We start from the raw sequence: 55739 nt of genomic DNA on the forward strand, positions 1-55739 counted from the left end.
CCGACTGAGCTATTTCGGCATGGTGATGGAAGCTATCAGGACACTCCATTGGCGGCAAGCTTTACTGAGGCTTGGACGCGATGACGCCTTGCATCCAGAACCGGGGTTGGAAATTCCCACCAAAGTCATGTGCATATTGCTCGTTACGCAACCGAAGAGTCGGGAAGTCGTGAACCGTCACATAGCCAAGAAATCCAACAGCAAGAAATGCCGCAGCGAGCCCAAGCTGCCGCAACCGACCATTACTAGGTCGGTGGTCACTGCTAATCCTGTGAATTCCCATAAGCCACCCGGTTACAATTGCTAGCCACAGTTGCGAATAGGGCATGACAATCACCCCATCCACCATCCCCTGGGTAAGGGAGCCGACTAAACTGGCGAATAAACATATCCGCAGAAGATTGAGAGGATCATCCGATGCGCGATCAGCTCTTATTTTCCATAAGACCGAGCGCATTCCTCGAAGCATTAAAAACCCCACTAGCAGTGTAGACGGGATTCCCCATTCACTAGCCCACTGCAGAAATATTTGATGCGGATGTGCGGCAATGGGGTTAGGGATATTGGAAAAATGCATCGGACCGAAACCTAGTAAAGGTCGCGCCTTAATCATTTCCCACGCTTGATGCCAGATAATGTCCCTAGCAGAAAGGGAAGTAGTTAGGCGACCGCCCGCAGTGTTCACAAGTGATATGCCGGCAGCATCGGTCATCAAGACGAAAACAATGTAATACAAGCCCAAACCTGAAAGCATTGCACCTAGTTGCCACAAAGCCCATCGTCGGCCAGCTTTACCCAAACAACCTACAAAAATAGCGGCGACTGCCATGCCTAGCCAAGTACCACGCGTCCCCCCCACAATTGCGATAACCCACCAGCAGACAAGCAATACGAAAATCCATTTTATGACAGGGCGCTTTACGTCGGAGAGAATGAGCGGCCACGCCAAAAGCGGCAAAGTAAGGGTCTGAAACTGGCCATAAAAACGGCGATTGGAAAATCCTTCAAGCAGCAAATCTAGGTCTAGAGTCTGGGCCGAACTGGTGTAACCGGCCAGTACCGACACGATAAATTGCAGGGTTTTGGCACAACAAGAAATCAACACGACTGCAATCAGAAAATTATCTATTGAACGACCAACTTGTAATCTTGAATGCGCCACACAATAAGCAATAGTGCAACACCCAATCATCAGCGACACTTCACAAAAAGCCCAATATGGCTGATCCGCGAGCAAACATGAAGACAGAGCCAAACACAAAAGTACCGCAAATAGAATACTTACTGAATCGAACGCTTGTGGCGCCCCCTCTACCGAAGTTTTCCGCTGAATAATTATAGCGATCAAGCTTATAACCGCGATAACAACCTGAACTAACCGCTGCCAATCATGACCATAAAAATACGGGACGGTAATAGGCATCAATAGAAGAAGCCCAATAACAGCCCAATATCCGCTTTCTAAACGAAAACTCGCAATCAACTAGAGGACGCCCTATTAGGATATTAAAAAAGGCGCACATGTGCGCCTTTTTTGAACGATGATTGTTAAGAGCCAGTACAAGCGCTGCCTGGGTTCGCAGTAGCAGGACTCACCGTACAAGTCCAAGAGATGTTCCCGCCGGTCACAGAGGCGTTAGCAGTACTAGGGACTAACGTCACGCTGACCGTTGGGTTTGTGCGGGAGGCGGTGAGAGTGCCGCTGCCAGTACAGTTCGCGATCGTACCAGTTGGTGAAGCGTTGCAAAGAGACGTTCCGGTCAGGCCTTGGCTCCAGTTTTCCGCAACTGCAACCTTGGCTGAATCAAGACTCGCCAATAGGGAGCTAGCTTGGGCGCGCAGTGTGTAGTTCTGATAGGCAGGAATCGCGACAGCAGCGAGGATACCAATGATCGCAACTACGATCATCAACTCAATAAGAGTGAAACCTTTTTGTGACTGCATAACGTACTTCTCCAATCGTCAGTTTTTTGGTCTTGCACGGTTCCAACCACGCATATCTCATGCCAACTCTAAATGAGGAATGTTCTGTGAACTGGGGTTCGGTGGCACGACGAAACACCTACAATTTTGATCAAAAAGTGACAAATATTGTCAGCCCTTGCTCCGTTTAATTGGCAGCAAAGCTCGACTGCGCTATAAACCAACCACTGTCCGTGTTTGGTGGTTTCGATGAATGATGTCGTGCTCACAGGTTTGGCCAAGCAACTGGTAGTGGCCGAACTCTTGAACGAAAAAAATGCTCAGCAGGCCCTTCAACGGGCTCGGAGCGAAAAGATCTCTTTGGTCAGCTATTTGGTGCAGAGCAAGCTAGTCAAAAGCTTAACCCTCGCGGAACTGGCGTCTGAGCAATTTGGACTGCCCTTTCTCGACCTCAACACTCTGGACAAAGACGGCCAACCGAAGGGGCTGGTTAGCGAAAAGCTGGTCCGCCAGCACTCCGCGCTACCCTTGTGGCGTCGGGGTAACAAATTATTCATAGGAATATCGGATCCCACGAATCATCAAGCCATCACTGACATCCAGTTCAGTACCGGACTCAATACTGAAGCGATCTTGGTTGAGGACGATAAACTTACGCTGGCAATCGACAGACTCTTCGATTCCCATACAGGCATGGGCGACCTGGCGGATGTTGATCTAGGGCTGGAAATTGAAACCGTAGACGAAAGCAAAGAGGCATCGATTGGCGGCCAGGACGCTGACGACGCGCCTGTCGTTCGCTTCGTCAACAAGATGTTGATGGACGCCATTCGCTTGGGGTCATCTGACTTACATTTTGAACCTTACGAAAAGGTTTTCCGTGTTCGTCTGCGCACCGATGGCATTCTTCATGAGGTCGCCAAGCCTCCGACTCAACTAGCAGGCCGTATCGCTGCTCGCCTGAAAGTGATGGCTGGCCTCGACATTTCCGAACGGCGTAAACCACAGGATGGCCGTATCAAATTGCGGATATCCAAGAATCGCGCAATTGATTTCCGGATCAACACGCTTCCCACGCTCTGGGGCGAAAAGATCGTCATGCGGATCCTGGACCCGACCAGCGCCCAGATGGGCATTGACGCGTTGGGTTACGAGCCGGAACAGAAAGCCTTGTATCTGGACGCACTGAGCAAGCCACAAGGCATGATCTTGGTCACGGGCCCAACAGGTTCGGGCAAAACGGTGTCGCTTTACACCGGCTTGAATATTCTCAATACACCGGACATCAACATTTCAACAGCAGAAGATCCGGTCGAGATCAACCTTGAGGGTATCAACCAAGTCAACGTTAACCCTCGGCAGGGTATGGACTTTTCGCAGGCACTGCGTGCGTTCCTGCGTCAGGATCCAGATGTCATCATGGTGGGCGAGATTCGCGACTTGGAGACCGCCGAAATCGCCATCAAGGCCTCGCAAACTGGGCACATGGTGCTTTCAACGTTGCACACCAACAGCGCCGCGGAAACCCTCACCCGCCTGCATCACATGGGTGTCGCTGCATTCAATATTGCAACGGCAATAAACCTGATCATCGCCCAGCGGCTCGCCCGCAAGCTATGTCCCCATTGCAAAAAAGAGGTCGAGATACCCCGCGAAACATTGGTTGCCGAAGGTTTCCCGGAGTCGAAAATTGGCTCGTTCAAGCTTTACTCTCCAGTGGGATGCGAGCAGTGCAATGCGGGCTACAAAGGCCGTGTAGGGATTTATGAAGTGGTCAAAAGTACGCCAGCCCTGGAGCGCATCATCATGGCGGAGGGCAACTCCATCGAAATTTCCGAGCAGATGCGCAAAGACGGCTTCAATGACTTGCGCACCTCTGGCCTGCTCAAGGCCATGCAAGGCTTGACGAGCCTTGAGGAAATCAATCGGGTGACCAAGGATTAAGCATGGCGACCAAAGCAGTAAAAGTCAGCGTATACGTGTGGGAGGGTTTGGACAGAAAGGGAGCCAAGCAAAAAGGCGAGATCAACGGTCATAACCCCGCCTTGGTCAAAGCGCAGTTGCGCAAGCAAGGCATCAACCCACTGAAGGTCAGAAAAAAATCGGTGTCGATCTTCGGTTCGGGGAAGAAGATCAAACCGCTGGATATCGCGTTCTTCAGCCGCCAGATGGCGACGATGATGAAAGCCGGCGTCCCTTTACTGCAGTCCTTCGACATTATCAGCGAAGGATCTGCGAATCCCAACATGCGCAAATTGGTAGATGACATCAAGCAAGAAGTCGCTGCGGGTCATAGCTTTGCGACAGCTTTAAGACAAAAGCCCCTCTATTTCGATGACCTCTTCTGCAATCTGGTTGACGCCGGTGAGCAGGCGGGTGCCTTGGAGTCTTTGCTTGATCGTGTTGCGACCTACAAAGAAAAAACAGAGTCGCTGAAGTCCAAAATCAAAAAAGCGATGACCTACCCGATCGCAGTCGTGATCGTCGCGTTCATCGTCACGGGTATCTTGCTCATCAAGGTCGTCCCGCAATTCCAGTCAGTGTTTGCCGGATTCGGTGCAAAACTCCCTGCATTCACGCTCATGGTGATAGGCCTGTCAGAGGCAGTCCAAAGCTACTGGTATATCTTTGTGCTGGCGATTGTCGTTGCGTTCTTTTCTTTCAAACGGGCCTACAAAACTTCAGCTAAGTTTCGCGACCAAGTTGACCGTGCGCTGCTCAAAATACCGGTCATCGGCCCGCTGCTTTATAAATCAGCGGTCGCCCGCTATGCCCGAACGCTCGCCACGACCTTCGCCGCCGGCGTTCCTCTCGTCGACGCACTCGATTCCGTAGCAGGCGCGACCGGCAATGTCGTATTCAGAAATGCGGTGCAGAAGGTCAAGCAAGACGTCTCCACCGGCATGCAACTCAACTTCTCCATGCGCAGCACTGGTGTCTTCCCTATGCTTGCGGTGCAGATGACCGCGATCGGTGAAGAGTCCGGCGCGCTTGATTCCATGCTTGATAAAGTTGCCACTTACTACGAAGAAGAAGTCGACACCATGGTCGACAGCCTCACCAGCCTGATGGAACCCATGATCATGGCAGTTCTCGGTGTCATCGTGGGCGGCTTGGTAATCGCGATGTACCTTCCCATCTTCCAGCTCGGAAACGTCGTTTAACATGTCCCTCCCCGACCTCCTGGCCAGCTCCCCGCTGGCCTTCGTTTTTTGCACCTTCGTATTAGGCCTCCTCGTCGGAAGCTTCCTCAACGTGGTGGTTTACCGCCTCCCGATGATGATGCTCCGCGACTGGAAGGTTCAGGCGCGGGAAATGTTGGCGCTGCCGCCTGAGCCGCAAGGCGAGACGTTCAATCTGATCCTCCCCCATTCCCGCTGCCCACACTGTTCTCACCGGATTCGCGCGTGGGAGAACATTCCGGTCGTCAGTTACCTGGTGCTACGGGGCAAGTGTTCGAACTGCAAGGCGCCGATCAGCAAGCGCTATCCGCTGGTTGAGTTGGGGTGTGGGGTATTGTCCGCGTTCGTGGCCTGGCATTTCGGCTTCGGCTGGCAGGCGGGGGCGGTGTTGGTGTTGAGCTGGGGGCTATTGGCGATGAGCCTGATCGATGCCGACCACCAGTTGTTGCCGGACGCAATCGTGTTGCCGCTGTTGTGGTTGGGGTTGATCGTAAACGCCTTCGGGTTGTTTGCGACATTGAGCGACGCGGTGTGGGGCGCCGTTGCGGGTTATCTGGTGCTGTGGTGTGTGTTCTGGCTGTTCAAGCTGGTCACTGGGAAGGAAGGCATGGGTTACGGCGATTTCAAATTGCTGGCCATGCTCGGCGCCTGGGGGGGCTGGCAGATTTTACCGCTGACGATTCTGCTGTCGTCGATCGTCGGGGCCGTATTGGGGTTGATTCTGCTGCGTTTACGCGACGCGCAAAGCGGCACGCCGATTCCGTTCGGGCCTTATCTGGCCATTGCGGGGTGGATCGCATTGCTCTGGGGTGATCAAATAACGACTTCGTATCTGCAGATCGCCGGTTTCAGATGACCTCTTCCGTAGCACAACCCTGGATTCTCGGCCTGACAGGCGGCATTGGCAGCGGCAAGAGTGCGGCAGCGCAATGTTTCGTCGATCTGGGTATCCACCTGGTGGACGCCGATCAGGCGGCGCGCTGGGTGGTGGAACCTGGTCGCCCTGCTCTTGCACAGATTGCGGAGCATTTTGGGCAGAGCGTTCTGCAAGCCGATGGGACGCTTGATCGCGCAGCGCTGCGCGAACTGATTTTCCAGGAACCGCAGCAGCGAGTCTGGCTGGAAGGGTTGCTGCATCCGCTGATCCGCGAGGAAATCCGGGCGTATCTGGCGCGCGCTGAGTCACCTTACGCGATTCTTGTTTCCCCCCTTTTGCTGGAGACGACCCAACATCAGATGGTGCAGCGGGTGCTGGTCATCGATGTGCCTGAAGCGGTGCAGATCCAACGCACGCTGTTGCGCGACCAGACCAACGAAGCGCAGGTCCGGGCGATCCTGAATGCCCAAGCCAGTCGTGAGGAACGTTTGAGCCGTGCGGACGACGTGATCGTCAATGACCGCGACCCAGCTTGGCTGCGAAGCGAAGTCGAGCGGTTGCATCACTTTTATTTAACTTTGCGTGGAGGCCGCTGATGAGCCAACCAATGACCGTCAATTGCCCAACCTGCGGAGCCCCGGTGGAATGGACGCCTGAGAGCAAATTCCGGCCGTTCTGTTCTGACCGCTGCAAACTGATCGACTTGGGGGCATGGGCCTCGGAAGAACATGCCATTCCGGTTGCGCCGGATGCCGAAGATGAGTTGTTTTCCGGTGAGCTCGAGCCTCGGCAACACTAAGAATGACCGTCCAGCGCCCTGCACAAAACACCCGAGGGCGTGGTTTTAAGTCCGCCGTCGGGTGTGGGGATCTGCGTTTTCCCAGTGTGATCAGTTCACTTTGCGCTGTGGGGCGCCGTGCACCATGGTGTAGGCGTAATCGACACCCATGCCGTAGGCGCCGCTGTGCTCCAGCACCAGTTGCATGACCGCGTCGTAGGTCTCCTTGTGAGCCCAGTCGCGCTGGAATTCGAGCAGCACTTGTTGCCAGGTTACCGGCACAGCGCCCGCTTGAATCATGCGCTGTACGGACATGTCGTGCGCTTCTTTGGTAGTGCCGCCCGACGCATCGGTGACGATATACACCTCGTACCCCTCAGCCAGTGCATCCAGCGTCGGGAAGTTCAGGCAGACCTCGGTCCACAGCGCGGCGATGATCAGCTTCTTGCGGCCGGTCGCCTTCACGGCATCGACCAGCTTCTTGTCTTCCCAGGAGTTCATCGAGGTCCGCTCGATGGGTTGCTGATCAGGATGCACGGCCAGCAATTCCGGCCAGATGTAGCCGCTGAAACTCTGGGTTTCGACCGACGTGTAGATCGTGGGGACGTTGAAAATCTTGGCAGCCTTGGCCAGTCCCACGGTGTTGTTCTTCAGCGTTTGACGATCGATCGACTGCACGCCGAAGGCCATCTGTGGCTGGTGATCAATCAGGATCAGAGCGGAGTTGGTTGGGTTCAGCAGTTCGCGGATGGACATGGCGTATTCCTTTTCGATTCGATGAGAGTCAGTAATGGTTGGCCGCTCTAGCTCAGGGGTCTTGTTCGTTGAGCTGGTTGCTTGCTGGCTTGGGAGTAAATTTACGGACTCGCCAATAAAGGAACAATCCCATAGAATCGGAACTCATTGTTTCCATATCAGGGACACCGATGGACCGTATCGATTGCATGCGCGCTTTTGTGGCCACTGTAGGGGCCAACGGCTTCGCCGCCGCAGCCCGAGCGCTCGACGTACCTCGCTCGAAAGTCAGTAAACAGATTCAGGCCCTGGAAGAAGCCATCGGCGTGCAGTTGCTACAGCGCACCACACGCAGCCTGCATCTGACCGAGGCAGGGGCCGAATACTACGACGCGTGTCGAGACGTCATCGCATCGCTGGATGAGGCCGAACAACGGGCGCGGACCGGAATGGGCGAAATCAGGGGCGTGCTGAGGGTCAATGCGCCGATGTCATTTGGCTTGAGCCGCTTGGGCCCGCTGCTGCCCCGTTTCAATGAGTTGCACCCCAATGTCGAGCTGCAGGTCGTGCTCAGCGACCAGCAGGTCGATCCGGTCAAGGGCGGCTTCGACGTGACCATCCGCATCGCCAGCCTCCCGGACTCTTCCATGGTTGCCCGCTCGCTGGCACCCGCGCCACGCATCATGGTGGCTTCGCCGGAGTACTTGGCCAAACACGGGGCACCGCAGTCGCCCAAGGAGCTCTCAAACCACAAATTCCTCAGCTATGGCTACTTGCAGAGCGGCATCAGCCTGCAACTGTGCAATGGCAAGGAAACCCAGAGGGTGACGGTCAGCGGGCCGCTGCACGCCAACAACGGCGACATCCTCGCGCAAGCGGCAGTGTCCGGGATGGGTATTGCACTGCTGCCCAACTTCATCATCGAGCGTGCCGTCGCCGACGGCCGACTGGTGCCAGTACTGTGTGAATGGCAGGCGCCCGCGATTTCGGTGAACGCGGTGTATCCCTCGGCGCGTCGAGTGCCGTTGAAGACCCGTGCCTTCATCGACTTTCTGGTGCAAGAGCTGGCATTGGGGTCGGCGGGGTTCTGATTCACTGGCAAGGCAGCGGTGGTCACTGAAATTAACGCACCGCAGAACGTTTCATCTTCACACGAGAGCGCTAAGCTCTCCCTCATGGATGATTCCGATTACCTCCGTCTGCTGACGATCCAGGCCGAGCAAGCCAATACGTTTCTCTCCAATGCGCGCAAATGGGAGCGAGAACGCTGGGTGTGCCAGCGTTTGCTCCAGGGCCTGAACATCCCTCATCGCACCGACGATTTTTTGCCCGCCGGGCAGGAACCGCCGGACGTACTGTTCCGCGACGCCTGTTTCGAAGTGTTTTTCGTGCTCGATGAGGGCCGACGCCTCAATGACGAATGGCGCGAAGAGTTGGAGCGTCGCCGCAGCGCCTTCTCGCTCAGCCAACTGGTGCGGCGCGAGGCCAAACCCAGACGCATACCGGCGTCGGAGTTACTGCGTCGGCTGGCACCGACCCTGCGCAAAAAGGCGCATAACTACAAAGAACGCGGACTGGACGTCAGTGAGCTGGACATCATTGCCTTCGCCAGCCTCAAGCGCGAAGTGTTGGACCTCAACAGTCACTTTCCGCCGCCCACCGAATACTTGCGCCAAGGCTGGCGATCCCTTTCTCTGGTCGGGCCCACCTACGCTCGCGTGTTGTTCGCGCACCCCGATGCGCCGGATTTCCTGAGGACCAACCTGGGCCGCAGTGTGGTATTCGATGTCGGCATCAGCCTTTGATAGCGCAAACCCGGGGCGAATGTTACAAAGCGGCATAACCTGTCGATGTCCGGTGTAACCCGAAGCCGGAGTCTGTCGTCAACGAGGCTAACGCATTACGAATCGGTGTCCGCTGACCCCGATCAATATTCATGACGAGGCGATATGACCAGCCGCCTGAACCCCGAGGACCAGAAGCGTGTCGAAGAGTATCTTCGCGCGCCCCAGCACCAGGTTGAGCGCCGCCCCTTTCGGCCGTGGCTGCTCCTTGTGCTGGTACTGGCCGTGGTGATCGGCCTGGGCTTGTTAAGCCATTTGTTGAGGGATCTGACGCTATGAGCTGCCTGGCGCTCGCTCGGATCTCGCCACGAGAGAATTCCTTAAGCCTTATGAGATATCCCCATGACTCATCGTATCGTGATCGTCGGCGGAGGCGCCGGTGGTCTGGAGCTGGCTACCCGTCTGGGTAAAACCCTTGGCAAGCGAGGTGCAGCGACTGTCACATTGGTGGACGCCAACCTCACTCACATCTGGAAACCCCTGCTGCACGAAGTGGCGGCCGGTTCGCTCAACTCGTATGAGGACGAGCTGAACTACGTGGCCCAGGCCAAGTGGAATCATTTCCAGTTCCAGCTCGGCCGCATGACCGGGCTGGATCGGGAGACCAAACGCATTCAACTGGCCGCGACCTACGACGAGCAAGGCACCGAATTGGTCCCGGCACGGACGCTGAGTTACGACACGCTGGTGATCGCGGTCGGCAGTACCACCAACGATTTCGGTACCCGCGGTGCGGCCGATCATTGCCTGTTTCTCGACACGCGCAAGCAAGCCGAACGCTTTCATCAGCAATTGCTCAACCGTTACCTGCGCGCCCACGCCAGCGAGGCGGACGTGACTGAGGAAATCAACGTCGCGATCGTCGGCGCTGGCGCAACCGGGGTCGAACTGGCGGCCGAACTGCACAATGCGGCCCACGAATTGGCAGCCTATGGGCTGGGCCACATCAAACCGGAAAATCTGCGTATTACGGTTATCGAAGCCGGGCCCCGTGTGCTGCCTGCACTGCCCGAGCGGATCGGCGGGCCGGTACACAAGACGTTGGAGAAGTTGGGTGTCACGGTGCTGACCAATGCAGCCGTCAGCGAGGTCACGGCCGATAGCCTGGTGACCAACACTGGCCAGGTGATCCCTGCAACGTTGAAAGTCTGGGCTGCCGGTATTCGAGCGCCGGCGTTCCTCAAGGACTTGGCAGGCCTGGAAACCAATCGGATCAACCAACTGCAAGTCCGCCAGACCCTGCAAACGACTCTGGATGACAACATCTTCGCCTTTGGCGACTGCGCGGCATGCCCGCAAAAAGGCACGGATCGCAACGTTCCACCACGCGCGCAGGCGGCGCACCAACAGGCTTCGTTGCTGGTGAAGTCCATCAAGCTGCGCCTCGAAGGCAGCGAATCCCTGCCGGAATACCGCTACCAGGATTACGGCTCGCTGATCTCGCTGTCGAAGTTTTCCGCCGTGGGCAATCTGATGGGCAACCTGACCGGCAGTGTGATGCTGGAAGGCTGGCTGGCGCGCATGTTCTACGTCTCGCTGTACCGCATGCACCAAATGGCGTTGTATGGCACGTTCCGCACATTGATGCTCATGCTGGGGAGCCGAATCGGCCGCGGCACCGAGCCGAGAATGAAGCTGCATTGACACCCTCTCGGGCCAGCAAGGGGGAACGCTCCACGCCCCCCCTGCTGGCCACATTCTTGCCGAGAACTCCGCGCGAGCGCCTGTTCCGGCAACGCCCTGTCATAAAAATGTGCGGATTACTGTGATCCCATAAAGACATCACATCCCCGATGTCGCTCGATCACAGGAAGTCATCCATGCTTCAGCTTTCCCGAATGGTGCTGGCCGCCAGCCTTGGCGTCGCACTCAATCTCTATACGGTTGGAGGCGCGGTTGCAGCGCAGGAAGTGACCGGTGCCGGCTCGACCTTTATTTATCCGGTGCTTTTCAAGTGGGCCACCGATTACGACCATAAGACAGGCATCAAGGTGAATTATCAGAGCGTCGGCTCCGGTGCTGGTTTGGCGCAGATCAAGGACGGCGCTGTGGATTTCGGCGCCACGGACATGCCTCTGAAATCGAGCGACTTGCAAACCTTGGGCTTGCAGCAGTTTCCCTCCGTCATTGGCGGGGTGGTGCCGGTGATCAACATCCCTTCGATCAAACCCGGCACACTGAGATTCAGCGGTCCGGTGCTGGCGGCTATTTATTTAGGCAACATCAAGAAGTGGAATGATCCGGCACTGAGCGCGCTGAACCCCGGCCTGAAACTGCCCGACAGCAATATCACCGTGGTTTACCGATCGGACGATTCCGGCACCACCTTCAACTGGGCCAGTTATCTATCAAAAGTCAGCGCTGAATGGCAGAACAAGGTCGGCTCCGGCACGTCGCTCAAATGGCCTGTGGGGATCGGCAGCAAAGGCAGCGAGGGCGTGGCGTCCTACGTGAAAAAAATGCCGAACTCGATCGGTTATGTGGAATACGCGTACATCAAACAGCAAAACCTGAACTACGGGATTCTGCGTAACGCTGCGGGAAACTACATAACGCCGAGTACGGATTCCTTCCAGGCGGCCGCTGCCACAGCGGATTGGAAAGACACCAAGGATTTTGACCTGTCGTTGCTGGACGCTCCGGGGGACAAAGCCTACCCGATTACCGCCGCCACCTTCATTCTGCTGTACAAGCATCCCAAAGATGCAGATCGACAGAAAACCGTTCAGGACTTTTTCCAGTGGACGCTGCAAAGCGGTGAAGAACAAGCGCGCTCACTCGACTTCGCGCCACTACCGGCAGACTTGAAGAGGATCATCGAGAGATCGTGGGAAGGCGCTCCAACCGCGCCATAAGGCGAAGAAGCGAGCGTTAAAGTAAACGCTCGCAGCCCCCACGACGAGGGGTAGCCGTTCACAGCACTTGCCTAGAAGCAAGCGGATGCAAGGTTCGAGGAATGGATTAAAAAGGTTTCCGATTGAGCTCACCGGAATGAAAAAAGGCGCCCCGAAGGACGCCTTTTTGATGGCTGCAGCGGCTAATTGAGCCGCGAGCCGGATTTTCTGCCCGGGAACTGCTGGGGCGAAAATGGTCGGGGTGAGGGGATTCGAACTCCTGACATCCTGCTCCCAAAGCAGGCGCGCTACCGGACTGCGCTACACCCCGATGAAACACGTGAAGCCTAACGGATGACGCAACGGGCGTCACTCCCTAAGATTCAACCCGATGAAGCCAGGTCAAAAATGGTGGGTCGTGTAGGATTCGAACCTACGACCAATTGGTTAAAAGCCAACTGCTCTACCAACTGAGCTAACGACCCAAATAATGGTCGGGGTGAGGGGATTCGAACTCCTGACATCCTGCTCCCAAAGCAGGCGCGCTACCGGACTGCGCTACACCCCGACGGTACTACCTCTGGAAATTGGCTCCGTGACCAGGACTCGAACCTGGGACCCAATGATTAACAGTCATTTGCTCTACCGACTGAGCTATCACGGAACGTATTCAATTTCAGTTGTAGCGTTTGACGCGCTTCAAAACAGAAAAATTCAGTACTTCTCTGCAAAACGAATCTTGCACCTACTGCCCTGAATCTACTGCATTTTCAGCCTCTTCGACTTGTCCGTATCGCTACGTTCACGTCTCTGAGGCGCGCTATTCTACATTCCCAGAAACAGGTGTCAACCCTCCAAATTGCTTTTAAGACAATGATTTGCGACTTTTTTTCGGCCAGCCCTTCCGAATGCCCAAAACCGGATGATCCCTCCTCAGGGAGCGCACGTGCATAAAAAAGGGCGCTTCCTGAGAAGCGCCCCTCTTGGTTCTTCCTATATAGGAAGCAGTGATCAGACGAATACGATCTCGTCGTTTTCCACCGCACCTTTGATCCGGGTGCCTGGCATGAAGCTGCCCGAAAGGATCATCTGGGCCAGCGGGTTTTCGATCCAGCGTTGAATGGCACGCTTCAACGGCCGCGCACCATACACCGGGTCGTAACCGACAGCGATCAGCTTCTCCAGCGCTTCTGGCGTCAACTCCAGGCTCAAATCCCGCTCGGCCAGCCGCTGACGCAGACGCCCCATCTGGATTTCAGTGATACCGGCAATCTGGTCATGACCCAATGGCTCGAAGATCACCACTTCGTCGACCCGGTTGATGAACTCCGGACGGAAATGCGAGCCCAGAGCGTCCATCACGGCCGCGCGCTGTGCTTCGCGGTCCCCTACCAGCTCCTGAATCCGAGACGAACCCAGGTTGGACGTCATGACGATCACCGTATTGCGGAAGTCGACGGTGCGACCATGGCTATCGGTGAGACGCCCATCCTCAAGCACCTGCAGCAGAATGTTGAACACATCCGGATGCGCCTTTTCGACCTCGTCCAGCAGCACCACCGAATAGGGCTTGCGGCGCACGGCCTCGGTCAGGTAGCCACCTTCCTCATAGCCGACATACCCCGGCGGGGCACCGATCAGACGAGCCACCGAGTGCTTCTCCATGAACTCCGACATGTCGATGCGGACCATGGCTTCTTCGGTATCGAACAGGAATTCGGCCAACGCCTTGCAGAGTTCCGTTTTGCCCACGCCGGTGGGGCCGAGAAACATGAACGAACCGCTCGGACGATTCGGGTCGGATAAACCGGCACGCGAACGACGAACGGCGTTGGAGACGGCCACCACCGCCTCGTTCTGGCCGATCACGCGTTCGTGCAGCAGGCTCTCCATTTTCAACAGCTTGTCCCGCTCGCCTTCGAGCATCTTCGACACGGGGATCCCCGTCCATTTCGAGACGACTTCGGCAATTTCTTCCTCGGTGACCTTGCTGCGCAGTAGCTGATTCTCCGGCTTACCGTGCTGGTCGACCATTTGCAGGCTGCGCTCCAGATCGGGAATCACGCCGTATTGCAACTCAGCCATGCGGTTGAGATCGCCACGACGGCGCGCCGCTTCCAGTTCCTGACGAGACTGCTCGATTTTCTGCTGAATCTGCGCAGACCCGGTAACTTCCGCTTTCTCCGAGGTCCAGACTTCTTCGAGATCGGCATATTCACGCTCCAGGCGAGCAATTTCCTCCTGAAGTTTCTCCAGGCGCTTGAGCGCGGCTTCGTCATCTTCCTTCTTGAGGGCCTGGGATTCGACCTTGAGCTGAATCAGACGGCGCTCCAGGCGATCGAGCACTTCGGGCTTGGAATCGATTTCCATGCGAATGCGGCTGGCCGCTTCGTCGATAAGGTCGATGGCCTTGTCCGGCAGCTGGCGGTCGGTGATGTAGCGATGGCTCAGTTTGGCGGCCGCGATGATCGCGCCATCCGTGATCGCCACCTTGTGATGGACCTCATAACGCTCCTTCAGGCCACGGAGGATCGCGATGGTGTCCTCTTCGCTCGGCTCGTCCACCAACACTTTCTGGAAGCGGCGTTCCAGTGCGGCGTCTTTCTCGATGTACTGGCGGTACTCGTTGAGCGTCGTGGCACCGACACAATGCAGTTCGCCTCGGGCCAATGCCGGCTTGAGCATATTACCCGCGTCCATCGAGCCCTCGGCCTTGCCGGCACCGACCATGGTGTGCAGCTCGTCGATAAACAGGATGACCTGGCCTTCCTGCTTGGAAAGCTCATTGAGCACTGCTTTCAGGCGTTCTTCGAACTCACCGCGAAATTTCGCACCAGCGATCAGCGCCCCCATGTCGAGGGACAATAAGCGCTTGCCCCGCAGGCCGTCCGGGACCTCACCGTTGATGATCCGCTGCGCGAGGCCTTCGGCAATCGCCGTTTTACCCACGCCTGGTTCGCCGATCAGGACCGGGTTGTTCTTGGTGCGACGCTGAAGCACCTGAATGGTCCGGCGGATTTCGTCGTCGCGGCCAATCACCGGATCAAGCTTGCCCTCTTCGGCACGCTTGGTCAGGTCAACGGTGTATTTGTCCAGCGCCTGGCGAGATTCTTCAGCGTTCGGGTCGTTGACCGCATCGCCGCCACGCAGGTTGCTGATGGCGTTTTCCAGGGCTTTTTTGCTGACACCCTGCCCGAGCAACAATTTGCCGAGCTTGCTGTTTTCGTCCATCGCGGCAAGCAGCACCAGCTCACTGGAGATGAACTGATCGCCTTTCTGCTGAGCCAGGCGATCAGCCTGATTGAGCAGACGCGCGAGGTCCTGCGACATGTTCACGTCGCCATTGGGGTTTTGAATCTTGGGCAGTTGATCCAGCTCTTTACTCAACGCCTTGCGCAGGCTGTTGATGTCGAAGCCGACCTGCATCAGCAGGGGTTTGATCGAGCCCCCCTGTTGCTCCAACAGGGCTTGCATAAGATGCGCGGGCTCGATGGCGGGATGGTCCATGCCCACCGCCAGGGATTGGGAATCCGATAAGGCTAGCTGTAACTTACTGGTCAAACGGTCAATACGCATTGGTCACCTTCCTAATGGGCAGGCCGGAGCAATGAACACACCTTAATGAAGAAACCTGCCAGATAGCCCTTAGATGCGGCCGATTCCACAGGATTCAAGCGACAGGTGCTTGACACAGATCAACATTAGCTGGCCGGGAAGAATTTGGTGGTCAGAGATATCTGATCGTAGGAGCGCGCTTGCCCGCGATAGCGTTGTGTCAGCCATGAATGCGTTGCTGACACAACGCTATCGCGGGCAAGCGCGCTCCTACAACCAGCAAATCGGATGCGTCAAACAGGCTCGATCCAGACCAACGAGGCAAACCGCCCGGTGCGTGCTCCACGGCGATAGGAGAAGAAACGCTCATCGTTGTAGGTCGACCAGCCGCCGCCGTACACCTCGGTGACGCCATGGGCAGCCAAGCGCAAGCGCGCCAAGCGGTAGATGTCGGCCATGAACTTGCCGTCATTGGCGCTGGGCACAAAGGCATTGGCAGTTTCAGGGTGCGTGTGGAGGAACGCGTCGCGCACCTCAGGCCCCACTTCGAACGCTTGCGGCCCGATGGCCGGCCCCAGCCAGACAAGCAGTTCTGAGGGTGCATCGGCAAAACTGTCGGCTGCCGCTTCAAGCACGCCTGCCGCCAGGCCCCGCCAACCCGCATGGGCCGCAGCCACCTGGGTACCTTGACGGTTGCAGAACAACGCAGGGAGGCAGTCGGCGGTCATGATGGTGCAGGCGACGCCCGGCGTCTTGCTCCAACTGGCATCGGCCTGCATGACCTGCGCGGGCGAGGCCTCGACGACCTCGACACCGTGCACCTGCTTGAGCCAAGCAGGCCGAACGTTCAAGGCGGTCGTCAGCTTCGAACGGTTTTGCGCAACCGCCCGCGGGTCGTCATCGACATGGTCGCCGAGATTGAAACTTTCGAACGGGGCAGCGCTGACGCCCCCCGCCCGGGTGGTGACGCACGCCTTGACGCCGACCGGTGCTGGCCAGTCGGGGATCAGCCAATCCGCCACCCGCTCGCTCATCCGACGAAGGCCTCGCGATCCTGCTTGAGCAGCGACAGCAGCCACACAAAATCATCGGGCAACGGCGATTCCCAGCTCATGCGTTGGCCAGTGGTCGGATGGTCCAGCTCAAGGAAGCGCGCATGCAAGGCCTGACGCGGGAAGTGTTTCAGCGATTCAACCATGGTCGGATTCGCCGCCGGCGGAATGCGGAAGCGCCCACCGTAGGCCGGGTCGCCCACCAGCGGAAAATTGATGTGCGCCATGTGCACGCGAATCTGGTGGGTACGGCCGGTTTCCAGCTTGACCCGCACATGGGTATGGGAGCGGAAGCGCTCGAGCACACGGTAATGACTGACGGCAGGCTTGCCACCTTCCATCACCGCCATGCGCTGACGCTGCTGGCCATGACGACCGATGGGAGCGTTGATCTTGCCGCCTGCCGTCACCACGCCGATCACGATGCATTCATAGATGCGGCTGACCGTGCGTTTCTGCAGCTGGGCAACGAGCTGAGTCTGCGCCTGAATGGTTTTGGCCACCACCATCAACCCGGTGGTGTCCTTGTCCAGCCGATGGACGATGCCGGCACGCGGCACGTTCACGATATCGGGCACATGGTGCAGCAGGGCATTGAGCAGCGTGCCATCCGCATGCCCTGCGGCGGGGTGCACCACCAGCCCCGCCGGCTTGTTGATCACCAGGATCTGGTCGTCTTCATAGACGATATCCAGCTCGATATCCTGGGCGACCCATTCACCTTGCGCCTCCTGTTCCGCCTTGAGGACCAGTTCGGCCCCACCGTGCACGATGTCACGCGGACGCAGCACGCCGCCGTCCACCGTCAGGCGGCCGTCCTTGATCCAGGCGGAGAGGCGCGAGCGGGAGTGCTCGGCGAAGAGTTGGGCGGCGACCTGGTCGAGGCGTTGACCGCCCAATTCGGACGGCACCTCTGCGCGAAGTTCAATGATCTCAGACATGCTCAAACTAGGAGGTGGCACGGGCCTTTGGTTTCGGCTGTGCGCTTGTGGTTAAATACGGCGTCTTTTGTCCCGGGGGTTCCACGGGGCGCCCATCATAACAGGACGGTCCTGCGCAAGACAGCAGGCCGTTATAGGGACGCAAGCCGCCATGCAAGTGAAACACCTGCTGCTGATAGCCATCCTCGGACTTACCGCTGCCTGTTCTTCGAAGAAAGAAGTCATCGACGAAAACCTCAGTGAAGTCGAGCTGTACCAGCAGGCGCAGGCCGATCTGGACAACAACAGCTACAACAGCGCAACCGAAAAACTGAAGGCGCTGGAGTCCCGCTACCCGTTCGGTCGCTACGCCGATCAGGCGCAGCTGGAGCTGATCTATGCCAACTACAAGAATGGCGAGCCTGAAGCGGCCAAGTCCGCCGCCGAGCGCTTCATTCGTCTGCACCCTCAGCACCCTAACGTCGACTATGCCTACTACCTCAAAGGCCTGACGTCGTTCGATCAGGACGTAGGCATCATCGCGCGCTTCCTGCCGCTGGATCAGACCAAGCGCGACCCGGGCGCCGCTCGTGACTCCTACAACGAATTCGCACAACTGACCAGCCGCTTCCCGAACAGCCGCTATGCGCCGGATGCCAAGCAGCGGATGATCTACCTGCGCAACCTGCTCGCTGCCTATGAAATTCACGTGGCTGACTATTACCTGACCCGTCAGGCCTATGTCGCTGCCGTCAACCGTGGCCGCTACGTGGTGGAAAACTTCCAGGAAACTCCATCGGTCGGCGACGGACTGGCCGTGATGGTCGAAGGCTATCAGCGTCTGCACCTGGACGATCTCGCGGACACCAGCCTTGAAGTGCTCAAAGCCAACTACCCGGATCACCCGCAACTGGCCGACGGCAAGTTCACTGCCCGCACACCTGACCCGGACAACCGCTCGTGGCTGTCGAAAGCGACACTGGGCCTGATCGAAAGCCGCCCACCGTTGCCGCCAGGAGAAACCCGCGCCAACCAGGACGTGATCAAGCAGTACCAGGATGCCAAGGAAGCCATCCCTGCTGATCTGCTGCCGGAAAACCAGAAAGAAGAAGAGAAGAACACCGACGACGACGGCACGCCGAAAAGCCGTTCGATTTTCAGTTACATGACCTTTGGTTTGTTCGACTGATTTCAAATATCGCGGTGTAAACGAAGAGAGGTCCTACGGGGCCTCTTTTTCATTTCATACGGTTTATAACCGTTCTCACGACTGTGCGCCCGACGGCCCGTTGGCTACACTGCGGCATCTTCACTCACTAAGCTGACATCCATGATTCGCTTGATTATGTGGATCGCCCTCATCGTGGCGGTGGTCTGGTTCTTCAAACGCGTAACCAAACGCCCTGCCCCATCCGCCAAGGCCGCCGCGCCTGACACCGACGCAGCTCCCATGGTCCGCTGTGCCCACTGTGGCGTGCATGTGCCCCGAGATCGCGCCTTGAGCGCGGGACAGCAGTGGTACTGCACTGAAGCGCATCGTCTCCAGGGCCCGGCTGCACGTGACCGCTGAGACCCTCTCGCTGGCGACGCCTCAGGCCCAGCGCATTCTGCGGTTGTATCACCTGTACCGTCTCAGCATCGGGATCCTGCTGGTGCTGTTGATTTCCACCAGCCTGGACGCCGAACTGCTGGAACTGGCCGACATTGAACTGTTCAGGACCGGGTGCTGGCTGTATTTGGTATTAAATATTCTGGTGGTCGTGCTGCTCGAGCGCCCTCGCCGACAGGGCCAGTTGTTCACACTGGCCCTGTCCGACGCAGTGATGCTGTGTGCATTGTTTTACGCGGGCGGGGGTGCACCCAGCGGGTTGGGCAACCTCATCGTGGCGTCCGTAGCGATCAGCAATGTACTGCTGCGTCGCAAGACGGGCTTGCTGATCGCCGCCATCTCGGCCATTGGCATCATCTACCTGACGTTCTACATCAGTTACAACAAACCCGTTGCAGTCAACCACTTCGTCCAGGCCGGTTTGCTCGGCGCGCTGTGCTTCGCGGCAGCGCTGCTGGTGCAGACCCTTGCCCGGCGGTTGCAAGCCAGTGAGGACATCGCGGAACAGCGCGCAGCCGATGTCGACAACCTTGAAGAACTCAACGCGTTGATCCTAGAGCGCATGCGCACCGGGATTCTGGTACTGGATGCCCACCATCGCGTGCTGCTGGCGAATCACAGCGCGCTGACCCTGCTAGGTCATGAGCGCCTGCTCGGTGAGGTTATCGATCCCTACTCACCGCAACTGATCGAGCGCCTGCGGCAGTGGCAAATCAACTCTTCGATGGCGCCGCGCAGCATTACCACATCAGCCATAGGCCCCGTATTACGCCCAGGCTTCATCGCACTGACCCGGGGCAATCAGCGTCATACCCTCGTGTTCCTCGACGATCTGTCGCAGATATCGCAGCAGGCCCAGCAACTCAAACTGGCCGCTCTGGGGAGGTTGACCGCCGGCATCGCGCATGAGATCCGCAACCCCCTGGGCGCCATCAGTCATGCCGCCCAGTTGTTGCACGAATCCGAGGAACTGACCGGCGCAGACCGGCGTCTGAGTCAGATCATTCAAGATCAATCACGACGGATGAATCTGGTGATCGAGAACGTCTTGCAGTTGTCCCGCCGACGTCAGACCGAACCCCATCTGCTCGACCTGCGCCAGTGGCTCGAACAGTTCGTCCGCGACCTGCGCAGCAATCTTCCCGTCGACCAGTCCGTGCATTTGGAAATGGGCTTTGGCACATTGACCACGCGCATGGATGCCGAACAACTGCAGCAAGTGCTGACCAATCTGGTTCAGAACGGACTACGCTACAGCGGTCAATTGCACGAGCGGGCTCAAGTCTGGCTTCGGCTGTTCCATGACGCTCAGAGTGATTTGCCCAGCCTCGAAGTGCTGGATGACGGCCCGGGCGTACCTGCCGAGCACCTGACCAAAATCTTCGAGCCCTTTTTCACCACTGAAAGCAAAGGAACGGGACTGGGCTTGTACCTCTCGCGTGAGCTGTGCGAAAGCAATCAGGCGAACCTGGACCATTCTCCGCGTGAAGGTGGTGGCTGTTGCATGCGGATCACTTTCGCCCATCCGTTCAAGTTGAGTTGAAGATGAGCCAACGGCAAAAAATCCTGATCGTCGACGACGAGCCCGATATTCGCGAGTTGCTGGAAATCACGCTAGGGCGCATGCGGCTGGACACGCGCAGCGCCCGCAATGTGAAGGAAGCCGAAGAGTGGCTGGCGCGCGAGCCTTTTGACCTGTGCCTTACAGACATGCGCCTGCCCGACGGCAATGGCCTTGAGCTGGTGCAGCATATTCAGAAGCGCCACACCCAGGTGCCCGTTGCGATGATCACTGCCCACGGCAACTTGGACACGGCCATCCATGCGCTGAAGGCCGGTGCCTTCGACTTTCTGACCAAACCTGTGGACTTGGGCCGCCTGCGCGAATTGGTCGGCAGCGCCCTGCGTCTGCACCAGTCGTCCTTCAATGACAACAGCATCGACCACCGCCTGCTTGGAAAGTCGCCCCCCATGCAGGCGCTGCGCAAGCAGATCGGCAAGCTCGCCCGCAGCCAAGCCCCCATCTACATCAGCGGTGAGTCTGGGAGCGGTAAGGAACTGGTCGCTCGGCTCATTCACGAGCAAGGGCCACGCGCCGACAAGCCGTTTATTCCGGTGAACTGTGGCGCCATTCCAAATGAATTGATGGAAAGCGAATTCTTCGGCCACCGCAAAGGCAGCTTCACCGGAGCCCATGAGGACAAGCCTGGCCTGTTTCATGCGGCGAATGGGGGCACGTTGTTTCTGGACGAGGTGGCGGATCTGCCTTTGGCGATGCAAGTGAAACTGCTTCGGGCGATACAGGAAAAATCCGTGCGCGCTGTCGGTGGCCAGCAGGAACAGGTGGTGGACGTTCGCGTGCTCTGCGCGACCCACAAAGACCTGAGTGTGGAAGTCGCCGCCGAACGCTTCCGGCAGGACCTCTACTACCGCCTCAATGTGATCGAACTGCGCGTCCCGCCTTTACGCGAGCGCGGCGAAGACATCGAGGAAATCGCCAACAGCGTCCTTCGTCGTCTGGCAGAAGGCAGCGGCCAGCCCCCAGCCCGTCTCACCTCTCCAGCGCTGGCAGCCCTGAAGGGCTACCGCTTCCCCGGCAACGTTCGGGAACTGGAGAACATGCTCGAGCGGGCGTATACCCTGTGCGAAAACGACCAGATCCATGGGGACGATCTGCGCCTGGTCGACCCCGTTGCGGCCAACGAGTCGGGCGGCCCGCGTCTCGCGGACATCAACAACCTGGAGGACTATCTCGAGAACATCGAGCGCAAACTGATCCTTCAGGCCCTCGAAGAAACCCGGTGGAACCGAACCGCAGCGGCGCAGCGGTTGAACCTGACCTTCAGGTCGATGCGGTATCGATTGAAAAAGTTGGGCTTGGAATAGCGGGCAGGTGACGCCCTTTCAGCCCTTGAAGCAGCCCACCCATCTACTTCGTCAATCGTCCCTGCGGGGCGTATGGCGCTGGATCGATGATCGGCGAATCCCCCACAAGCAAATCCGTCAGCAACTGACACGACGCCGGCGCCAGCACCAGGCCATTGCGGAAATGCCCGCAGTTCAGCCACAGCCCATCGTGCCCCGGCACTGGGCCGATGTAGGGAATGCCCTCCGGGGAGCCAGGGCGCAGCCCCGCCCAGTGCGCCACGACTTCGGCGTCCGCCAATGCCGGGATCAGTTCGATCGCCGACGCTTTCAGGCTCTCCAGCGCGCTGTCGGTTGGCGTCTTGTCGTAGCCTTGGTACTCGAGCGTGCTGCCGATCAGGATATGGCCGTCGCGCCGTGGGATGGCGTAACGGCCCTTGGCGAGAATCATGCTCGGTAAGAAATCCGACGAGCATTTGTAAAGGATCATCTGCCCTTTTACTGGCTCCACGGGTAATTCCATTTCGAGCTTCCCAAGCAGATCACCGCTCCACGCACCGGCGGCCAGCACGAGGCTGTCCCCGAGCAGCTCACCCGCCGAGGTCCGTACCCCGATAATGGCGTTTCCCCTGCGCACAAAATCGTTGACCTCACAGTGTTCGTGCAGCGTCACGTTGGGCATCGCCAGCAAGGCCGCCTTGAGTGATTTGACCAAACGCGGATTGCGCACGTTAGCGACGTCAGCCATGTGAATCGCGCGCTTGTATCCCGCCCCCATGACCGGGACTGCGTCGTACACAGCGGAGATGTCCACCGAAGACAGCGGCCGTTGGAAGCGCGTTGCCCACTCGAGCGCTTGGCGTTCGTCGTCGAGGTCCAGCCAGTACAGTCCGGTTTTGTGAACCTCGGGGTCGATGCCGGTTTCGGCGAACAAGCGCTCGGCCAGCTGTGGATAAAAATCCTGAGACCAATGCGCCAGCGCTGTCACTGCCGGGCTGTAGCGCCATGGGTATAACGGCGAGACAATCCCTCCCCCTGCCCATGACGACTCTTGCCCAACGCCCGACCGGTCGATCAGAACGACCTTCTGCACCTTCGGCGCGAGATTGAAGGCCGTCAATAGACCAATGACGCCACCACCGATGATCACCACCTGTTGCCTGGACATGCAAAACCCGATCATTTGATGAAAAACCACACGCCGGAGGTGCGCGAATGGCGTCGCAAACACCCGACTCAGGAAGCTGAAAACCACGCCGATGCCGCTGATCCGGCGAATATCTCCGGACATCCACTACAGCGCGACTTTGAACCTGAGTAGTATCACCATATTTCCAACGAAAAATGGAATTTCCTTGATGGATTTCAGCTCTGGCCTTACGCGTCCGGTTTCGCGTCGCAGCTGGCAAAGTCCTATGAGGGGCAACAGCCACGGATTCACCCTGATCGAATTGATCGTGGTGGTCGTGATCGTGGGCATTTTTGCGGCGATGGCGGTACCGAACTTTACCGGCTTGATCCACCGGATGAACGTTCGGGCAGCGGCTGATGAATTTTATGACCTGATGCAGTATGCGCGAGCGGAAGCGGTGACGCGGGGGACGACCGTGAACATCAGCGCGGCGTCCGGTACCACCAATATCATCGTGCGGCTCGGCTCGACCTCCACGGGCACAATCCTCAGGCAGGTCGGGGCTGCCGGGCTGCAGAGCGGTATCGCCATCAACTCGAGCGTGACCAGTGTCATTTTCTCGCCCACCGGAACCGCATCAACCTCGACCTGCTTTCAGGTCAATTACCCGACCGACGCTGCCACCGCGCCCCAGTATGTCGCGCTGCTGACCAGTGGTCGCATTACCTCTCCTTCCACCAGCAAACCGAGTGGATGTTGATGAACCTTGCCTCATTTCGTAACAGCGCAGGCTTCAGCATGATCGAAGTCCTGGTCAGCCTGATCGTCATCGCTGTCGGTGTGCTGGGGATGGTGGCCTTACAAAGCAAGGCGATTCCCTACACGCAGGACTCGGTGCAACGCAACGCTGCGATCATGCTGGTTGATGATCTGGTGGAGATCATCCGTGCCGCCCCCGCAGACTGCACCACTGCAAACGGCTGCCTGACGCCACCCGGCACGAACTTCCCTGCCGTACCTTCCAGTTGCGTCCCTACCCCTGCCGCACTCGCCGACCAGATTGGCTGCTGGACGGCGAGGGCTCGGGCGGTCCTCCCGGGTGTGACCAATGCCCTGCTTGCGAGCGCATTCTATATCTGTAAAAGCGCCAGCCCTGGGGTAACGACGTCGTGCACGACATCCAGCACCACCAATGCCGAGCTCGAAATACAAGTCGCCTGGACGGTAAAAAGCGCCGCCGATTGCATGACGGGAAGCACTTCGACCCTCGAAGGCACCTGCACCTACCGGCTGAGGACGCGCATCAGATGATCAAAAACCTGCACGGTCGCCAGCAAGGTTTATCCCTGATCGAGCTCATGGTCGCCATGCTGATCGGGCTGTTCCTCATTCTCGGGGTGACTCAAATCTTCATCAATAACCAGCGAAGCTACCTTTTCCAGCAGGGGCAGATCGGCAACCAGGAAAACGGCCGCTTCGCATTGGCGTTACTCAGCCAGGAGCTGCTGAAAGCGGGCTACAGGAGCGATCCGAAAAGCCCTCTTACAGCCGACAATTCGCTGACCAGTTGCAATTTGAACGCAGGCGCCGGTGTTGCAGCCGTTTCGGCTTCGTCTCTGTGTATCCAGTATCAAGCGACCAACAGAGCAGACGTCAATTGCCAGGGGGCAGCGTTGTCAGACGCGAACAGGAACGCCATCGTGACCCCCTACGGTCAGACCAACCCCAAGGTCGTTGAGCGGATAGAGTTCGACGCCACCACGGGCTCCATTACCTGCACCACCAGCGCTGGGAGCCAACAACTGGTCACCGGTGTCAAGGATCTACGCTTTGAGTACGGCTCGGGTCCTGGCAATGGCAGCAAAACCGTGACCGCCTGGAGTGCGACACCGAGCGCCAGCAGCACCATAGCCGCTGTCCGTTACAACGTGCTGATGCAAAACCCGGGAACGTCCGCGATCAGGGATAACACCTCGCTTGCATCAGCGGCGTTGACGGATTGGAACAGTCGTTTCGGCACCACGTATGGCACCTCCAACGACGACAAGACCAGCATTTACCAGTACGTGCAGGGAACGATCATGATTCGGAACCAGATGCAATGACGCGCTCCAGCCAACTCCGTCTCGGCTGCGTCGCTCGCCGGCAAGCGGGTGCGACATTGATCGTGGCCATTGTGATGCTGCTGATCATCACGCTGTTGGCACTGTCGAGTATGCGGGGGGTATCGCTCGAGTCGCGCATCACGGGCAATCTCAAACAGCAGAAAACCTTGCTCAATGCTGCGGAAGCCGCCTTGCGAATGGGCGAGCAGAGCATCAATCAGGGCCAATGCACGTCGCCCACCTTCGCCCCTTGTGTCCCGATCAGCAGCGTGACGGCGAATGCGAACGCGGACACGCCCCAACTGTTCAATACCACCGCCTTCGCCGCCTACCTCAACACCGTTCAAGCCAACGCCTACGAAGTACGGGTGCAGTGGTATGTCGTGGACCTGAAACTGCTCGGCGGGCAGACGCAAAACATGTGTGCGCTGCTGGCAAGGGATTGCGGACGGCACTACTACGAAATCACCGCCTGCGCCTCCGCATCCAGCACGGTCACGTGCAGTGCCGATGCCAATATCCCGCGCGTGATCCTGCGCACGGTGTTTGCCATTTCCGACTCATGAGTGCCTCCGACAGCGATCGACCATGAAGAAGCCCAACACGCTCAGCCGTTTCATCGTTGCTCTGGTTTGCCTACTGCCATTGGCTGTCGCCCATGCTGCGGTAAGCCAGGTGCCGGCGCAGTTGCCTCTGTTTGTGAACAACTCGGTCCCACCGCTGAACATGCTGGTGGTCGGTCGCGATCACAAGCTTTTCTTCCCGGCGTACAACGATGCTTCGGACCTGGACGGCGACGGTTCGATCGACCTCCGCTACAAGCCTTCTATTACCTATCTGGGGTATTTCGATTCCAATACCTGCTACAGCTATGGCAGCGGCTTTTTCTCGGCCACCGCCACGGCGACCAACAAGAAGTGCAGCGGCCGCTGGAGCGGCGATTACCTCAATTACCTCACCACATCGCGAGCTGACGCCTTGCGAAAAGTGCTTTACGGTGGCTATCGCAGCACCGACACCACAGACTCGACGATTCTGGAGCGGGCGTACATTCCAACCGACGCGCACACGTGGGGCAAGGAGTACACCAGCTTTGATATCGATGGCTACAACCTCTCCGACTACACACCGTATGCCAACCCAACCACCGGGCGCAGGACACTTTTCGCCAATAACACCCAATCGACGCTGAACGGGCCTCTTCTGCGGGTCTTGCCGAATATCGCCAACGTGAGGATTTTCGGCTGGGTGTCGCGAGAGTCCGTGCAAGGGGGGTCGACCGCGACCACCACCTCATTCAGCAACGTCGTCGTCAACCCCGACGACTACGTCGTTCGCGTTCAGGCCTGCAAGACCGGATTCCTGGAAAGCAACTGCAAGCTGTATCCCAACGGGAAGTACAAGCCCACGGGCATCCTTCACGATTTCGGTGAGGGTAATCAGATGTACTTCGGGCTGATGACAGGCACTTACCAGAACAACTTGCAGGGGGGCGTCATTCGCAAGGCCATCAGCAGTTTTGCCAACGAGATCAATGCGTCCACGGGAGTGTTCATCACCCGCGACTCGGCAGGCAACCGGACGGGTATCATCGGCAACCTGGACGGCCTGACGATCACCAACACAGGCTGCAGCAGCCAAGGCAACTCCATCACCAATGGTTCCTGTCAGTCGTGGGGCAATCCTCTGGCGGAAATGATGTTCGAGACGTTGCGATACTTCTCGGGCGAGACATCGCCTACGTCCAGTTACGCAGCCGGGCTGGGCGACACCGCGTTGGGACTGACCAGCCTGGCAACCTGGACCAACCCTTATTCGGCCACACCCGATGCGAATGCCAACGCCCCGACCTACCCCAGCTGTTCAAAGCCGTTCCAGACGCTTTTCAGCGACGTAAACCCCAGCTACGACTCCGACTTGCCGGGGAGCGCCTACAACACGGCCGCTGCACCCTCGGTTCCGACCGCGCTGAGCAACTTCAACGCGCAGACTCAGGGTCAGGTCATCTGGAACAACGATGTCGGCGCAGGCAGTCGTAACATCAATATCGGCCAGACGCCATCGGCCAGCGATACAGCTCCGACAGCGAAAGTCGCGTCCAGCCTGGGCAATATTCGCGGTCTGCCGGAAGAGGCGACCAAACAAGGGACGTTCAATGCAGGCAGCGTTGCTTATTTCGGCAATACTCGCCCAATCACCTCGCTAGGCAGCCAGAAAGTCCAGACGTTCTCCATCGCACTGTCGTCGACGTTGCCAAGAATCCAGATGCCTGTCGGCAACGGCACCATCACGTTGCTGCCCTTCGGCAAGGTAACCAACAACGACACCAACGAGCAGCTCACCGGTTTCTACATCGACTCGATGTACAACATGCCGGGGCAGCCGACTGACAGTACGGTCAACGGAGGGCGGCCACAGGCGATATTCCGGGTCGTGTACGACGACAGTGGCCAGGGTGGCGACTACGACATGGACGCCATCGTGCTGTACACCGTGTCAGTGATCGGCTCCGGTTCCACGGCCACACTCAGCGTCACATCAGAGACCGTTTATTCCGTAGCCGGATATGAGTCCCACATGGGCTACACGATCTCAGGCACCACGGCGGACGGCATCTATCTGGAAGTGACGGGCGGCGGCAACGGCAATACCCGCTACTCCTTCGACACCCCCGGTTCGCAACTCCCGGGTTCATGCTCAGGTGTGACGTGCCCCCTACTGCCCGGCATGCGCTCGGGCAGCATCGTGGTCAACGGCGGCGCCTCTCACACCCGGACGTTCAGCCCCTCGTCCACGCGCTCCGTGACCAACCTGAACGATCCGCTGTGGTATGCCGCGAAATGGGGCGGCTTTGGCGACGCGAACAACATCAGCACCAGCTTGCCCGTGGATGGCCAGTGGGATTCCAATGACAGCGGTACTCCGAACAACTATTTCCTGGTGAGTAACGCTTCGACCCTGAAAGATCAGTTATCCGCGGCGTTCAACCAGATCCTGCAGACCAACAGCTCCGTCGCCACACCGACCGTGCTGCCGGCGTTGGGTACTACCAGCAGCAGCTCGACCTACCTGAACAGCTTGAACGTCGCCACCTGGAGTGGTGATCTGATCAAGACCACGACCACTTACACCTCGACCAACCCAACAGGCACGACCGTGCAGAACTGGTCCGCCTCGGCCCAGATGCCTACCTGGAGCACGCGTAATATCCAGATCGCGACCCAAGCGGGCAATGCCCTCCAGCCCTTCACTTACAGCAACCTGGGCAATCGCACGTATTCGGGGGTCGCGCTTCAAACAACGCTGACTTCCGATCAAGTCGATTTCATCAAAGGTGACACCAGTAAAGCGACCTCCACATTTCGTCGGCGGGCTTCACTGATCGGCGACCTGGTGAACTCCTCTCCCTCGGTCGCCGAGGGAGCTCTCTACGACCCGACCACCGCCGATACGCTCAACGGCACGCCGGGGACTTATGCCGCTTATCAAAGCACCCAGAGCGGACGTCGCGGGCAAATTTATGTCGGCGCCAACGACGGCATGCTGCATGGGTTCGACAGCACAACGGGGGTCGAAAAATTTGCGTTCATTCCTTCCGCTGTAATTTCCAACCTCAGCGTACTGACCAACAAGGACTACAACAGTAACTCTTCGCTGCACCGCTATTACGTGGACAGTACACCCGTCATCGCGGACGTTTACTTCTCTGGCGCCTGGCACACGATTCTCGTCGGCACGCTGGGAGCGGGCGGCCGGGAAGTCTTCGCGCTGGACATCACCAACCCCGACAGCATCACGCTGCTGTGGGAGTTCACCTCGCAAAACGACGTTGATCTGGGCTCAAGCTTTTCGATTCCAGTCATCTCCAAATTGCATTCGGGTGAATGGGGCGTCATTTTCGGAAATGGCTACAACGGCAACAATGGCAACGCCTCATTATTCGTCCTCAATGCCGCGACTGGCGCTCAGATCGCCAAGCTGACGACTTCCGTCGTGGGCAACAACGGCCTCTCGTCGCCGGTGGTATTGGACGCCAACGCAGACGGCATTGCGGATTACGTTTATGCGGGCGACCTGCTAGGAAATCTCTGGCGATTCGATTTGATCAACCCTGGCTCGTTGACCTCAACCACTTCGGCCAGTAACTACAAGGTCGCATTCGGTAACAAGCCACTGTATACGGCCACGGTAAGTGATACGGCAGGGTCGGCGGTTCAATCCATCACGGCGGCTCCCATCGTCCTGACCCATCCCACAGCAACGGGCACCCTCGTCATCTTTGGTACCGGGCGTTACTTCACATCGGCGGACAAGACGACTACGGATCTGCAGACGTTGTACGGAATCTGGGACAAACAAACGGCGGCTCAGACGGCGGGATCGACGCCGGTGCTCGCCAGGTCGAGCCTGCAGCAGCAAACCATCACCAGTCAGGTCAACAATGCATCGTTCGGCACCTCAAGCAGCGACATCCGTCTGGTCAGCACCAACACCGTGGACTGGAACACCAAATCGGGCTGGTACCTCAATCTGGCGGCTGGGACGTCGCTGCTGGGCGAACGCCTGGTCGATCCGATGACGCTGAGCGGAAGCGTCCTGTTCGCGTCGACCCGCATTCCCAGCACGGATGTCTGCAGCCCCGGCGTGACCGGCTGGCGATATGGGCTGGACCCCTACACAGGAGGCAGGACTACTTTCACCGTCTTCAACTTGCGGCGCAACGGCACCATTTCAACCGCTGACAATTACAACGACAACATCGTAAGCGCCCTGAGCATCAACGGCGTAGGCACCACGTTAAGTTCCACCGCCGGCCTGAAAACGGCAACGTCCTCCACAGGCGACTCTATCGTCGTCAACACTGGTACAGGTTTCGTCGGCCGTCAGACCTGGCGCTCCATTCCTTATCCATGAGGCTCTGCTCCATGCGTTACGCAAATGACCCGCAACGTGGCTTTACCCTGATCGAACTGATGGTCACCGTGGCCATCGTCGCCATCCTTGCCGCTGTGGCGTACCCGCAATATACAAAGTATGTGCAGCGCGGCTACCGGTCAGAGGGCATCGCCCAACTGAATGATGCAGTCGCCAGGATGGAGCGGTACTACGCGCAAACCAACAGCTATGACGTGGGGGCGGATTTGAGCAAATTGGGCCTCACGGCCGGCTCAGCCACAGGGAAGTACTCGCTAACCGTCAGCAGCGGGGCAACCACCTACACGTTCTCAAGCGCCCCTCAGGGCAGCCAACAAAGCGATACATGCGGCACGCTGACGATCAATCAGGCCGGTAACCGCACACCCGACCCGAGCACTACAACCTGCTGGAAGTAGCCCCTAACGCCCCCAACACCGCTCCACACTGGCATCACCCGCCATCCCCTGGTTGTCACGCCTGCCAGTATGATCGAGCACAAACCCACCGCATCGGTCGCCGCTCACCGATGTGCCAGCCCGGGGCAGCGCGGTCAGTGAAAACGCGCGCTGCGAACGCTCAGCCTCGATCACATAGAACGCGTTCCCCTCAGACACCTCATGCTGGCGAACAGGAGGGCCTTGGCTGTCCGAGTACTGCCCTGCTTTTGAATAAAAGCGCTCCAATCGATGGGCCTCGTCGATCAACAGCGCGGCAATCTCGGCGCGACGGACTTTGCGCACATGCTCGCTGTACGCCGGATAGGCGATGCTCGCGAGGATTGCGGCAACGGCGATGGCTATCAGCAACTCGATCAACGTGAAACCACGTCCTTTCATGTGCAGCCCCTCACAAACGCTGGCGCCACATGATGCGTTGCGCTTCGGTGTGGAGGCTTTCGAGCACCGTTCGGCTCGTCCCCTGAAGGCCAATGGCAGTGACGCGATAAAGTTTCTGCGGCCGTTCCAGAGCCTGACCGCCAACGACATCTTCGATCTCGCCCAGGTATTGAATGCCTAGCAAGCCGTTGGGGCGGGCAGCCCATACCACCCCGGAAGCGCCGCGCGCTGCTTCGGTCAATGTCATGGCTTCCGGTGGCGGTAGACACGCGACAGGGCTTGGACATCGGGCTTGTGAAAAGCCAGGGGATCGAATGAGCGCCTCACCCAAGCGCAACGTCGACTCGGCGGCTTGGAACGAGGCATCCCGCGCTGCCTGGCTCCCTGCCATCTTTTCCTGGAGTGTGGCGTTCTGCATCGAGGACGTGGCGAGCAAGGTCAACAGCAATAAAAAAACCAGTCCGGCGATCAATACGGCTCCTCGCTGCGTTGCCACTGCCCCGCCCTCCTCAATTCAATCGGTTGCGAATGGCCGCAACGGCGTGAAAGGTCTGTTCCCGCGCGTGATCCAACGGGTCGAACAACACCAGGCTCATGCGCACACTTCGAACCCGTGCGGGATCGGGTTGCGAGGTGTAACGCGCGACCCTGGGGACATCGGCCCCAACCGCTTCACCGAACAACACGGTGAAGTTCCGAACATGACTCAACAACGGCTGACCATCGAGCGTGAGTTCGTTGCGCTGCGCATTGAAGCGGTAGACATGCTGTTGAATGGGCATCGCAATTTGACCAGGCAACAGTGACGGCGCGCGTCCTCGTGACCAGGCCACCGCCGAAGAGGTGCAATCGGTGTGGATGACCCAGTCGTGCCACGTTCGGGCGGGGTCGACTGAGGCTGTGATCAGTGTCAACGATCGCTGTGCGGCGTCCCACTTCAACGGTGCGTTGAACGCCGTGGAGAAGCGCCCGGCCTGGCTCTCGTCGCGAATGCTCCGCAGGCAGCCGAACATGCCCACCAGGCGTATGTCCTCCGCCATTTTGCTCAGCACAAAGCGGGCATCTTCCTGCAGGGCCGCCGAAGCGGCCTGGCTGAGGTACGTGCGTTTCGAACCGATGAACAGTTGCGTCAACGCCAGTGTGATCACGAGCCCAAGCACCAATGCCAGCAGCGCTTCGATCAACCCGAACCCGACCATCCGGCGCATCATGGCCAATGCTCCGGCCCAATGTGGCTGCTCACCGTCAGCCGTTGCCGAGGCTGACTTTCGAGGGCGTGGGCGCGGCTGTCGTCCCACTCCAACGTAATCGTGGCCTGACTGCCCGTTAGCTGAACGGACGCCTCTACATCCTCGCCCACGGCTCGTTTCAACTGGTCCGCAAAATCGAAAAGGTCCTGATTGCGGGGCTGGTCCAGCTGCCCTATTGCAGGGGCCTGGTCCAAGGACGAGAGGGCGTAACGGGGATCTGGATTGGCGCGCATGCGCTCAAGCAAATCGTGGGCGATAAAACTCACCTGCGTGCCGCGCAACGCGCTGTCGGTCTGCTTCAATGCATTGGCCTGCAGAAGCGACACCCCCAAAACACCCACCGCCAACACCAGCACCGCCACCAACACTTCGATCAAGGTGACGCCAGACTGCCTTGCCATCATCCGCAATTACCTTTGCGATTACCGTGCAGACACCATTGAAGACGAGGGTGAGCGCTTCGTCGGGGGTGTTGTGTTACTGGAGCTTGCGGACATATCGGCTGACAATCGGCGCCCTTGTCAGCCGTGCCGTTGAAGGGTTTGCTGATGCACTGCGATGCAGGGAAAAGGGCAAATCATGCAGAAAGGGCTGACGCTGATCGAATTGCTGATGGGGTTGGTCGTGGTCGGTATCCTGGCAGTGCTCGCCACGCCCGCCTTTCACTCACTGATCGAATCCCAGCGGCGACACGACGCGGCTCAGCAACTGACCACCGGGTTGCGGATGGCGAGAGTCGAGGCGATCCAGCGTGGCTACCCTGTGATCGTGCAGGCGTCGGGTGGGCGCTGGAGTGACGGCTGGAGCGTGTTCGTTGACACCAATCGCAATCGATACAGGGATGAGAATGAAACGACACTGGCCGAGCGTAACGGGCATCGGCGCGTGAAGGTGATTGGCAACGGCAGGGTGTCCAGCCAGGTCGGCTTCGACAGCAGCGGAAGGCTGCTGAACAACGCGAACGGCACGCTGGCCGTCTGCCACAAGGACTCACCCGCCAGTCATTTTCAGATTGCGATCGCCGTGACCGGGAGGGTGACTCTGCGCAGCGAAGGATTCAGCATCGAACCCTGCGCCTGACCCGCGTTACTGAACCTGCTTGACCCGCAACTCTTTGGGCATCGAGAACGTGATGTTCTCCTCGCGACCGGCAAGTTCATCCGCCCCCGTCGCGCCCCACGCCTGCAATTGCTGAATCACACCCCGCACCAGGACTTCCGGGGCGGACGCACCCGCCGTGATGCCGATGCGCTCGACGCCATCGAACCAACTGCGCTGCATGTCTTCAGCACCATCGATCAGGTAGGCAGGGGTCGACATACGCTCGGCGAGCTCCCGCAGCCGGTTGGAGTTGGAGCTGTTGGGGCTGCCCACCACCAGCACCACATCGCACTCATCGGCGAGCTGCTTGACCGCGTCCTGGCGGTTCTGGGTGGCGTAACAGATATCATCCTTGCGCGGGCCGCCGATCGCTGGGAAACGCAGGCGCAGCGCATCGATCACCCGGCTGGTGTCATCCATCGACAGCGTCGTCTGTGTGACAAAAGCGAGCTTCTCCGGGTTTTGGACCTGAAGGTTGGCAACATCCTCTTCATCCTCGACCAGATAGATCGCACCGCCATTGCTGGCGTCGTACTGCCCCATGGTGCCTTCGACTTCAGGGTGCCCCTCATGACCGATAAGAATGCACTCGCGCCCATCGCGGCTGTAACGGGCCACTTCGATATGCACCTTGGTCACCAGCGGACACGTGGCGTCGAAGACTTTAAGGCCACGGCCAGCGGCTTCGCTGCGCACTGCCTGCGAGACGCCGTGAGCGCTGAAGATCACGATGACATCGTCGGGGACCTGATCCAGCTCCTCGACGAAGACGGCGCCGCGGCTGCGCAAATCCTCGACGACGAATTTGTTATGAACCACTTCATGGCGCACGTAGATGGGCGGGCCAAACACTTCCAGCGCGCGATTGACGATTTCGATCGCGCGGTCTACCCCAGCACAGAAACCGCGTGGGTTGGCGAGTTTGATTTGCATGATGTGCCTCGTATCTTGCGCGCAAGAAATAGCGAAAACGGTAAAGCCCGTCGTGGGCGCTGGCTCGCTCGCGATGGGGCTTGATCCTCGACAGCGTCGTCGATCGTAGCTCCCTCACCAGCAGCCGAGCGCCTACCTGTGACCCTGCTCGGTCATTTACAGCGGTTTGACCTCGAAAATCTCCACCTCGAAGGTCAATGTCTTGCCTGAAAGCGGGTGATTGAAATCGACCGTCACCTGCTCGTCGTCAAACGCTTTCACCACACCGGGCAGCTCAGTGTTGGCCGCATCGTTGAAGATCACCAGCAGCCCTTCGGCCAGTTCCATGCCCTGGAATTGTGAGCGGGGCATGATCTGCACGTTTTGCGGATTGGGCTGACCGAAGGCATTTTCCGGCGGCACTTCGATCTTGCGCTTATCACCTGCCTTCAGGCCGAAGATCATCGACTCGAAGCCAGGCAGCAGGTTGCCGTCGCCGACCTTGAAGGTGGCCGGCGCCTTGTCGAAGGTGCTGTCGACCGTGTCACCGTTTTCCAGGTGCAAGGCGAAATGCAGCGTGACTTCCGTGTTCTGACCGATGCGTGTTTCCTGAGTGGCGTGTTCAGTCATGAACGGGCTCTCCGGTTTTCTTGCTCTTGAACATGTCCAACGCAAGCATGATGGCACCAACGGTGATCGCACTGTCGGCAAAGTTGAAGGCCGGGAAATACCAGCGGGTATCCCAGTGCACCAACACGAAGTCGATCACGTGGCCGATGACGATACGGTCATACAGGTTACCCAGCGCTCCGCCCAACACCAGCGCCAATGCGATGGCGAGCCAAGTCTCGTTGCGACCCAGACGCTTAAGCCAGACCACCAGAACCGCACTGACCACCACGGCGATCAGGGCGAACAGCCAGCGCTGCCAGCCTGAACTGTCGGCCAGGAAACTGAAGGCGGCACCGGTGTTGTAGGCCAGCGTCCAGCTGAAATAGCTGGGAATCACCACGATCTGCTGATACAGGCTCAGCGAGTGCTCGAAGTAGTACTTGCTGGCCTGATCGATGATCAAGACCAGCACGCTCAACCACAGCCAGCTCAAACGGCCCATGCGGCCAGCCGACGCGTTAGGCATAGTGACGAACCTCGCCCGCACCGCTGATGTTGGCGACGCAACGCCCGCAGATTTCCGGGTGTTCGGCATTCGCGCCGACATCTTCGCGGAAATGCCAGCAACGACCGCACTTCGCATAGCCAGACTTGACCACTTTCAGTTTCAGCCCCGCCACTTCGGTGACGACTGCATCGGCAGGCGCGCTGGCGAATGGGGCGACATTGGCCTTGGAGGTGATCAGTACAAAACGCAGCTCGTCGCCCAGCTTGCTCAGGTCGCCGGTCAGTGCGTCTTCGGCATACAGCGTCACTTCGGCTTGCAGGTTGCCACCAATGGCCTTCTGGGTACGCTGGTTCTCCAGCTCCTTGTTGACGGCGGCCTTGACCGCCATGACCCGCTCCCAGTAGGCGCGATCCAGCTCGAAGCCTTCGGGCAGCTCACTCAGGCCGGCATACCAGGTATTGAGCATGACCGACTCGTTGCGCTCGCCCGGCATGTACTGCCACAGCTCGTCGGCGGTGAACGCCAGGATCGGTGCGATCCAGCGGACCAGCGCTTCGGAGATATGAAACAGAGCCGTCTGACACGAACGACGAGCCTTGCTGTTGGCACCCGTGGTGTACTGGCGGTCCTTGATGATGTCCAGATAGAACCCGCCCAGTTCCTGCACACAGAAGTTGTGCACTTTGGAGTAGACGTTCCAGAACCGGTATTCGCTGTAATGCTCTTCCAGCTCGCGCTGCAACAGCAGCGCGCGGTCGACGGCCCAGCGATCCAGCGCCAGCATGTCTTCGGCAGGCAACAAATCGGTGGCCGGGTTGAAACCACTGAGGTTGGAAAGCAGGAAGCGGGCGGTGTTGCGAATGCGGCGGTACGCATCGGCGCTGCGCTGCAGGATGGTTTCCGAAACGGCCATCTCACCCGAATAATCGGTCGCCGAAACCCACAGACGCAGGATATCCGCGCCCAGGGTGTCGTTGACTTTTTGCGGTGCGATGACATTGCCCAGCGATTTGGACATCTTGCGGCCGTTCTCGTCCACGGTGAAGCCATGGGTGAGCAGCTCGCGATAAGGGGCGTTGCCATCGATGGCGCATCCCGTCAGCAGCGAGGAGTGGAACCAGCCACGGTGCTGGTCCGAACCTTCCAGGTACAGGTCGGCACGAGGCCCGGCCTGATGGCCCATGGGGTGCGAACCGCGCAGCACATGCCAATGCGTGGTGCCCGAATCGAACCAGACGTCGAGGGTGTCGGTGATCTTGTCGTACTGCGAGGCTTCATCGCCCAGCAGCTCGGCAGCGTCCATCTTGAACCAGGCTTCGATACCTTCCTGCTCGACGCGTTGAGCGACGACTTCCATCAATTCGACGGTGCGTGGGTGCAGCTCGCCGCTTTCCTTGTTCAGGAAAAACGGGATCGGCACGCCCCAGTTGCGTTGCCGCGAAATACACCAGTCGGGGCGGTTGGCGATCATCGAATGCAGACGCGCCTGGCCCCAGGCCGGTACGAACTTGGTCTCTTCGATGGCTTTGACGGCGCGCTCACGCAGGGTGTCGCCCGATGCAGGCTGCTTGTCCATGCCGACGAACCACTGGGCGGTAGCGCGGTAGATCAGCGGGGTCTTGTGACGCCAGCAATGCATGTAGCTATGGGTGATGGTTTCGGTGTGCAGCAGCGCACCCACTTCCTGCAGCTTTTCGATGATCGCCGGGTTGGCTTTCCAGATGAACTGGCCGCCGAAGAACTCCAGCGACTGCGCGTAGACGCCGTTGCTCTGGACCGGGGTCAGGATGTCGTCGTTTTTCATGCCGTACTGTTTGCACGTCACGAAGTCGTCCTCGCCGTAGGCCGGTGCGGAGTGAACCACCCCGGTGCCTGCGCCCAGCTCGACGTACTCCGCCAGGTAGACGGGCGACAATCGGTCGTAGAAGGGATGGCGGAAGTCGATGCGTTCCAACGCTGCACCCTGCGCCGTGGCAATCACCGAACCCTCGAGGCTCCAGCGTTTAAGGCAGGCCTCGACCAGTTCTTCAGCCAATACCAGCAGGCGCGCGCCCGTGTCGACCAGCGCGTAGCTGATCTCAGGGTGAACGTTGAGTGCCTGGTTGGCCGGAATGGTCCATGGCGTGGTGGTCCAGATCACGATGGCAGCCGGTTTGCTCAGGCTCGGCACACCGAACGCCGCTGCCAGCTTGTCGGCATCGGCAATCGGGAACGCCACGTCGATGGTCGACGACTTCTTGTCCTGGTATTCGACCTCCGCCTCAGCCAGTGCCGAGCCACAATCAAAGCACCAGTTCACCGGTTTCAGGCCCTTGAACACGAAGCCGTTCTTGACCATTTCTGCCAGCGCACGGATTTCCCCGGCTTCGTTGGCGAAATCCATGGTGCGATACGGGTTGGCCCAGTCACCGAGAACACCCAGGCGAATGAACTCGGCCTTCTGGCCTTCGATCTGCTCGGCGGCGTAGGCGCGGCACAGCTCTCGGGTCTTGTCCGCAGGCAGATTCTTGCCATGGGTGACCTCGACCTTGTGCTCGATCGGCAGGCCATGGCAGTCCCAGCCCGGCACGTAAGGGGCGTCGAACCCGGCAAGGGTCTTCGAACGGACGATCATGTCCTTGAGAATCTTGTTGACCGCATGACCGATGTGAATATTGCCGTTGGCGTAGGGAGGGCCGTCGTGCAGGACGAACTTGGGACGGTCCTTGCCAATTTCACGCAGCTTCTGGTACAGGCCAATGCTGTCCCAGCGCTGCAGAGTTTGCGGCTCGCGCTGGGGCAGGCCGGCCTTCATCGGGAAGGCGGTGTCCGGAAGATTAAGCGTGGCTTTGTAGTCGGTCATTTCAGGCTCTGTAAATAGCGGTTAGCCATGCCAATGGGCACGGGCGGCAGCGACATCCGCATCGATCGCCGTCTTGAGTGCCTCGAGTGAGGCAAAACGCTGCTCATCACGCAGCTTTTGGTGGAAGACCACCGTCAGTCGCCGGCCGTAGATATCACCGGCAAAATCCAGAAGATGTATCTCGAGGTGAGGGCGTCCGTCCCCCGCCACCGTCGGGCGCACACCGATGTTCGCGACGCCCGGCCAGACCTTGCCGTCGATTTCGGCACTCACCAGGTACACACCACTGAGCGGTACGCGGCGACGCTTGAGCTGCACGTTGGCGGTGGGCGTGCCTAACTGGCGAGCCAGCTTCTGGCCATGCAACACCCGCCCAGTGATTTCGAACGGGCGGCCCAGCAGACGCTCGGCCAGCTTGAAATCGCCTGCGGCCAGCGCGTTGCGCACCTGCGTGCTGCTGACCCGCACGCCGTCGATTTCCACGGTCTGCGCCGCTTCGACGGTAAAGCCCTTCTCCGCGCCGACCCGTTGCAGGAAGTCGAAATCGCCGATCCTGTCACAGCCGAAACGGAAGTCGTCGCCGACTTCCAGATGCTTCACGCCCAGGCCATCGATCAATACCGTGTCGACGAACTCCGTCGCGCGCAGCTTGCTGAGCTGATAATTGAACGTGAGGCAGAGCACCCTGTCGATGCCCTCGGCGGCCAGCAGGTCGAGCTTGTCGCGCAGGCGGGCCAGCCGGGCCGGAGCAGTATCCGGTGCAAAGAACTCACGGGGCTGGGGCTCGAAAATCACGACACAACTGGGCAGGCCCAATTCGAGGGCGCGCTCGCGCAACCTTGCCAGGATAGCCTGGTGGCCGCGGTGAACACCGTCGAAATTGCCAATGGTGGCGACGCACCCTCTCTGGTGGGAGTGCAGGTTGTGAAGGCCTCGAACCAGCTGCATAACGCGCTTCTTGCTCATAAAGTGGCCGATTATAACCATACACTGACGCCAACGACAGGCGACACATTCAGGCAAACCTCAACAATCGGCTTTAACCGGCAAAAACCGACGACTGATCCTACATGATTGCTTTGCGAGCGAAGTGCCGTAGGCGGAAGCCCAGCAGTATCAGCATCCCGAAATAGGCGAGCACGCCAGCGGCGACCAGCCCACCCAGGCGCAGGAAGCGCGCCAGCATCTGCCCCTCCGACCACGCAGGCATGACCTGCATCAGGCCCAGCAACACCGCAGACATGACAGCCACGGCAAGCGACAGTTTGAGCAGAAACATCGGCCACCCGGCCTGCGGCTGGTAGAGCTTCTGTTTACGTAATTGCCAGTACAGCAACAGCGCGTTCAGGCATGCCCCTACGCTGATCGCCAAGGCCAACCCGGCATGGGCCAGATGCACGCCATAAACGAACACGACGTTGAAGGCTTGGGTCACGACCAGCGTAAACATCGCGATCTTCACAGGCGTGCGAATGTTTTGCTGGGCGTAGAAGCCCGGTGCCAGGACTTTCACCACAATGATCCCCAGCAGCCCGACGGCATAGCCGATCAGCGCGCGTTGCGTCATGAGGGCATCGTGATCGTCGAACCGGCCGTATTGAAACAGCGAAACCGTCAGCGGCTCGGCCAACAGCCCAAGCGCCAGGGTGCAAGGCAGTACCAGCACGAAACACAGACGCAGCCCCCAGTCGAGGATCCTCGAATACTCCTGACGATCCTTGCTGGCGTACGTCTTGGAGAGTATGGGCAGCAGGATGGTGCCCAATGCTACCCCGAGCACACCCGACGGGAGCTCCATCAGGCGGTCGGCGTAGTACATCCAGGAAACGGAGCCAGCGACAAGAAAGGAGGCGAAGATGGTGTTGATGATCAGGGAAATCTGACTGACCGACACCCCTAGCATGGCCGGCACCATTTGCTTCATGACACGCCAGACGCCAGTGTCCTTGAGGTTCAGCCGAGGGAGCACCAGCATGCCGATTTTCTTCAAGTGCGGCAGCTGATACAGCAACTGCAACAGCCCTCCCACCAGCACTGCCCACCCCAACGCCATCACAGGCGGATGAAAATACGGGGTCAGAAACAGTGCGAAGAAAATCATCGCCAGGTTCAACAACGTGGGCACGAAGGCAGGCACCGAAAAACGGTTCCAGGTATTGAGGATGGCGCCAGCCAGCGAGGAGAGCGAAATCAGCAATATATAAGGAAAGGTCACCCGCAGAAGATCCGAGGTGAGCTGGAACTTCTCGGGCGTATCGGCGAAGCCCGGCGCGGTGGCCCAGATGACCCACGGCGCGAAGACGATGCCCAGCACCGTGACCAATGCCAGTGCCAGGGTCAGTAGCCCCGTCACATACGCAACGAATGTGCGCGTCGCCTCCTCCCCTTGCTGGCTTTTGTATTCCGCCAGGATGGGTACGAAGGCCTGAGAGAAGGCTCCCTCGGCGAAGATGCGCCGCAGCAGGTTAGGCAGTTTGAACGCGATGAAAAAGGCGTCCGTTGCCATACCTGCGCCGAATGCGCGAGCGATGATGGTGTCGCGGATGAAGCCCAACACCCGCGAAAGCATGGTGATGGAGCTGACGGCGGCAAGCGATTTGAGGAGATTCATCTAAAGTGTGTGTGCCCGACCAAAGGAAGCGCCAATGCGCGTTCCATTTATGCGATACTCCGCGCCGCTGAAAACAGCGCTGAGCCAAAACCCGCGAGTTTACAGGTCGTACGCCGGAAAGAAATCACCCCGGCAGCCATTGGCGACCACTCAGCGGAGCGTATCATCCGCCCTTGACAAGCACCCAACTCATCGGCATGATTCGCGGCCTATTTTGTTCGCTATTTACCAAGTCTTTCGAGGAGCTCGACGGTGGCCAACTCACCTTCCGCCAAAAAACGTGCAAAACAGGCTGAGAAGCGTCGCAGCCACAACGCCAGCCTGCGTTCCATGGTTCGTACCTACATCAAGAACGTAGTCAAAGCCATCGACGCCAAAGACGCTGCCAAAGCACAAGCTGCTTACGTTCTGGCTGTGCCAGTTATCGACCGCATGGCCGATAAAGGCATCATCCACAAGAACAAGGCCGCTCGTCATAAGAGCCGCCTGAACGGTCACGTCAAGGCGCTGAACCAAGCTGCTGCCTAAGCGACCGCTTAAATAAAAAACCGACCTCAGGGTCGGTTTTTTATTGTCTGAACGTCAGCAGCGCATGCTAGAGACTCACTGGAAACGCCTGCGTGGGGAGGGAGGCGAGCCTTGAAGCAGCGCACCCCACGCCACGCACCCCTTCGCGCTCAAGGGGCCGGCGCAGGCGCCCAAGGCAAAATGGGAATCGCAGTGACCGCGTTTTGCGGGCTCCCCTCGATCAAGCGGTCGCTGTAGACCAGATACACGAGTGTATTGCGCTTCTTGTCCAGGAAACGCACCACTTGCATGGTCTTGAATACCAGCGACGTGCGCTCCTTGAACACTTCATCACCATCCTTCAACTCACCCTTGAAGTGAATGGGGCCGACCTGACGACACGCAATGGACGCTTCGGCACGATCTTCGGCCAACCCAAGGCCGCCTTTCAGCCCGCCAGTCTTGGCGCGCGACAGGTAGCACGTCACGCCATCGACCTTGGGATCATCGAACGCCTCAACCACGATCCGATCATTCGGGCCAACGAACTTGAACACGGTCGACACCTGACCGATTTCTTCTGCCGACGCCAGCAGTGGCAACATCAGCAATGCACCCAGCATCCCTCTCACAACTCGCATAGCGATTTCCCCTCACTTCAAAAAGCGCACTCACACCAGAATCAGGTTATCGCGATGAACCAGTTCTGGCTCGGCCATATACCCCAACTCCGTGACGATGGCGTCCGATGGCTGACCGATGATCTTCTGCGCTTCCAGGGCGCTGTAGTTGCTCAAACCGCGGGCGATTTCACGGCCATCAGCCGCGACACACACAACCATCTCGCCGCGACGGAAACTGCCCTGAACCACCTTGACCCCCACAGGCAGCAGGCTTTTGTTGCTTTCGGTCAGCGCTTTCACGGCGCCATCATCCAAAACCAGGGTTCCACGGGTCTGCAGATGCCCTGCCAGCCACTGTTTGCGCGCCGCCAGCATGCCGCGCTCCGGCGACAACAGCGTGCCCAACTGCTCGCCCGCCTTGAGACGCGCAAGGACGCGCTCGATGCGCCCACCCACAATGACGGTGTGGGCACCGGACCGTGCAGCCAGTCGCGCCGCGCGCAGCTTGGTCTGCATGCCACCACGCCCCAGCGCACCTCCCGTACCACCGGCGACAGCGTCCAACGCAGGATCGTCGGCGCGGGCCTCGTAAATCAACTGCGCTTGTGGATTATTGCGAGGATCGGCATCGAACATGCCATCCCGGTCGGTCAGAATGACCAGCAGATCGGCCTCGACCAGATTAGCCACGAGGGCAGCCAGCGTATCGTTGTCGCCGAAGCGGATCTCGTCGGTGACTACGGTGTCGTTTTCGTTAATGACCGGCACCACCCCGAGCTCCACCAGGGTACGCAGTGTGCTACGGGCATTCAGGTAACGCTTGCGGTCGGAAAGGTCGTCGTGGGTCAGGAGAATCTGCGCCGTTTTGCGACCATGGTCGGCAAAACTGGATTCCCAGGCCTGCACCAACCCCATCTGACCAATCGCCGCCGCGGCTTGAAGCTCATGCATGGCACTCGGTCGTGCAGCCCAGCCCAGGCGACTCATTCCAGCGGCCACCGCGCCGGAAGACACCAGAACCAGCTCGACGCCCGCCTCGTGCAGGGCCACCATCTGCTCGACCCAAACACCCATTGCGTTGCGATCAAGACCCTTGCCGTCCGCCGTCAGCAGCGCACTTCCGATCTTCACAACCCAACGCTGGGCACCTGTCACCTTGCTCCGCATGATCTTTCAACCTTAAGCCAGAGAGTACAAATCCAAGATACTAAAACGCCGCTGATTCAGCGGCGTTGTAGTTTACTTCAGTCGATCACTCACGGACGTAAATGATTTCCGGACCGTCTTCGTCGTCCTCGAAATCATCATCCCAATCATCATCACCCATGTCATGCACGCTCTTCACGCCACTGCGGCGCAAGGCACGTTTGTCGTCCAGCGCTTGCAACTGGGCCCGAGCCTCGTCCTCGATGCGCTGATCCAATTCGGCCAGCTCTTCGGCGTATGCAGGGTCATTGGCCAGGCGGTCGGCACGATCTTCCAGATAACGCATGATGTCGTGCCCCAGACGCTCGGTGCCCTGCTTGGCAATGGCCGAGATGACGTAGACCGGCCCCGTCCAGTTCAAACGCTCGACAATGGCTTGTTTGATTGCGTCATGCTCTTCCTCGAGCACCGTGTCGCACTTGTTCAGTACCAGCCAGCGATCGCGATCCGACAGCGCTGGGCTGAACTTGACCAACTCATTGACGATCACTTCAGCAGCATCGGCTGGATCACTGCCGTCCAGAGGCGCCATGTCGACCAGGTGCAGCAGCAAGCGAGTACGCGCCAAGTGCTTGAGGAAACGAATACCAAGGCCCGCGCCGTCCGACGCCCCTTCGATCAAACCTGGAATGTCGGCAATGACGAAGCTTTTCCAGCGATCGACACTGACCACACCCAGATTGGGCACCAGTGTGGTAAAGGGATAGTCGGCAACCTTGGGCTTGGCGGCCGAAACCGAACGAATGAAGGTACTTTTCCCGGCGTTCGGCAAGCCAAGCAGGCCAACATCGGCCAGTACTTTCATTTCCAGTTTCAGGTCACGCTGCTCCCCCGGCTTGCCAGGAGTGGTCTGGCGTGGCGCACGGTTGGTACTGGATTTGAAGCGGGTGTTGCCCAGCCCGTGCCAACCACCCTGCACCACCATCAGACGCTGGCCCGCCTTGGTCAGGTCGCCGATCACTTCCTGGGTGCTCGAATCGATCACCGTCGTGCCCACCGGCACGCGCAGCACCAGATCCTCACCCTTGCGCCCCGTGCAGTCGGTGCTGCCGCCATTCGAACCACGCTCGGCTTCGAAGTGGCGAGTGTAGCGGTAGTCGACCAGCGTGTTCAGGTTATCGTCGGCCACCATGTACACCGACCCACCATCGCCACCGTCGCCACCATTGGGGCCGCCGTTCTCGATGAACTTTTCGCGACGGAAACTCATGCAACCGTTGCCGCCGTCGCCGGCCTTCACTCGAATGGATACTTCATCAACAAATTTCATAACGCACGCCTCCCGTCACAAAGACGAGCAAACAACATAAATTCATAAGGCTCTTGCAAAGATGAGCGTTGCGATACCGATTGAAAACCAGCGATTGCACACCACAACGGCCCACACAAACAGCTTTGCAAGAGACTCACCAAACCAGAGCTTCTACAAACGAAAAAGCCCTGTCATCGACAGGGCCTTTCTGCTCAAGCAACGTGAAAGCTACGACGCGATCAAGTGGCTTGAAACTGCAAGATTATGCCGCGACTTCAGTCTTTGGCACGATGCTTACATAACGACGACCGAAGGCGCCTTTGACTTCGAACTTGATCACGCCTTCGACTTTAGCGAACAGGGTGTGATCCTTGCCCATGCCAACGCCGTAGCCAGCGTGGAACTGAGTGCCGCGTTGACGCACGATGATGTTGCCCGGAACGATGACCTGGCCGCCGTACATCTTCACGCCAAGTCGTTTGGCTTCTGAGTCGCGACCGTTACGGGTACTACCACCAGCTTTTTTGTGTGCCATGAGTTCAATACTCCTATAAGGGTATCAGGCTGAAAATCAGGCCTGGATACCGGTGATTTTGATCTCGGTGAACCACTGGCGGTGGCCCATACGCTTCATGTGGTGCTTACGGCGACGGAACTTGATGATGCGGACCTTATCGTGACGGCCTTGCGACACGACTTCAGCCGAAACGGTAGCACCGGCAACGACTGGAGCGCCGATATTGACGTCGTCACCGTTGCCAACCAGCAGAACGCGGTCGAAGGTAACGGTTTCGCCAGTAGCGACTTCCAGTTTTTCAATTTTCAGGTATTCACCTGGGGCGACTTTGTACTGCTTGCCACCAGTAACGATTACTGCATACGACATGGTATATCTCCGAAAATCCTGCTCACCCAGCTCTTTATAGGAAGAGTATCGGCTGGCATGGCTGCATGCGGCTGGAAAGGCTCATCATGCAATTGCGTAAGGCAGGTGCTGCCCAGGAAAGTTAGGGTGCGCGATTGTACGCAAGGCGCGGCACCCTTGCAAGCGGCCTTACGTCACGCCTTGACAGGGTGGGGCCTGCCACCTAGCATGCCGCGCAACCCTGTACGGAGCACGCCTCGCTGATGCAACCTCAAGCCTTCTATCGCGCTGTGGCAGACGACTTTACCGCCGTCGACCACATTATCAAGAAGCAGCTGACGTCGCGCGTGCCGCTGGTCTCCAAAATCGGCGACTACATCACCTCCGCTGGCGGCAAGCGCCTGCGCCCGCTGCTGGTGCTGCTGTGCGGCAAGGCCTTGGGCAGCGGCGGGGACAATCTGCGGCTGCTGGCCGCCACCATTGAATTCCTGCACACCGCCACGCTCCTGCATGACGACGTCGTCGACATGTCGGGCATGCGCCGGGGGCGTTCCACCGCCAATGCCATGTGGGGCAATGCGCCAAGCGTGCTGGTGGGTGATTTCCTCTACTCCCGGTCGTTCGAGATGATGGTCGAACTGGGCTCGATGCCGGTGATGAAGATCCTGTCCCAGGCCACACGGGTCATTGCCGAAGGGGAAGTCCTGCAACTGTCCAAGGTTCGCGACGCCAGCACCACCGAAGAGACCTACATGGAAGTGATTCGCGGCAAGACGGCCATGCTGTTCGAAGCCTCGACCCACAGCGCCGCCGCACTCGCTGAAGCCAGCCCCGACCAGCGTGAAGCCTTGCGCACGTTCGGCGATCACCTGGGCGTGGCGTTCCAGTTGGTGGACGACTTGCTCGACTACCGCGGCGATGCCGAAACCATGGGTAAGAACATCGGTGACGATCTGGCGGAAGGCAAACCGACCTTGCCACTGATCTACACCATGCGCGAAGGCACTCCCGAGCAAGCGGCGCTGGTCCGTAAAGCCATTCAGAAAGGTGGCCTGGAAGACCTCGACGCCATCCGCGAAGCCGTGGAACAGTCCGGGGCGCTGGACTACACCGCCAAGTTGGCCCGCGACTACGTGGCTCGCGCCATCGCCTGCCTGGACGTCTTGCCAGCCAGCGAATACCGTGATGCGCTGGTCGAGCTGAGCGAGTTCGCTGTCGCGCGCACGCACTGACACGCGCTCGTTCTGCTGAAGCCCGTCCTTGCGACGGGCTTTTTTGTAGCCGCGGGATTTACACGATCGACACGCCGCACGGCACTATCACGACGAGAAGCCCTGATACAGATCAACCCGGCAACAGAATGCGAATTAATCTCAAATAGATCCTTGCTATTTCAAAGATAAGAATTATTCTCATTGGAGTCTTTCAAGGAGAACGAACATGACTTATCTGATTGATGCCTGGCTGGACCGGCCGCATCCTTACTTGCGTATCCTGCACCGCGAAACCGGCGAGGTGTGCGCCGTGCTGGAGGCAGAGGCACTGGATGAACTGCGGGATCAGGGTGATCTGGACGTGCATAGCCTCAGTTCGTGCGAGCCGGGAGTGCAGAAGGAAATGGTGCGCAGCCTGTTTCTCTTCTGCTATGCCCGCGCGTTACGGCCAGCGTGTGAACTTCACTGATGGCAGAAAAAAAGCCGGGCATCGCCGATGGGGCCCCCAAGGCCCACACGGCGATGCCCAGCTTAGGCTTGAGACGTGAAGCTTAGAGCACGTCAAGCAGTTCGACGTCGAATACCAGTACGCTGTGCGGCGGAATGCTGCCAACGCCTTGAGCGCCATACGCCAGTTCGCTCGGCACATGCAGACGCCATTTGCTACCCGCTTTCATCAGTTGCAGGGCTTCCGTCCAGCCGGCGATCACGCCGCCCACCGGAAATTCCGCCGGTTGACCACGATCGTAGGAACTGTCGAACACAGTGCCGTCGATCAGCGTGCCGTGGTAGTGAGTCCGCACGTTGCTTTCGCGGGTAGGCTGGGCGCCTTCACCTTGGGTAATCACTTCGAATTGCAGACCGGAGGCCAAGGTCGTCACGCCTTCACGCTTGGCGTTTTCTGCCAGGTAGGCTTTGCCCTCGCCCGCCGCGGCTTCGGCTTTGGCAGCGGCTTCGGCCTGCATGATTTCGCGGATGACTTTGAAGCTGGCGGCCATGTCTTCCTGGTTGACACGGCTTGGCTGGCCACCGAAGGCGTCCGTAAGGCCGGCCAGGATGGCGTCCAGGCTGACACCCGGCGGCGGGTTGTCGCGCAACTGGTCGCCCAACTGGCGGCCAATGCCGTAGCTGACGCGGGTCTCGTCGGTGGACAGATTGACTTCGGACATGATGCTGCTCCGCTTGAAGAACGCCCGCGGGCGCCCTGAACTAAAAGGCCGAGCAGCCTAGCACAAGCCACCATGCGCGGTCATGACCTACCACGCCGAGCGGATTGACAGCGGCACGCGCACCGTCTGCTCTTCGCTGTCGCGGATGCCGCACATTTCGTCGTGAACCACCGCATGCACCAAATTGAAAGGCAATGGTGTGATGGCACGCAGTAGTTCCCGGGCATGTTCGACAGAGCGCAGGTGCAGGGTTTTGCCTTGAGCATCGATGAGCGGGTGGGCTGCGCCATGCATGCGCGCTTCAAGCAGGTAAATGCCGCCTTCGATCGAGATGAGATTGAGTTCGTCGATACGACCGGCGCTGGCGTGGTCGGTCAGTTCCTGAAGATTCATGAGAACGTCCTCGCTGATCCAGGATGAAGATGAACGAATCACAAGTCTCGCTCAGTCTTGCCAGAGTACAAGGCCGAGAGGTGGCCGCTGGTCCGTTTGACGCATTCAGAAGCATCCCTTGCAGCACCGGCCGGCAGCTGCAAGGCATGCGACGACCAGGGTTCAATGCTTGGTCAGTTTGTCCAGGTAGCCCATCGCAAACGCCGACACAACGAAGGTCATGTGAATGATCACGTACCACATCAGGTACTGGGTTTCGATGTTCTTGGCGTCCATGAATACGCGCAGCAGGTGGATGGACGAAATGGCGACGATAGAGGCAGCGACTTTCATCTTCAGGGAAGAGGAGTCCATCTTGCCGAGCCAGTTGAGCTTTTCCTTGGTTTCGTCGATGTCCAACTGCGAAACGAAGTTCTCGTAGCCGGAAATCATCACCATCACCAGCAAGCCGCCCACCAGCGCCATGTCGATCAACGACAGCAGCACCAGGATCAGGTCAGACTCGGCCAGCGAAAACACATTGGGCAGAACGTGGACGATTTCCTGAAAGAACTTCAGCGCCAGCGCCAGCAGCCCCAGAGACAGACCAAAATAGATCGGCGCCAGCAACCAGCGCGATGCGTACATGGCATTTTCGATAAAACGTTCCATTGAAGCTCACAGTTAATTGAAAGCTCGCGAGTATAGGGCGAAGGCTGCAGAGCACAACCCATCGCGACAAGAGTTGAAACAATTAACCGGGAAATGCAGGCGGACACTGCACGGACACCGCGTGGTAGCCCCACACAACCGGCCCACGCAGCGCCCGCCAATGCACGTCAGGTCAGTGACCAGGGGAAGGCCGATGGCCAGTTGAAGCGCCACCGTTGATCCTTCGCAGCTCACCTTGCAGATGAAGGCTCCAGATCGGAATCTCTTCTGCCGTTTGATAACCGTGCAGCGCAAGGCTTTCGGCTATCGCGTCCAGGACCGATTCTGCCGCGACCGGCCCATGAAACGGCCCTTGAGCTTTCAGTGCAGAAGGTTGTTCGCCCGACATCCCGGCGGCGAAGAGTAAGGTCCACAAGCCGTTATCACCCGAGAGGGGGCGAATCACGCATTCGATACGGGTCACCAGACCCAGGCATTGACGAGTAAGACAGAGGCTGCGCGGCATGGCGAGCTCCTCCATTGATTGCAGTATTCATTTCCTTGAAACAGCGAAGGAAACGCGTCAGTCCTTTTGACAACTGCTGTAGCCCGACAATATCGAACAAACACCCCCGAGGAAAAGAGTGAAAACAAAAAAGGGCGCCGAGTGGTCATTTAGCCATCAAACGCCCGGTTTTGTTGACGTCAAACCCTCAACTCTTCAGTTCAGGCTGTAATTGTGGCGCCTCTTTTTCGATCTCCTTGAGGTCATCCTCACTGAGCATTTCGGCGATATCGCGCAACCGGTCCACCACGCGCCCGTTGACAGAGTTCTCCGGGAATTCTCCGTTTTCGTCCGCTTCGCCGACAGGTTCGCCCACCAGCAGACTCAAGGCCTCGTCGACCTGACGCACCGCGTAGACGTGAAACTGCCCCGCGCGTACGGCCTGCAGCACACGCTCATCGAGCATCAATGTCGCCACGTTGGCCTGCGGAATGATCGCCCCCTGATCGCCTGTCAGGCCGCGGGCTTCGCAAAGTCGGAAGAAACCTTCGATCTTCTCGTTCACCCCGCCCACTGCTTGCACTTCACCGAACTGGTTGATAGAGCCCGTGATCGCGAAGCACTGTTTGAGCGGGGTTTTCGACAAGGCGGAAATCAGCGTGCAGACCTCCCCCAGCGACGCGCTGTCGCCGTCCACGTATCCATAGGATTGCTCCAGCGCAATGCTGGCGGAGATGGCCAGCGGGAATTCCTGCGCATAGCGACTGCCCAGATACCCGGTCAGGATCATCACCCCCTTGGAGTGAATCGGCTGGCCGAGATTGACCTCACGCTCGATGTCGACGATGCCGCTGCCTCCGGGATAGACCGTAGCGGAAATCCGCGCCGGCACACCGAACGCCGAGTCGCCCACCTCCAACACCGTCAACCCGTTACATTTGCCAACGGCCGCGCCTGCGGTGTCGATCAGGATGATTCCAGCGAGCATGTCGTCGAGAATGCGCGCCGAAACACGGCCTGTACGCGTGGCCTTGGCCTTCAGCGCACGCTCGATGTGCCCGGCATCGGTCCGCTCATCGTTGGCCAGGCTGCGAATGAAGTCGGCTTCACTGACCAGTTGAAACAGGTCGCCGATGCGCGCCGACAAACGCCCCTGGTGCTCGGCGAGGCGCGCGCTGTAGGTGGCCAGACGCGCCACCGCATCGGCGGTGAGCGGCGCCATCCCCTCCTCCGAGGTGCGGGTTTTGAGCAACTGGGCAAATTGCTCCAGGCTCTCGTCCACCATCGGAATGTCTTCATCGAAATCCACCAGCACCCGGAACATCTCCTGGAAGTCCGGATCGAGGTCTTGCAGCGTGTAGTACAAGGACCGCGCGCCGATGATGATGACTTTGACCTGCAAAGGGATGGTCTGCGGTGTCAGCGTGACCGTGGCAATCCGCCCCAGCTCGCCCAGCGGCGATTCCATTTTCAACTTGCGTGATTGCAGCGAACGCTTGAGTGCGTCCCACACGAAGGGCTCGCTGAGCATTTTCTCGGCTTCAAGAATCAGAAAGCCGCCGTTGGCGCGATGGAAAGCCCCTGGCCGCAACTGGCGGTAGGTGGTGTACAGCGCGCCCTGATCAGTGCTGTATTCGATGCGCCCGAACAGGTTGTCGTAGGTCGGGTGCGGCTCGAAAACCACGGGCGCGCCACCGCTGGCCGAATGCCCCACGACCAGGCTGGGGCAGTATTGCTCTTCCAGCAACTTGCGCGCCTGAGCATCGCTCTTGCTGTCATCGACCAGTTGCTCGACCACGGTCTTCAGCAGGTTGACCTGCATCGCTTGCAGGTACGCGCACACGGCAGCATTTTCGGCGTACTGCTCCGAAAGCGGTGCCAACAAGGGCTGCAATGCCAGAATGATGGTTTCTTCGTTCAACTGGCGAAGCTGATTGCTGGATTCGCGTTTCCACTGCGGCAGGCTGGCCAGCTCTTCGTTCAGCCGCTCTTCCAGCGCTGAAATATCGCTATGGAACCGTTCACGTTCGGCATCCGGCAACTGCGAAAACTCGGCCTCGTCCAGGGCTTTACCATCGAGCATCGGGGTGAAGGCGATATTGCTGCTGTCGCGGTACAGCGCAATGTCCTTCTCCAGCGCCAGGCGCTCGATGACATCCAGTGCACGGTCATAGCGCTGATTAAAGGCGCGGTCGATGGCGCTCTTCTTCTGCTGGTAGGACGGATGCTCGAAGACCGCGGGAAAGGTCGACAGAAGATTGTCGATCAGTCCGTTGATGTCTGCCATGAACGCACTGGCACTGCCCGGCGGCAACTCCACCGCACGCGGTTCGCGCGGCTCGTCGAAGTTATTGACGTAAACCCAGTCGGAGGGGGTCTGCAGGCGCTTGCCTTCCGCTTTGAGGTAGCGCTTGACGAAAGAGAAGCGACCCGTGCCGGGCTCGCCCATGACGAAAACATTGTAACCGGGGCGCGGCATGGCGACCCCGAACTGTAAGGCCTCGACTGCTCGTTCCTGGCCGAGCACGCCGCGAAAGGGTTCCAGATCGTTGGTTGTCGTGAAGCTGAACTGTTCAGCGGAAAAGGGACGGGTCAGCGCCTCGGGCGCTAGTCGCAGGCTGGCAGCTACAGAATCGGGCATCGGACATCCTTACATCAGGCGGGGCAGATGGGGGCATTCTGGCGCTCGGTGCACCAGACTGGCAAGGCAAGAACTGAGGGATTCGTTTTTCGCACAGGGAAGCGACCTACATGCTCCAAATACTGGGATTACATGAATAAACTGTATTTACCCACGGAACATTCAGAACGTGCCTAAACTCCAACCTGCGCGGTCGGTAACAATTCGATAAACCGGCCCTCCCTGGCGCCATTCTGGCCAGGCTTCTGACCCTTGGTTGAAACAACAGAGACTAAAGCTATGAAACGGATTCTTCTTGGTACTCTCCTCGCCGCTGCATCCCTGAACGCTATGGCCCAAGCGCCAGGCGGTCCAGATTGTGGCTGGGGTAACATGCTGTTCGAAGGCCAACGCGGCACTCCGGCTCACTTCCTTGCGTCTACCACCAACGGCACCTCCGGTAACGCCACGTTCGGCATGACCTCGGGCACCAACGGCTGCTCCACCAATAGCGCGCTGACCTATGGCGGCAAATCCTGGTTCGCCATGAACGGCATGATGGATGAGCTCTCCAAAGACATGGCCATGGGCCAAGGTGAAGCGCTGACCACCTACGCGGTGGTACTGGGCGTCAAACCGGAAGACCGTGCGCACTTCGCTGCTGTCACCCACGAGCACTACTCGCAGATCTTCAACAAGGCAGATGCCACCGCTGAAGACGTCCACAGCAACACCCTGGACGTGCTGAAAAACGATCCAACGCTGGCCAAATACGCGACACAAGCTTAAAACGCTACACCACCTGCCCTCTTCGGAGGGCAGGCCCCTAATGCCTCTGTCCATTTCTGACTAGTTGCCACTCTATGCTCAAACGCCTTGCCTGGCTGGCGCTGTGTGTCTGCGCCCCGCTGTATGCCGCGCCTCACGTTGACAACGATCGTTTGCAGCAATTGGCCGACTCCCGTTTCTGGATCTCCATCGGCCACTACGAATCTGCCAAGCTGGGCGGTTGGCGAAGTTACGTCGATGATCCGAAATTCTTCCTCGCCACCAACGGCGCCCATGACCCGAAAGCCGAACTGGCCGCCACGCTTGAGGCGATCTATCGCCCCGTGGTGCAAGGCAAGGAAGATCTTCATCCGCAATGCGTTTACCCTTCGCGCACACGCTTTCTGCGCGACGAACTCAAGTTGACGGACCTGCCAGCCGTCGATTGCAAAGAATTCAACAAGTGGTTTTCCGATGTCGCGCCGGACAGCACGGTACTGATCTTCCCTGCTGCCTATCTCAACAGCCCCTCGTCGATGTTCGGCCACACCCTGCTGCGCATCGATCAGAAAGGCGTGCAGGAAAACCAGACAGCGTTGCTCAGTTACGCCATTAACTTTGGCGCCTATATCGAAGGTTCGGACAACAGCATTCTCTACGCCTGGAAAGGCTTGATGGGGGGCTACCCGGGCCTGTTCGCGCTGGTGCCCTATCAGGAAAAGCTTTCTGAGTACCGTAGCCTGGAGAACCGCGACCTGTGGGAGTACCGCCTCAACCTGACGTCGGAAGAAACCCGGCGCATGGTCGAGCATGTGTGGGAGCTCAAACAGATTCGCTTCGGTTATTTCTTCTTCGACGAGAATTGTTCGTACCGTCTGCTGGAGCTGCTGCAAGTGGCTCGCCCGAGCTTGAACCTGACGCCGCAGTTTCGTCTGACAGCCATCCCGACGGACACAGTGCGCGCCGTGAAAGACGCAGGGCTGGTGGAGAAAATCGACTACCGCCCCTCCAAGGAGCGCGAACTGCTGAGCCGAGCCGAGCCGTTGAACCATGATGAAAAACAGTGGGTGCTCAAGGTCAGTGCAGATCAACAGCAAATGCAGAATCCGCAGTACCTGGCCTTGGCGAAAGATCGTCGCGCATTGATTCAGGATGCCGCGTATCGGCTCGAGCGGTATCGCGCCAACGGCCAGGAGCGGGACCCCGAGCGCGCCCAGCGCAGCTATGAATTGCTGCGCGCGATCAGCACCAACCCGCCACCTGCGCTGCAGATCGAGCGCCCCGGTTTGCCGGAAGATGGCCATGAGTCGCGCACCTGGCAGTTGGGTGTCGGCACGCGTGATGACAAGGCATTTGCCGAATACGGCCTGCGCATGGCGTATCACGATTTGAACGACAACGCTTATGGCTTCCCGCTCGGTGCGCAGATTGAAATCCTGCAACTGAAACTGCGCCAGTATGAGAACAACACATGGCAGGTGCAGCGGCTGGATCTAGCGACCATCCGTTCGCTCACGCCACGCAACGAGCTGCTCCAGCCGTGGTCCTGGCAAGTGACGGGCGGGTTGGAGCGAGTACTGGGCAAGCATGGCGACGAGAATCTGGTCAGCCATGTCAACGGCGGCGCGGGGGGCACCTGGAAATTGGGGGACGACGCACTGGGCTTCGCATTGGGCACGGTGCGGGTCGAGCACAACAATGATTTCGATGCGTTCGTGTCACCGGCCGCAGGCTTTGACACTGGGGTACTGTGGCGCAATCCGCTGGGGAATCTGAGCGTTGAAGGTAAAGGGGACTACTTCACCAATGGCGAGGTCCGACGCACGATCAGCCTGAATCAGCAGTGGGAGTTGTCGCGCAATCTAGGGCTGCGGCTGAGTGCGCAACGTCAGTTCAGTGAGCTGACGTCGCCCGTGAATGAGGTGATGCTGGAGTTGAAGTGGTATCACTACTGATCGAGCGTACTAGGAACACTCGACTTGCCTTTGACGTTGATCGTGCCCACGCTCTGCGTGGATATGCCGCCCGTGACGCTCCGCGTCACAACGGCAGTGGACGCGGAGCGTCCTGAGCGGTGTTACCACGCCCTGCATGGGAACGATCAGAAACGCGTTGATCGTTCACGCGATTTTCGCGGTGTAGCCCTCTTCCACGATCAGACTGATGATCTGCTCGGCGGGCAATTGGCTCTGCACTGCCACTTCCCCTTTGGCCAGATCAACCTGCACATCCGCCGCCGGGTCTTCGCCCTTGATGGCGTGGGTCACTGCACGAACGCAGTGGCCACAGGTCATGCCTTGAACATTGAACACTTGCATGTCGGTGACTCCTCGGTTGAGTAAAAAACAGTGAATGACAGCATCTTTGACCTTCCCACCATGGCAAGGTCAAGTTTCTCCTGAACCTGCCGGGCTGGCATTCAGCGCCACCCTGAGCCAAAGTGTTTCATCAACGACCATCAGGAGATTCGGCCATGCGCTGGTCAGCCCCTCGTCTTTTCGGTTTTCTCGGCCTGCTGGCTTGCGCCTCCTGGGCTCAGGCCGATGAGGATTACGGCGTACTCATCATTTCTCGCGAGCGGCTGGAAGTCGGCACACCCTGCGAAATTGGAATTTACATGCAGGATCAATTGGTGGGCCGCTTATTTCAGGAAGAAACACGCTCTTTCAACCTGCCTGCGGGCGATGTTTCCGTGCGCTTGCGGGTACTGCCCACCCAGACACCGGGCTGCTCACCAGGCATCGAAGCACAGAACAATACCCGGCTGCACATCAATGCCCATGACGTTCTCAAGTACCGCATCGCTTCCGGGCCCAATGGCATGTACCTGAAAAAAGCCGAGCTGAATTATTGATCAACCGCCTTTCGTGCTCCCGCCGCCAGTGAGTCGGGAGCCATTTCCTGCAACACATTTCCTGCTTTGTAGCCCCTTTCTTACAGCGCTCTCTCTTTCTTGTGCAGGGCATTTCCGAGACACTCTCAGCCGC

Annotated in this window: 55 protein-coding genes and 5 tRNA genes (1 of these 60 only partly in view); 27 read left to right on the forward strand and 33 right to left on the reverse strand. The window is 58.7% G+C overall.

The window, feature by feature from the left end; genetic code table 11:
• The 3 genes from DBP26_RS15470 to DBP26_RS15480 form a co-directional block, all read right to left on the reverse strand.
• Nucleotides 1–19: transfer RNA gene (locus DBP26_RS15470), tRNA-Thr, on the reverse strand (it extends 57 nt beyond the left edge of the window).
• Between the two features lie 42 nt (nucleotides 20–61).
• Entirely contained in the window at nucleotides 62–1483 is a 1422-nt protein-coding gene (locus DBP26_RS15475; RefSeq protein WP_256601371.1) for an O-antigen ligase family protein, read from the reverse strand.
• Nucleotides 1484–1548: 65 nt separating this feature from the next.
• The gene (locus tag DBP26_RS15480; protein WP_108237896.1) at nucleotides 1549–1944 is read right to left on the reverse strand and encodes a pilin; all 396 of its coding nucleotides are present in this window, start codon (nucleotides 1942–1944) and stop codon (nucleotides 1549–1551) included.
• A 228-nt stretch (nucleotides 1945–2172) separates the two neighbouring features.
• On the opposite strand from DBP26_RS15480, the gene pilB reads away from it, so the two are divergent.
• From pilB to yacG, 5 genes are read left to right on the forward strand one after another with little or no spacing between them, the layout of a single operon-like run.
• Entirely contained in the window at nucleotides 2173–3867 is a 1695-nt protein-coding gene (gene pilB, locus DBP26_RS15485; RefSeq protein ID WP_108237895.1) for a type IV-A pilus assembly ATPase PilB, read from the forward strand.
• Between the two features lie 2 nt (nucleotides 3868–3869).
• Nucleotides 3870–5087, forward strand: a complete 1218-nt coding sequence (locus DBP26_RS15490) for a type II secretion system F family protein (protein WP_108237894.1) — start codon at nucleotides 3870–3872, stop codon at nucleotides 5085–5087.
• Nucleotide 5088: 1 nt separating this feature from the next.
• Nucleotides 5089–5961 carry an A24 family peptidase gene (locus DBP26_RS15495; RefSeq protein ID WP_108237893.1) on the forward strand — a complete coding sequence of 291 codons (873 nt, stop codon included), beginning with the start codon at nucleotides 5089–5091 and terminating at the stop codon, nucleotides 5959–5961.
• Nucleotides 5958–6578, forward strand: coding sequence for a dephospho-CoA kinase (gene coaE / locus DBP26_RS15500; protein ID WP_108237892.1), 621 nt, complete (start codon nucleotides 5958–5960; stop codon nucleotides 6576–6578). Before DBP26_RS15495 ends, coaE begins: the two co-directional genes overlap by 4 nt.
• Nucleotides 6578–6781, forward strand: a complete 204-nt coding sequence (gene yacG / locus DBP26_RS15505) for a DNA gyrase inhibitor YacG (protein ID WP_108237891.1) — start codon at nucleotides 6578–6580, stop codon at nucleotides 6779–6781. Before coaE ends, yacG begins: the two co-directional genes overlap by 1 nt.
• A gap of 90 nt (nucleotides 6782–6871) precedes the next feature.
• On the opposite strand, the gene DBP26_RS15510 is transcribed toward yacG, so the two are convergent.
• Nucleotides 6872–7516, reverse strand: coding sequence for a hydrolase (locus DBP26_RS15510; RefSeq protein ID WP_108237890.1), 645 nt, complete (start codon nucleotides 7514–7516; stop codon nucleotides 6872–6874).
• A 170-nt stretch (nucleotides 7517–7686) separates the two neighbouring features.
• Between DBP26_RS15510 and DBP26_RS15515 the strand changes: the two genes are divergently transcribed.
• The 5 genes from DBP26_RS15515 (at nucleotide 7687) to pstS (ending at nucleotide 12194) form a co-directional block, all read left to right on the forward strand.
• Nucleotides 7687–8586 (forward strand): LysR family transcriptional regulator, encoded by a 900-nt coding sequence (locus tag DBP26_RS15515; protein WP_108237889.1) that lies wholly within the window; start codon nucleotides 7687–7689, stop codon nucleotides 8584–8586.
• An 84-nt stretch (nucleotides 8587–8670) separates the two neighbouring features.
• Nucleotides 8671–9300, forward strand: coding sequence for a DUF1780 domain-containing protein (locus DBP26_RS15520; RefSeq protein ID WP_108237888.1), 630 nt, complete (start codon nucleotides 8671–8673; stop codon nucleotides 9298–9300).
• Nucleotides 9301–9444: 144 nt separating this feature from the next.
• Entirely contained in the window at nucleotides 9445–9618 is a 174-nt protein-coding gene (locus tag DBP26_RS15525) for a DUF3094 family protein (RefSeq protein WP_108237887.1), read from the forward strand.
• Between the two features lie 63 nt (nucleotides 9619–9681).
• Nucleotides 9682–10983 (forward strand): NAD(P)/FAD-dependent oxidoreductase, encoded by a 1302-nt coding sequence (locus tag DBP26_RS15530; RefSeq protein WP_108237886.1) that lies wholly within the window; start codon nucleotides 9682–9684, stop codon nucleotides 10981–10983.
• Nucleotides 10984–11159: 176 nt separating this feature from the next.
• Nucleotides 11160–12194, forward strand: a complete 1035-nt coding sequence (gene pstS, locus DBP26_RS15535; RefSeq protein WP_256601364.1) for a phosphate ABC transporter substrate-binding protein PstS — start codon at nucleotides 11160–11162, stop codon at nucleotides 12192–12194.
• Nucleotides 12195–12427: 233 nt separating this feature from the next.
• Here the strand turns inward: pstS and DBP26_RS15540 are convergent.
• The 7 genes from DBP26_RS15540 to rluD all read right to left on the reverse strand — a co-directional run bounded on the left by DBP26_RS15540 (nucleotide 12428) and on the right by rluD (nucleotide 17721).
• A tRNA-Pro gene (locus DBP26_RS15540) sits at nucleotides 12428–12504 on the reverse strand.
• 78 nt (nucleotides 12505–12582) lie between these two features.
• Nucleotides 12583–12658: transfer RNA gene (locus DBP26_RS15545), tRNA-Lys, on the reverse strand.
• A 6-nt stretch (nucleotides 12659–12664) separates the two neighbouring features.
• Nucleotides 12665–12741 (reverse strand) — tRNA-Pro (locus DBP26_RS15550).
• Between the two features lie 20 nt (nucleotides 12742–12761).
• Nucleotides 12762–12837: transfer RNA gene (locus DBP26_RS15555), tRNA-Asn, on the reverse strand.
• 347 nt (nucleotides 12838–13184) lie between these two features.
• On the reverse strand, nucleotides 13185–15749 hold the full coding sequence (clpB, locus tag DBP26_RS15560) for an ATP-dependent chaperone ClpB (RefSeq protein ID WP_108237884.1): 2565 nt from the start codon (nucleotides 15747–15749) through the stop codon (nucleotides 13185–13187).
• 272 nt (nucleotides 15750–16021) lie between these two features.
• A complete protein-coding gene (gene pgeF, locus DBP26_RS15565; RefSeq protein WP_108237978.1) occupies nucleotides 16022–16750 on the reverse strand; it encodes a peptidoglycan editing factor PgeF in 729 nt (242 codons plus the stop codon).
• A gap of 8 nt (nucleotides 16751–16758) precedes the next feature.
• Nucleotides 16759–17721: a 23S rRNA pseudouridine(1911/1915/1917) synthase RluD gene (gene rluD, locus DBP26_RS15570; RefSeq protein ID WP_108237883.1), complete on the reverse strand. Its 963-nt coding sequence runs from the start codon at nucleotides 17719–17721 to the stop codon at nucleotides 16759–16761.
• Nucleotides 17722–17872: 151 nt separating this feature from the next.
• On the opposite strand from rluD, the gene DBP26_RS15575 reads away from it, so the two are divergent.
• The 4 genes from DBP26_RS15575 to DBP26_RS15590 all read left to right on the forward strand — a co-directional run bounded on the left by DBP26_RS15575 (nucleotide 17873) and on the right by DBP26_RS15590 (nucleotide 22195).
• A complete protein-coding gene (locus DBP26_RS15575) occupies nucleotides 17873–18889 on the forward strand; it encodes an outer membrane protein assembly factor BamD (protein ID WP_108237882.1) in 1017 nt (338 codons plus the stop codon).
• 141 nt (nucleotides 18890–19030) lie between these two features.
• Entirely contained in the window at nucleotides 19031–19270 is a 240-nt protein-coding gene (locus tag DBP26_RS15580; RefSeq protein ID WP_108237881.1) for a PP0621 family protein, read from the forward strand.
• A complete protein-coding gene (locus DBP26_RS15585; protein ID WP_108237880.1) occupies nucleotides 19260–20852 on the forward strand; it encodes an ATP-binding protein in 1593 nt (530 codons plus the stop codon). Before DBP26_RS15580 ends, DBP26_RS15585 begins: the two co-directional genes overlap by 11 nt.
• Before the next feature lie 2 nt (nucleotides 20853–20854).
• A complete protein-coding gene (locus DBP26_RS15590) occupies nucleotides 20855–22195 on the forward strand; it encodes a sigma-54 dependent transcriptional regulator (protein ID WP_108237879.1) in 1341 nt (446 codons plus the stop codon).
• A gap of 43 nt (nucleotides 22196–22238) precedes the next feature.
• Here the strand turns inward: DBP26_RS15590 and thiO are convergent, their stop codons facing one another.
• Nucleotides 22239–23342 (reverse strand): glycine oxidase ThiO, encoded by a 1104-nt coding sequence (gene thiO / locus DBP26_RS15595; protein WP_108237977.1) that lies wholly within the window; start codon nucleotides 23340–23342, stop codon nucleotides 22239–22241.
• Nucleotides 23343–23532: 190 nt separating this feature from the next.
• Between thiO and DBP26_RS15600 the strand changes: the two genes are divergently transcribed.
• Genes DBP26_RS15600 through DBP26_RS15625 form a run of 6 tightly spaced genes read left to right on the forward strand, consistent with a single transcriptional unit; the run spans nucleotide 23533 to nucleotide 30744 of the window.
• Nucleotides 23533–24066 (forward strand): GspH/FimT family pseudopilin, encoded by a 534-nt coding sequence (locus DBP26_RS15600; RefSeq protein WP_158541426.1) that lies wholly within the window; start codon nucleotides 23533–23535, stop codon nucleotides 24064–24066.
• Complete coding sequence (pilV, locus tag DBP26_RS15605; protein ID WP_108237877.1) at nucleotides 24066–24617, forward strand: type IV pilus modification protein PilV; 552 nt, start codon at nucleotides 24066–24068, stop codon at nucleotides 24615–24617. The genes DBP26_RS15600 and pilV (DBP26_RS15605) overlap by 1 nt, the downstream gene beginning before the upstream one ends.
• A complete protein-coding gene (locus DBP26_RS15610) occupies nucleotides 24614–25411 on the forward strand; it encodes a PilW family protein (RefSeq protein ID WP_108237876.1) in 798 nt (265 codons plus the stop codon). Before pilV (DBP26_RS15605) ends, DBP26_RS15610 begins: the two co-directional genes overlap by 4 nt.
• Nucleotides 25408–25977 (forward strand): PilX N-terminal domain-containing pilus assembly protein, encoded by a 570-nt coding sequence (locus DBP26_RS27465; protein ID WP_108237875.1) that lies wholly within the window; start codon nucleotides 25408–25410, stop codon nucleotides 25975–25977. The genes DBP26_RS15610 and DBP26_RS27465 overlap by 4 nt, the downstream gene beginning before the upstream one ends.
• A gap of 22 nt (nucleotides 25978–25999) precedes the next feature.
• Complete coding sequence (locus DBP26_RS15620) at nucleotides 26000–30325, forward strand: PilC/PilY family type IV pilus protein (protein ID WP_108237874.1); 4326 nt, start codon at nucleotides 26000–26002, stop codon at nucleotides 30323–30325.
• Nucleotides 30326–30336: 11 nt separating this feature from the next.
• Entirely contained in the window at nucleotides 30337–30744 is a 408-nt protein-coding gene (locus tag DBP26_RS15625) for a type IV pilin protein (RefSeq protein WP_108237873.1), read from the forward strand.
• Nucleotides 30745–30747: 3 nt separating this feature from the next.
• On the opposite strand, the gene DBP26_RS15630 is transcribed toward DBP26_RS15625, so the two are convergent.
• Genes DBP26_RS15630 through pilV (DBP26_RS15645) form a run of 4 tightly spaced genes read right to left on the reverse strand, consistent with a single transcriptional unit; the run spans nucleotide 30748 to nucleotide 32818 of the window.
• On the reverse strand, nucleotides 30748–31164 hold the full coding sequence (locus tag DBP26_RS15630; RefSeq protein ID WP_256601356.1) for a type IV pilin protein: 417 nt from the start codon (nucleotides 31162–31164) through the stop codon (nucleotides 30748–30750).
• Between the two features lie 10 nt (nucleotides 31165–31174).
• Nucleotides 31175–31660, reverse strand: a complete 486-nt coding sequence (locus DBP26_RS15635) for a PilX N-terminal domain-containing pilus assembly protein (RefSeq protein ID WP_256601353.1) — start codon at nucleotides 31658–31660, stop codon at nucleotides 31175–31177.
• A gap of 13 nt (nucleotides 31661–31673) precedes the next feature.
• A complete protein-coding gene (locus tag DBP26_RS15640) occupies nucleotides 31674–32375 on the reverse strand; it encodes a pilus assembly protein PilW (protein ID WP_108237871.1) in 702 nt (233 codons plus the stop codon).
• Nucleotides 32372–32818 (reverse strand): type IV pilus modification protein PilV, encoded by a 447-nt coding sequence (gene pilV, locus DBP26_RS15645; protein ID WP_108237870.1) that lies wholly within the window; start codon nucleotides 32816–32818, stop codon nucleotides 32372–32374. The genes DBP26_RS15640 and pilV (DBP26_RS15645) overlap by 4 nt, the downstream gene beginning before the upstream one ends.
• Nucleotides 32819–32993: 175 nt before the next feature.
• Between pilV (DBP26_RS15645) and DBP26_RS15650 the strand changes: the two genes are divergently transcribed.
• A complete protein-coding gene (locus DBP26_RS15650; protein ID WP_158541425.1) occupies nucleotides 32994–33494 on the forward strand; it encodes a GspH/FimT family pseudopilin in 501 nt (166 codons plus the stop codon).
• Between the two features lie 6 nt (nucleotides 33495–33500).
• Here DBP26_RS15650 and ispH read toward each other — a convergent pair whose 3' ends face one another.
• The 6 genes from ispH to murJ all read right to left on the reverse strand — a co-directional run bounded on the left by ispH (nucleotide 33501) and on the right by murJ (nucleotide 41000).
• Entirely contained in the window at nucleotides 33501–34448 is a 948-nt protein-coding gene (gene ispH, locus DBP26_RS15655) for a 4-hydroxy-3-methylbut-2-enyl diphosphate reductase (protein ID WP_108237868.1), read from the reverse strand.
• A 156-nt stretch (nucleotides 34449–34604) separates the two neighbouring features.
• Nucleotides 34605–35057 carry an FKBP-type peptidyl-prolyl cis-trans isomerase gene (gene fkpB / locus DBP26_RS15660; protein ID WP_108237867.1) on the reverse strand — a complete coding sequence of 151 codons (453 nt, stop codon included), beginning with the start codon at nucleotides 35055–35057 and terminating at the stop codon, nucleotides 34605–34607.
• Complete coding sequence (lspA, locus tag DBP26_RS15665; RefSeq protein WP_108237866.1) at nucleotides 35050–35565, reverse strand: signal peptidase II; 516 nt, start codon at nucleotides 35563–35565, stop codon at nucleotides 35050–35052. Before lspA ends, fkpB begins: the two co-directional genes overlap by 8 nt.
• Nucleotides 35558–38389, reverse strand: coding sequence for an isoleucine--tRNA ligase (gene ileS, locus DBP26_RS15670; protein ID WP_108237865.1), 2832 nt, complete (start codon nucleotides 38387–38389; stop codon nucleotides 35558–35560). The genes lspA and ileS overlap by 8 nt, the downstream gene beginning before the upstream one ends.
• A gap of 21 nt (nucleotides 38390–38410) precedes the next feature.
• The gene (gene ribF / locus DBP26_RS15675) at nucleotides 38411–39337 is read right to left on the reverse strand and encodes a bifunctional riboflavin kinase/FAD synthetase (RefSeq protein ID WP_108237864.1); all 927 of its coding nucleotides are present in this window, start codon (nucleotides 39335–39337) and stop codon (nucleotides 38411–38413) included.
• 118 nt (nucleotides 39338–39455) lie between these two features.
• Entirely contained in the window at nucleotides 39456–41000 is a 1545-nt protein-coding gene (gene murJ, locus DBP26_RS15680) for a murein biosynthesis integral membrane protein MurJ (protein WP_108237863.1), read from the reverse strand.
• A 252-nt stretch (nucleotides 41001–41252) separates the two neighbouring features.
• Here murJ and rpsT point away from each other — a divergent pair, with 252 nt between their 5' ends.
• Nucleotides 41253–41528: a 30S ribosomal protein S20 gene (rpsT, locus tag DBP26_RS15690; RefSeq protein WP_108237862.1), complete on the forward strand. Its 276-nt coding sequence runs from the start codon at nucleotides 41253–41255 to the stop codon at nucleotides 41526–41528.
• A 149-nt stretch (nucleotides 41529–41677) separates the two neighbouring features.
• Here rpsT and DBP26_RS15695 read toward each other — a convergent pair whose 3' ends face one another.
• From DBP26_RS15695 to rplU, 5 genes are all read right to left on the reverse strand, one after another.
• Nucleotides 41678–42148: a CreA family protein gene (locus tag DBP26_RS15695; protein WP_108237861.1), complete on the reverse strand. Its 471-nt coding sequence runs from the start codon at nucleotides 42146–42148 to the stop codon at nucleotides 41678–41680.
• A gap of 30 nt (nucleotides 42149–42178) precedes the next feature.
• Nucleotides 42179–43297, reverse strand: coding sequence for a glutamate 5-kinase (gene proB / locus DBP26_RS15700; protein ID WP_108237860.1), 1119 nt, complete (start codon nucleotides 43295–43297; stop codon nucleotides 42179–42181).
• 85 nt (nucleotides 43298–43382) lie between these two features.
• A complete protein-coding gene (gene cgtA, locus DBP26_RS15705) occupies nucleotides 43383–44606 on the reverse strand; it encodes an Obg family GTPase CgtA (protein WP_108237859.1) in 1224 nt (407 codons plus the stop codon).
• A 244-nt stretch (nucleotides 44607–44850) separates the two neighbouring features.
• Entirely contained in the window at nucleotides 44851–45123 is a 273-nt protein-coding gene (rpmA, locus tag DBP26_RS15710) for a 50S ribosomal protein L27 (protein ID WP_108237858.1), read from the reverse strand.
• A gap of 36 nt (nucleotides 45124–45159) precedes the next feature.
• Nucleotides 45160–45474, reverse strand: a complete 315-nt coding sequence (gene rplU, locus DBP26_RS15715) for a 50S ribosomal protein L21 (RefSeq protein WP_108237857.1) — start codon at nucleotides 45472–45474, stop codon at nucleotides 45160–45162.
• A gap of 242 nt (nucleotides 45475–45716) precedes the next feature.
• Here rplU and DBP26_RS15720 point away from each other — a divergent pair, with 242 nt between their 5' ends.
• Nucleotides 45717–46685 carry a polyprenyl synthetase family protein gene (locus DBP26_RS15720; RefSeq protein ID WP_108237856.1) on the forward strand — a complete coding sequence of 323 codons (969 nt, stop codon included), beginning with the start codon at nucleotides 45717–45719 and terminating at the stop codon, nucleotides 46683–46685.
• 208 nt (nucleotides 46686–46893) lie between these two features.
• Nucleotides 46894–47136 (forward strand): hypothetical protein, encoded by a 243-nt coding sequence (locus DBP26_RS15725; RefSeq protein WP_108237855.1) that lies wholly within the window; start codon nucleotides 46894–46896, stop codon nucleotides 47134–47136.
• Nucleotides 47137–47218: 82 nt separating this feature from the next.
• Here DBP26_RS15725 and DBP26_RS15730 read toward each other — a convergent pair whose 3' ends face one another.
• The 5 genes from DBP26_RS15730 to DBP26_RS15750 all read right to left on the reverse strand — a co-directional run bounded on the left by DBP26_RS15730 (nucleotide 47219) and on the right by DBP26_RS15750 (nucleotide 52005).
• A complete protein-coding gene (locus DBP26_RS15730) occupies nucleotides 47219–47836 on the reverse strand; it encodes an FKBP-type peptidyl-prolyl cis-trans isomerase (protein ID WP_108237854.1) in 618 nt (205 codons plus the stop codon).
• An 87-nt stretch (nucleotides 47837–47923) separates the two neighbouring features.
• Nucleotides 47924–48229 (reverse strand): DUF6482 family protein, encoded by a 306-nt coding sequence (locus tag DBP26_RS15735; RefSeq protein WP_108237853.1) that lies wholly within the window; start codon nucleotides 48227–48229, stop codon nucleotides 47924–47926.
• Between the two features lie 162 nt (nucleotides 48230–48391).
• On the reverse strand, nucleotides 48392–48880 hold the full coding sequence (locus DBP26_RS15740; protein WP_108237852.1) for a TIGR00645 family protein: 489 nt from the start codon (nucleotides 48878–48880) through the stop codon (nucleotides 48392–48394).
• Between the two features lie 172 nt (nucleotides 48881–49052).
• The gene (locus DBP26_RS15745; RefSeq protein ID WP_108237975.1) at nucleotides 49053–49385 is read right to left on the reverse strand and encodes a hypothetical protein; all 333 of its coding nucleotides are present in this window, start codon (nucleotides 49383–49385) and stop codon (nucleotides 49053–49055) included.
• A 187-nt stretch (nucleotides 49386–49572) separates the two neighbouring features.
• Nucleotides 49573–52005 (reverse strand): AAA family ATPase, encoded by a 2433-nt coding sequence (locus DBP26_RS15750; RefSeq protein WP_108237851.1) that lies wholly within the window; start codon nucleotides 52003–52005, stop codon nucleotides 49573–49575.
• 279 nt (nucleotides 52006–52284) lie between these two features.
• On the opposite strand from DBP26_RS15750, the gene DBP26_RS15755 reads away from it, so the two are divergent.
• Both DBP26_RS15755 and DBP26_RS15760 read left to right on the forward strand, forming a co-directional pair.
• Nucleotides 52285–52773 carry a DUF3015 domain-containing protein gene (locus DBP26_RS15755; RefSeq protein WP_108237850.1) on the forward strand — a complete coding sequence of 163 codons (489 nt, stop codon included), beginning with the start codon at nucleotides 52285–52287 and terminating at the stop codon, nucleotides 52771–52773.
• 74 nt (nucleotides 52774–52847) lie between these two features.
• Nucleotides 52848–54707: a DUF4105 domain-containing protein gene (locus tag DBP26_RS15760; protein ID WP_108237849.1), complete on the forward strand. Its 1860-nt coding sequence runs from the start codon at nucleotides 52848–52850 to the stop codon at nucleotides 54705–54707.
• 165 nt (nucleotides 54708–54872) lie between these two features.
• On the opposite strand, the gene DBP26_RS15765 is transcribed toward DBP26_RS15760, so the two are convergent.
• Nucleotides 54873–55070 carry a cation transporter gene (locus DBP26_RS15765; RefSeq protein ID WP_108237848.1) on the reverse strand — a complete coding sequence of 66 codons (198 nt, stop codon included), beginning with the start codon at nucleotides 55068–55070 and terminating at the stop codon, nucleotides 54873–54875.
• A gap of 155 nt (nucleotides 55071–55225) precedes the next feature.
• Here DBP26_RS15765 and DBP26_RS15770 point away from each other — a divergent pair, with 155 nt between their 5' ends.
• Nucleotides 55226–55606, forward strand: a complete 381-nt coding sequence (locus DBP26_RS15770) for a hypothetical protein (RefSeq protein ID WP_108237847.1) — start codon at nucleotides 55226–55228, stop codon at nucleotides 55604–55606.
• Nucleotides 55607–55739 lie beyond the last annotated feature (133 nt).

This window comes from Pseudomonas sp. RIT409, from assembly GCF_003052515.2.
Classification (GTDB): Bacteria; Pseudomonadota; Gammaproteobacteria; order Pseudomonadales; family Pseudomonadaceae; genus Aquipseudomonas.

Excerpts from the sequence above, each read along its gene's own strand:
- DBP26_RS15750 (WP_108237851.1), bottom strand. The coding sequence starts at position 52,005 with ATGCCCGATTCTGTAGCTGCCAGCCTGCGACTAGCGCCCGAGGCGCTG.
- fkpB (WP_108237867.1), bottom strand. The coding sequence starts at position 35,057 with ATGACTGAACACGCCACTCAGGAAACACGCATCGGTCAGAACACGGAA.
- DBP26_RS15640 (WP_108237871.1), bottom strand. The coding sequence starts at position 32,375 with ATGATGCGCCGGATGGTCGGGTTCGGGTTGATCGAAGCGCTGCTGGCA.
- yacG (WP_108237891.1), top strand. The coding sequence starts at position 6,578 with ATGAGCCAACCAATGACCGTCAATTGCCCAACCTGCGGAGCCCCGGTG.
- DBP26_RS15495 (WP_108237893.1), top strand. The coding sequence starts at position 5,089 with ATGTCCCTCCCCGACCTCCTGGCCAGCTCCCCGCTGGCCTTCGTTTTT.
- DBP26_RS15765 (WP_108237848.1), bottom strand. The coding sequence starts at position 55,070 with ATGCAAGTGTTCAATGTTCAAGGCATGACCTGTGGCCACTGCGTTCGT.
- clpB (WP_108237884.1), bottom strand. The coding sequence starts at position 15,749 with ATGCGTATTGACCGTTTGACCAGTAAGTTACAGCTAGCCTTATCGGAT.
- DBP26_RS15590 (WP_108237879.1), top strand. The coding sequence starts at position 20,855 with ATGAGCCAACGGCAAAAAATCCTGATCGTCGACGACGAGCCCGATATT.
- DBP26_RS15720 (WP_108237856.1), top strand. The coding sequence starts at position 45,717 with ATGCAACCTCAAGCCTTCTATCGCGCTGTGGCAGACGACTTTACCGCC.
- DBP26_RS15580 (WP_108237881.1), top strand. The coding sequence starts at position 19,031 with ATGATTCGCTTGATTATGTGGATCGCCCTCATCGTGGCGGTGGTCTGG.
- rplU (WP_108237857.1), bottom strand. The coding sequence starts at position 45,474 with ATGTCGTATGCAGTAATCGTTACTGGTGGCAAGCAGTACAAAGTCGCC.
- DBP26_RS15610 (WP_108237876.1), top strand. The coding sequence starts at position 24,614 with ATGATCAAAAACCTGCACGGTCGCCAGCAAGGTTTATCCCTGATCGAG.
- pstS (WP_256601364.1), top strand. The coding sequence starts at position 11,160 with ATGCTTCAGCTTTCCCGAATGGTGCTGGCCGCCAGCCTTGGCGTCGCA.
- DBP26_RS15695 (WP_108237861.1), bottom strand. The coding sequence starts at position 42,148 with ATGCGAGTTGTGAGAGGGATGCTGGGTGCATTGCTGATGTTGCCACTG.
- DBP26_RS15490 (WP_108237894.1), top strand. The coding sequence starts at position 3,870 with ATGGCGACCAAAGCAGTAAAAGTCAGCGTATACGTGTGGGAGGGTTTG.
- DBP26_RS15600 (WP_158541426.1), top strand. The coding sequence starts at position 23,533 with ATGGATTTCAGCTCTGGCCTTACGCGTCCGGTTTCGCGTCGCAGCTGG.
- lspA (WP_108237866.1), bottom strand. The coding sequence starts at position 35,565 with ATGCCTAACGCGTCGGCTGGCCGCATGGGCCGTTTGAGCTGGCTGTGG.
- ribF (WP_108237864.1), bottom strand. The coding sequence starts at position 39,337 with ATGCAGCTGGTTCGAGGCCTTCACAACCTGCACTCCCACCAGAGAGGG.
- DBP26_RS15575 (WP_108237882.1), top strand. The coding sequence starts at position 17,873 with ATGCAAGTGAAACACCTGCTGCTGATAGCCATCCTCGGACTTACCGCT.
- rluD (WP_108237883.1), bottom strand. The coding sequence starts at position 17,721 with ATGTCTGAGATCATTGAACTTCGCGCAGAGGTGCCGTCCGAATTGGGC.
- DBP26_RS15740 (WP_108237852.1), bottom strand. The coding sequence starts at position 48,880 with ATGGAACGTTTTATCGAAAATGCCATGTACGCATCGCGCTGGTTGCTG.
- pilV (WP_108237870.1), bottom strand. The coding sequence starts at position 32,818 with ATGATGGCAAGGCAGTCTGGCGTCACCTTGATCGAAGTGTTGGTGGCG.
- DBP26_RS15755 (WP_108237850.1), top strand. The coding sequence starts at position 52,285 with ATGAAACGGATTCTTCTTGGTACTCTCCTCGCCGCTGCATCCCTGAAC.
- DBP26_RS27465 (WP_108237875.1), top strand. The coding sequence starts at position 25,408 with ATGACGCGCTCCAGCCAACTCCGTCTCGGCTGCGTCGCTCGCCGGCAA.
- DBP26_RS15745 (WP_108237975.1), bottom strand. The coding sequence starts at position 49,385 with ATGCCGCGCAGCCTCTGTCTTACTCGTCAATGCCTGGGTCTGGTGACC.
- DBP26_RS15630 (WP_256601356.1), bottom strand. The coding sequence starts at position 31,164 with ATGAAAGGACGTGGTTTCACGTTGATCGAGTTGCTGATAGCCATCGCC.
- DBP26_RS15515 (WP_108237889.1), top strand. The coding sequence starts at position 7,687 with ATGGACCGTATCGATTGCATGCGCGCTTTTGTGGCCACTGTAGGGGCC.
- DBP26_RS15725 (WP_108237855.1), top strand. The coding sequence starts at position 46,894 with ATGACTTATCTGATTGATGCCTGGCTGGACCGGCCGCATCCTTACTTG.
- DBP26_RS15525 (WP_108237887.1), top strand. The coding sequence starts at position 9,445 with ATGACCAGCCGCCTGAACCCCGAGGACCAGAAGCGTGTCGAAGAGTAT.
- murJ (WP_108237863.1), bottom strand. The coding sequence starts at position 41,000 with ATGAATCTCCTCAAATCGCTTGCCGCCGTCAGCTCCATCACCATGCTT.
- rpmA (WP_108237858.1), bottom strand. The coding sequence starts at position 45,123 with ATGGCACACAAAAAAGCTGGTGGTAGTACCCGTAACGGTCGCGACTCA.
- DBP26_RS15650 (WP_158541425.1), top strand. The coding sequence starts at position 32,994 with ATGCAGAAAGGGCTGACGCTGATCGAATTGCTGATGGGGTTGGTCGTG.
- coaE (WP_108237892.1), top strand. The coding sequence starts at position 5,958 with ATGACCTCTTCCGTAGCACAACCCTGGATTCTCGGCCTGACAGGCGGC.
- ispH (WP_108237868.1), bottom strand. The coding sequence starts at position 34,448 with ATGCAAATCAAACTCGCCAACCCACGCGGTTTCTGTGCTGGGGTAGAC.
- DBP26_RS15770 (WP_108237847.1), top strand. The coding sequence starts at position 55,226 with ATGCGCTGGTCAGCCCCTCGTCTTTTCGGTTTTCTCGGCCTGCTGGCT.
- DBP26_RS15730 (WP_108237854.1), bottom strand. The coding sequence starts at position 47,836 with ATGTCCGAAGTCAATCTGTCCACCGACGAGACCCGCGTCAGCTACGGC.
- proB (WP_108237860.1), bottom strand. The coding sequence starts at position 43,297 with ATGCGGAGCAAGGTGACAGGTGCCCAGCGTTGGGTTGTGAAGATCGGA.
- DBP26_RS15625 (WP_108237873.1), top strand. The coding sequence starts at position 30,337 with ATGCGTTACGCAAATGACCCGCAACGTGGCTTTACCCTGATCGAACTG.
- pilB (WP_108237895.1), top strand. The coding sequence starts at position 2,173 with ATGAATGATGTCGTGCTCACAGGTTTGGCCAAGCAACTGGTAGTGGCC.
- DBP26_RS15480 (WP_108237896.1), bottom strand. The coding sequence starts at position 1,944 with ATGCAGTCACAAAAAGGTTTCACTCTTATTGAGTTGATGATCGTAGTT.
- DBP26_RS15735 (WP_108237853.1), bottom strand. The coding sequence starts at position 48,229 with ATGAATCTTCAGGAACTGACCGACCACGCCAGCGCCGGTCGTATCGAC.
- DBP26_RS15760 (WP_108237849.1), top strand. The coding sequence starts at position 52,848 with ATGCTCAAACGCCTTGCCTGGCTGGCGCTGTGTGTCTGCGCCCCGCTG.
- pilV (WP_108237877.1), top strand. The coding sequence starts at position 24,066 with ATGAACCTTGCCTCATTTCGTAACAGCGCAGGCTTCAGCATGATCGAA.
- DBP26_RS15530 (WP_108237886.1), top strand. The coding sequence starts at position 9,682 with ATGACTCATCGTATCGTGATCGTCGGCGGAGGCGCCGGTGGTCTGGAG.
- DBP26_RS15510 (WP_108237890.1), bottom strand. The coding sequence starts at position 7,516 with ATGTCCATCCGCGAACTGCTGAACCCAACCAACTCCGCTCTGATCCTG.
- ileS (WP_108237865.1), bottom strand. The coding sequence starts at position 38,389 with ATGACCGACTACAAAGCCACGCTTAATCTTCCGGACACCGCCTTCCCG.
- thiO (WP_108237977.1), bottom strand. The coding sequence starts at position 23,342 with ATGTCCAGGCAACAGGTGGTGATCATCGGTGGTGGCGTCATTGGTCTA.
- DBP26_RS15520 (WP_108237888.1), top strand. The coding sequence starts at position 8,671 with ATGGATGATTCCGATTACCTCCGTCTGCTGACGATCCAGGCCGAGCAA.
- DBP26_RS15620 (WP_108237874.1), top strand. The coding sequence starts at position 26,000 with ATGAAGAAGCCCAACACGCTCAGCCGTTTCATCGTTGCTCTGGTTTGC.
- cgtA (WP_108237859.1), bottom strand. The coding sequence starts at position 44,606 with ATGAAATTTGTTGATGAAGTATCCATTCGAGTGAAGGCCGGCGACGGC.